52 protein-coding genes and 1 pseudogene (1 of these 53 running past the window's edge) are annotated in these 57,671 nt (G+C 70.8%); 36 read left to right on the top strand and 17 right to left on the bottom strand.

Annotated elements, in window-relative coordinates; all coding sequences use genetic code 11:
• The coding region (locus tag ABD332_RS40720; protein ID WP_344508958.1) for a hypothetical protein at positions 1–207 on the top strand (207 nt) is incomplete at its 5' end.
• Positions 208–932: 725 nt separating this feature from the next.
• Here ABD332_RS40720 and mqnP read toward each other — a convergent pair.
• Together mqnP and ABD332_RS40730 are read right to left on the bottom strand one after the other, a co-directional pair.
• Positions 933–1,835: a menaquinone biosynthesis prenyltransferase MqnP gene (gene mqnP, locus ABD332_RS40725; protein ID WP_344508960.1), complete on the bottom strand. Its 903-nt coding sequence runs from the start codon at positions 1,833–1,835 to the stop codon at positions 933–935.
• A complete protein-coding gene (locus ABD332_RS40730) occupies positions 1,832–3,292 on the bottom strand; it encodes a menaquinone biosynthesis decarboxylase (protein ID WP_344508962.1) in 1,461 nt (486 codons plus the stop codon). Before ABD332_RS40730 ends, mqnP begins: the two co-directional genes overlap by 4 nt.
• Positions 3,293–3,364: 72 nt before the next feature.
• Here ABD332_RS40730 and ABD332_RS40735 point away from each other — a divergent pair, with 72 nt between their 5' ends.
• On the top strand, positions 3,365–3,997 hold the full coding sequence (locus ABD332_RS40735; RefSeq protein WP_344509361.1) for a UbiX family flavin prenyltransferase: 633 nt from the start codon (positions 3,365–3,367) through the stop codon (positions 3,995–3,997).
• Here the strand turns inward: ABD332_RS40735 and ABD332_RS40740 are convergent.
• The gene (locus tag ABD332_RS40740) at positions 3,960–4,187 is read right to left on the bottom strand and encodes a BldC family transcriptional regulator (protein ID WP_344508964.1); all 228 of its coding nucleotides are present in this window, start codon (positions 4,185–4,187) and stop codon (positions 3,960–3,962) included. The two genes, ABD332_RS40735 and ABD332_RS40740, sit on opposite strands and share 38 nt — an antisense overlap.
• Positions 4,188–4,374: 187 nt before the next feature.
• On the opposite strand from ABD332_RS40740, the gene ABD332_RS40745 reads away from it, so the two are divergent.
• Positions 4,375–4,821 carry an Lrp/AsnC family transcriptional regulator gene (locus ABD332_RS40745; RefSeq protein ID WP_344508966.1) on the top strand — a complete coding sequence of 149 codons (447 nt, stop codon included), beginning with the start codon at positions 4,375–4,377 and terminating at the stop codon, positions 4,819–4,821.
• Here the strand turns inward: ABD332_RS40745 and ABD332_RS40750 are convergent.
• The 4 genes from ABD332_RS40750 to ABD332_RS40765 form a co-directional block, all read right to left on the bottom strand.
• Positions 4,818–5,423: a putative glycolipid-binding domain-containing protein gene (locus ABD332_RS40750; protein ID WP_344508968.1), complete on the bottom strand. Its 606-nt coding sequence runs from the start codon at positions 5,421–5,423 to the stop codon at positions 4,818–4,820. The genes ABD332_RS40745 and ABD332_RS40750 overlap by 4 nt on opposite strands.
• A gap of 73 nt (positions 5,424–5,496) precedes the next feature.
• Positions 5,497–6,801: a DEAD/DEAH box helicase gene (locus tag ABD332_RS40755; protein ID WP_344509363.1), complete on the bottom strand. Its 1,305-nt coding sequence runs from the start codon at positions 6,799–6,801 to the stop codon at positions 5,497–5,499.
• Positions 6,802–6,884: 83 nt separating this feature from the next.
• Positions 6,885–11,660 carry a hypothetical protein gene (locus ABD332_RS40760; RefSeq protein WP_344508970.1) on the bottom strand — a complete coding sequence of 1,592 codons (4,776 nt, stop codon included), beginning with the start codon at positions 11,658–11,660 and terminating at the stop codon, positions 6,885–6,887.
• Positions 11,661–11,879: 219 nt separating this feature from the next.
• Positions 11,880–13,412 carry a C40 family peptidase gene (locus tag ABD332_RS40765; protein ID WP_344508972.1) on the bottom strand — a complete coding sequence of 511 codons (1,533 nt, stop codon included), beginning with the start codon at positions 13,410–13,412 and terminating at the stop codon, positions 11,880–11,882.
• 316 nt (positions 13,413–13,728) lie between these two features.
• On the opposite strand from ABD332_RS40765, the gene mqnE reads away from it, so the two are divergent.
• Genes mqnE through ABD332_RS40780 form a run of 3 tightly spaced genes read left to right on the top strand, consistent with a single transcriptional unit; the run spans position 13,729 to position 17,021 of the window.
• Positions 13,729–14,898 (top strand): aminofutalosine synthase MqnE, encoded by a 1,170-nt coding sequence (gene mqnE / locus ABD332_RS40770; protein WP_344508974.1) that lies wholly within the window; start codon positions 13,729–13,731, stop codon positions 14,896–14,898.
• A gap of 9 nt (positions 14,899–14,907) precedes the next feature.
• Positions 14,908–15,189, top strand: a complete 282-nt coding sequence (locus ABD332_RS40775) for a DUF4229 domain-containing protein (RefSeq protein ID WP_344508976.1) — start codon at positions 14,908–14,910, stop codon at positions 15,187–15,189.
• Positions 15,190–15,233: 44 nt separating this feature from the next.
• Entirely contained in the window at positions 15,234–17,021 is a 1,788-nt protein-coding gene (locus ABD332_RS40780; protein WP_344508978.1) for a M14 family metallopeptidase, read from the top strand.
• A gap of 6 nt (positions 17,022–17,027) precedes the next feature.
• On the opposite strand, the gene ABD332_RS40785 is transcribed toward ABD332_RS40780, so the two are convergent.
• From ABD332_RS40785 to ABD332_RS40805, 5 genes are all read right to left on the bottom strand, one after another.
• Positions 17,028–17,780, bottom strand: a complete 753-nt coding sequence (locus ABD332_RS40785; RefSeq protein ID WP_344508980.1) for a VOC family protein — start codon at positions 17,778–17,780, stop codon at positions 17,028–17,030.
• A 54-nt stretch (positions 17,781–17,834) separates the two neighbouring features.
• A complete protein-coding gene (locus ABD332_RS40790) occupies positions 17,835–19,766 on the bottom strand; it encodes a HelD family protein (protein WP_344509365.1) in 1,932 nt (643 codons plus the stop codon).
• A 175-nt stretch (positions 19,767–19,941) separates the two neighbouring features.
• Entirely contained in the window at positions 19,942–20,877 is a 936-nt protein-coding gene (locus tag ABD332_RS40795; protein WP_344508982.1) for an endonuclease III domain-containing protein, read from the bottom strand.
• Positions 20,878–21,106: 229 nt separating this feature from the next.
• The gene (locus ABD332_RS40800; protein ID WP_344508984.1) at positions 21,107–22,057 is read right to left on the bottom strand and encodes a ricin-type beta-trefoil lectin domain protein; all 951 of its coding nucleotides are present in this window, start codon (positions 22,055–22,057) and stop codon (positions 21,107–21,109) included.
• Between the two features lie 299 nt (positions 22,058–22,356).
• Positions 22,357–23,127: a VOC family protein gene (locus tag ABD332_RS40805; protein ID WP_344508986.1), complete on the bottom strand. Its 771-nt coding sequence runs from the start codon at positions 23,125–23,127 to the stop codon at positions 22,357–22,359.
• A gap of 85 nt (positions 23,128–23,212) precedes the next feature.
• On the opposite strand from ABD332_RS40805, the gene ABD332_RS40810 reads away from it, so the two are divergent.
• Entirely contained in the window at positions 23,213–23,788 is a 576-nt protein-coding gene (locus tag ABD332_RS40810) for an ArsR/SmtB family transcription factor (protein WP_344508988.1), read from the top strand.
• Between the two features lie 46 nt (positions 23,789–23,834).
• Entirely contained in the window at positions 23,835–25,082 is a 1,248-nt protein-coding gene (locus tag ABD332_RS40815) for an MFS transporter (protein WP_344508990.1), read from the top strand.
• Here the strand turns inward: ABD332_RS40815 and ABD332_RS40820 are convergent.
• Positions 24,988–25,851, bottom strand: a complete 864-nt coding sequence (locus tag ABD332_RS40820) for a putative periplasmic lipoprotein (protein WP_344508991.1) — start codon at positions 25,849–25,851, stop codon at positions 24,988–24,990. The two genes, ABD332_RS40815 and ABD332_RS40820, sit on opposite strands and share 95 nt — an antisense overlap.
• A 111-nt stretch (positions 25,852–25,962) precedes the next feature.
• On the opposite strand from ABD332_RS40820, the gene ABD332_RS40825 reads away from it, so the two are divergent.
• Positions 25,963–26,820: a menaquinone biosynthetic enzyme MqnA/MqnD family protein gene (locus ABD332_RS40825; RefSeq protein ID WP_425552373.1), complete on the top strand. Its 858-nt coding sequence runs from the start codon at positions 25,963–25,965 to the stop codon at positions 26,818–26,820.
• A gap of 317 nt (positions 26,821–27,137) precedes the next feature.
• Here ABD332_RS40825 and ABD332_RS40830 read toward each other — a convergent pair whose 3' ends face one another.
• Positions 27,138–27,992 (bottom strand): serine hydrolase, encoded by an 855-nt coding sequence (locus tag ABD332_RS40830; protein ID WP_344508994.1) that lies wholly within the window; start codon positions 27,990–27,992, stop codon positions 27,138–27,140.
• Between the two features lie 261 nt (positions 27,993–28,253).
• On the opposite strand from ABD332_RS40830, the gene paaA reads away from it, so the two are divergent.
• The 7 genes from paaA to ABD332_RS40865 all read left to right on the top strand — a co-directional run bounded on the left by paaA (position 28,254) and on the right by ABD332_RS40865 (position 33,291).
• Entirely contained in the window at positions 28,254–29,273 is a 1,020-nt protein-coding gene (paaA, locus tag ABD332_RS40835; protein ID WP_344508996.1) for a 1,2-phenylacetyl-CoA epoxidase subunit PaaA, read from the top strand.
• On the top strand, positions 29,224–29,532 hold the full coding sequence (gene paaB / locus ABD332_RS40840; protein WP_425552374.1) for a 1,2-phenylacetyl-CoA epoxidase subunit PaaB: 309 nt from the start codon (positions 29,224–29,226) through the stop codon (positions 29,530–29,532). Before paaA ends, paaB begins: the two co-directional genes overlap by 50 nt.
• Positions 29,529–30,374 carry a 1,2-phenylacetyl-CoA epoxidase subunit PaaC gene (gene paaC / locus ABD332_RS40845; protein ID WP_344509000.1) on the top strand — a complete coding sequence of 282 codons (846 nt, stop codon included), beginning with the start codon at positions 29,529–29,531 and terminating at the stop codon, positions 30,372–30,374. Before paaB ends, paaC begins: the two co-directional genes overlap by 4 nt.
• Entirely contained in the window at positions 30,368–30,832 is a 465-nt protein-coding gene (gene paaD, locus ABD332_RS40850; protein ID WP_344509367.1) for a 1,2-phenylacetyl-CoA epoxidase subunit PaaD, read from the top strand. The genes paaC and paaD overlap by 7 nt, the downstream gene beginning before the upstream one ends.
• Entirely contained in the window at positions 30,829–31,923 is a 1,095-nt protein-coding gene (gene paaE / locus ABD332_RS40855) for a 1,2-phenylacetyl-CoA epoxidase subunit PaaE (protein ID WP_344509002.1), read from the top strand. Before paaD ends, paaE begins: the two co-directional genes overlap by 4 nt.
• A gap of 61 nt (positions 31,924–31,984) precedes the next feature.
• Positions 31,985–32,593, top strand: coding sequence for a sigma-70 family RNA polymerase sigma factor (locus tag ABD332_RS40860; protein ID WP_344509004.1), 609 nt, complete (start codon positions 31,985–31,987; stop codon positions 32,591–32,593).
• Positions 32,593–33,291: an anti-sigma factor gene (locus tag ABD332_RS40865; protein WP_344509006.1), complete on the top strand. Its 699-nt coding sequence runs from the start codon at positions 32,593–32,595 to the stop codon at positions 33,289–33,291. The genes ABD332_RS40860 and ABD332_RS40865 overlap by 1 nt, the downstream gene beginning before the upstream one ends.
• Here the strand turns inward: ABD332_RS40865 and ABD332_RS40870 are convergent.
• Entirely contained in the window at positions 33,281–34,228 is a 948-nt protein-coding gene (locus tag ABD332_RS40870; protein ID WP_344509369.1) for an aldo/keto reductase, read from the bottom strand. The genes ABD332_RS40865 and ABD332_RS40870 overlap by 11 nt on opposite strands.
• An 80-nt stretch (positions 34,229–34,308) precedes the next feature.
• On the opposite strand from ABD332_RS40870, the gene mqnC reads away from it, so the two are divergent.
• From mqnC to ABD332_RS40885, 3 genes are all read left to right on the top strand, one after another.
• The gene (mqnC, locus tag ABD332_RS40875) at positions 34,309–35,547 is read left to right on the top strand and encodes a cyclic dehypoxanthinyl futalosine synthase (RefSeq protein WP_344509007.1); all 1,239 of its coding nucleotides are present in this window, start codon (positions 34,309–34,311) and stop codon (positions 35,545–35,547) included.
• Entirely contained in the window at positions 35,544–36,236 is a 693-nt protein-coding gene (locus tag ABD332_RS40880; protein ID WP_344509009.1) for a demethylmenaquinone methyltransferase, read from the top strand. The genes mqnC and ABD332_RS40880 overlap by 4 nt, the downstream gene beginning before the upstream one ends.
• Before the next feature lie 240 nt (positions 36,237–36,476).
• Positions 36,477–36,803: a hypothetical protein gene (locus tag ABD332_RS40885; RefSeq protein WP_344509011.1), complete on the top strand. Its 327-nt coding sequence runs from the start codon at positions 36,477–36,479 to the stop codon at positions 36,801–36,803.
• A 144-nt stretch (positions 36,804–36,947) separates the two neighbouring features.
• Here ABD332_RS40885 and ABD332_RS40890 read toward each other — a convergent pair whose 3' ends face one another.
• A complete protein-coding gene (locus tag ABD332_RS40890; protein ID WP_344509012.1) occupies positions 36,948–37,847 on the bottom strand; it encodes a hypothetical protein in 900 nt (299 codons plus the stop codon).
• A 305-nt stretch (positions 37,848–38,152) separates the two neighbouring features.
• Between ABD332_RS40890 and ABD332_RS40895 the strand changes: the two genes are divergently transcribed.
• The 17 genes and pseudogenes from ABD332_RS40895 (at position 38,153) to ABD332_RS40975 (ending at position 57,388) form a co-directional block, all read left to right on the top strand.
• Positions 38,153–39,427, top strand: coding sequence for a geranylgeranyl reductase family protein (locus ABD332_RS40895; protein WP_344509013.1), 1,275 nt, complete (start codon positions 38,153–38,155; stop codon positions 39,425–39,427).
• A gap of 183 nt (positions 39,428–39,610) precedes the next feature.
• Entirely contained in the window at positions 39,611–39,976 is a 366-nt protein-coding gene (locus tag ABD332_RS40900; protein ID WP_344509015.1) for an NADH-quinone oxidoreductase subunit A, read from the top strand.
• 3 nt (positions 39,977–39,979) lie between these two features.
• Positions 39,980–40,651, top strand: a complete 672-nt coding sequence (locus tag ABD332_RS40905) for a NuoB/complex I 20 kDa subunit family protein (RefSeq protein ID WP_033363264.1) — start codon at positions 39,980–39,982, stop codon at positions 40,649–40,651.
• Positions 40,648–41,346: an NADH-quinone oxidoreductase subunit C gene (locus ABD332_RS40910; RefSeq protein WP_344509017.1), complete on the top strand. Its 699-nt coding sequence runs from the start codon at positions 40,648–40,650 to the stop codon at positions 41,344–41,346. Before ABD332_RS40905 ends, ABD332_RS40910 begins: the two co-directional genes overlap by 4 nt.
• On the top strand, positions 41,343–42,659 hold the full coding sequence (locus ABD332_RS40915; RefSeq protein ID WP_344509019.1) for an NADH-quinone oxidoreductase subunit D: 1,317 nt from the start codon (positions 41,343–41,345) through the stop codon (positions 42,657–42,659). Before ABD332_RS40910 ends, ABD332_RS40915 begins: the two co-directional genes overlap by 4 nt.
• Positions 42,659–43,348 (top strand): annotated as a pseudogene (nuoE, locus tag ABD332_RS40920) (NADH-quinone oxidoreductase subunit NuoE); the annotation flags it as partial. The gene ABD332_RS40915 and the pseudogene nuoE, both read left to right, overlap by 1 nt.
• A gap of 11 nt (positions 43,349–43,359) precedes the next feature.
• The gene (gene nuoF / locus ABD332_RS40925; protein ID WP_344509370.1) at positions 43,360–44,676 is read left to right on the top strand and encodes an NADH-quinone oxidoreductase subunit NuoF; all 1,317 of its coding nucleotides are present in this window, start codon (positions 43,360–43,362) and stop codon (positions 44,674–44,676) included.
• Positions 44,676–47,135, top strand: coding sequence for an NADH-quinone oxidoreductase subunit G (locus ABD332_RS40930; protein WP_344509021.1), 2,460 nt, complete (start codon positions 44,676–44,678; stop codon positions 47,133–47,135). Before nuoF ends, ABD332_RS40930 begins: the two co-directional genes overlap by 1 nt.
• Positions 47,132–48,481, top strand: coding sequence for an NADH-quinone oxidoreductase subunit NuoH (gene nuoH / locus ABD332_RS40935; RefSeq protein ID WP_344509023.1), 1,350 nt, complete (start codon positions 47,132–47,134; stop codon positions 48,479–48,481). Before ABD332_RS40930 ends, nuoH begins: the two co-directional genes overlap by 4 nt.
• Positions 48,478–49,026, top strand: coding sequence for an NADH-quinone oxidoreductase subunit NuoI (gene nuoI, locus ABD332_RS40940; protein ID WP_344509025.1), 549 nt, complete (start codon positions 48,478–48,480; stop codon positions 49,024–49,026). The genes nuoH and nuoI overlap by 4 nt, the downstream gene beginning before the upstream one ends.
• A gap of 8 nt (positions 49,027–49,034) precedes the next feature.
• Entirely contained in the window at positions 49,035–49,805 is a 771-nt protein-coding gene (locus tag ABD332_RS40945; RefSeq protein WP_344509372.1) for an NADH-quinone oxidoreductase subunit J, read from the top strand.
• On the top strand, positions 49,802–50,101 hold the full coding sequence (gene nuoK / locus ABD332_RS40950) for an NADH-quinone oxidoreductase subunit NuoK (protein ID WP_344509027.1): 300 nt from the start codon (positions 49,802–49,804) through the stop codon (positions 50,099–50,101). The genes ABD332_RS40945 and nuoK overlap by 4 nt, the downstream gene beginning before the upstream one ends.
• Before the next feature lie 10 nt (positions 50,102–50,111).
• On the top strand, positions 50,112–52,022 hold the full coding sequence (nuoL, locus tag ABD332_RS40955) for an NADH-quinone oxidoreductase subunit L (protein WP_344509029.1): 1,911 nt from the start codon (positions 50,112–50,114) through the stop codon (positions 52,020–52,022).
• Positions 52,019–53,548: an NADH-quinone oxidoreductase subunit M gene (locus ABD332_RS40960; RefSeq protein WP_344509031.1), complete on the top strand. Its 1,530-nt coding sequence runs from the start codon at positions 52,019–52,021 to the stop codon at positions 53,546–53,548. Before nuoL ends, ABD332_RS40960 begins: the two co-directional genes overlap by 4 nt.
• Positions 53,545–55,080: an NADH-quinone oxidoreductase subunit NuoN gene (gene nuoN / locus ABD332_RS40965; RefSeq protein WP_344509033.1), complete on the top strand. Its 1,536-nt coding sequence runs from the start codon at positions 53,545–53,547 to the stop codon at positions 55,078–55,080. Before ABD332_RS40960 ends, nuoN begins: the two co-directional genes overlap by 4 nt.
• An 88-nt stretch (positions 55,081–55,168) precedes the next feature.
• Complete coding sequence (locus ABD332_RS40970; protein WP_425552379.1) at positions 55,169–56,206, top strand: polyprenyl synthetase family protein; 1,038 nt, start codon at positions 55,169–55,171, stop codon at positions 56,204–56,206.
• 402 nt (positions 56,207–56,608) lie between these two features.
• Positions 56,609–57,388, top strand: a complete 780-nt coding sequence (locus ABD332_RS40975) for an IclR family transcriptional regulator (RefSeq protein ID WP_344509037.1) — start codon at positions 56,609–56,611, stop codon at positions 57,386–57,388.
• Positions 57,389–57,439: 51 nt separating this feature from the next.
• Here the strand turns inward: ABD332_RS40975 and ABD332_RS40980 are convergent, their stop codons facing one another.
• A protein-coding gene (locus ABD332_RS40980) for a PhoX family protein (protein ID WP_344509039.1) crosses the window boundary here: on the bottom strand, positions 57,440–57,671 show its end. Its footprint extends 1,895 nt past the window's final position; 232 of the gene's 2,127 nt are visible here — the last part of the coding sequence; its start codon lies beyond the right edge, outside the window — the gene reads right to left on this strand; it ends in the stop codon at positions 57,440–57,442.

The raw sequence follows: 57,671 nt of genomic DNA on the forward strand, positions 1-57,671 counted from the left end.
GTGCGGTCATCGCTTGATCTCTCCTTCGGTACTTTCGTCAGTTCGAAGGATCAAGCGGTGACCGTCTCCATCTCCTCAACCACCTCAAAGGTGGGCGATTCGTACACCACTCCCGTGGACATGACCCGGGTCGGCCGGCTCTGGGTTTCCGCTGCGGTGCCACCGGCCGATGTCTGGTCCTGTTCGGTCGGCGTCGCGCTGGCGTGATCCAAGGATGGTTCCGGCGGTCATGATGACCAGTTCGGTCCTTGGATCACCACGCTGCTGGACCCCGGGTCGGTGGATGCCGCAGCGGTGGACGCCGCGGCGGGCGGCAGCGGCGGCGGGTGGCAGCGGCGGCGGGTGGCAGCGGCGGCGGGCGGCAGCGGCGGCGTTGCCCGCCTCGACCGGATCGGCGGCGTTGCCCGCCTCAAACCGGATCGGCCGCGGTCGGCCGTCGGTGGAGTGGGGGTCAGCTGCTGGAGCTGACGATGCTCGGGTTGGCGGCGGCGTCAACGTGAGTGCCAACTGCCCACGGCTGCGCGAGGTCCCATACCTGATGCCCGCTTCCGACGTCTGCACGGAACGTCGACACCTGCATGCGACGCCGGCGTGGACGCTGACGTCCTTGCGAAGGCCTCGCGCCGGACGCCTGACGTCTGCGGGAACGTCAACGTCAAACGCGAAGGCCCGCGCAAACGCTCAACGACTGCGGAAACACCAACACGGATGCCTGACGCCCACGGCTGCGCGAGGGTCCCCGTGTCCGATGCCGGCGTGGAACGTCGACGCCTGCGGCCGATGCCGGCGTGGACGCTGACGTCCTTGCGGAGCCACGCGCCCGGCGCCAGTGACGTCCGTGGGAAGGCTTCCGTCCGACGGACGTCGGGACGTCAGTGTCCGACGTGGGTGCCAGGCGTCGACGTGGGCGGGGTCGAGGTTGGTGAGATGGGTCAGGGGCGGAGGCCGCCTAAGACGGTCAGGTCGAGGAGGGCGAACACGAAGAGGGCGATCCCCACGAAGCCGTTGGCGGTGAAGAAGGCTCGGTTGACGCGGGACAGGTCGTCGGGGCGGACGATGGCGTGCTCGTAGATGAAGGCGACGGCCGTGGCGGCCAGGCCGATCCACCACAGCCAGCCGAGGCCGACGAGCTGGCCGAACCACACGAACAGGCCGAACGTCACCACGTGGGCGGCGCTGGACAGGTGCAGGGCGAAGGGGACGCCGTAGCGGGAGGGGACGGAGTGGACGCCGATCTCGCGGTCGACGGTGGCGTCCTGGCAGGCGTAGATGAGGTCGAAGCCGCCGATCCACAGGCCGACCGCGGCGCCGAGCACCCAGGCGGGGCCCGAGCCGCGCAGGTCGCCCGTGACAGCGAGCCATGCGCCGACCGGGCCGACCATCTGCGCCAGGCCGAGCAGCGCGTGCGGCCAGTTGGTGAAGCGTTTGCCATACGGGTAGAGGACCAGCGGCACCACGGCGAGCGGGGCGAGGACCAGGCACAGCCAGTTGAGCAGAGCGGCGGCGCCGAGGAACACGACGAGGGCGACGGCGGCGCCGGTCCACGCGGTGCGGACGCTGACGGCGCCGGTGACGAGCTCGCGCTGGGCGGTGCGCGGGTTACGGGCGTCGATGTGGCGGTCGATGATCCGGTTGGCGGCCATGGCGAACGTGCGGGCGCCGACCATCGCGATCGTCACCAGGAGCAGATCGGCCCAGTTGACGTGGCCGCCGTGCACGGTCATCGCGGTCAGCGCCGACAGATAGGCGAACGGCAGCGCGAACACCGAGTGCTCGATCGCGACGAGCCGCAGGAAAGCCTTGACCCGGCTCGGGGGTGCCTCAGCGAGCGTCACTTGAACCCATACTCTCTCCAGCGCTTGTCGACCCGCGCCACGACCTCGGGGGACATGATCATCTCTTCCGGCCAGCCGCGATGGTAGCCCTCCGACGGGCCCTTGCGGGTCGCGTCGAGGCCGGCCTTGCCGCCCCAGAACTGCTGATAGGACGAGTGGTCGAGGTGGTCGACCGGCCCCTCGGTGATCAGCAGGTCGTGCTTGTAGTCGACGTTGCCGAAGGCGCGGAAGGCGACCTCGGCGTAGTCGTGCACGTCGCAGTCCTCGTCGACGACCACGATCAGCTTCGACAGTGACAGCAGGTGCGCGCCCCAGATGGCGCTCATCACCTTCTGCGCGTGCTTCGGATAGCGCTTGCGGATCGACACGATCACGCAGTTGTGGAACACGCCGGCCGCGGGCAGGTCGTAGTCGACGATGTCGGGGATCATGATCTTCAGCAGGGGCAGGAAGATCCGCTCGGTCGCCTTGCCGAGGCCCAGGTCCTCCTGCGGCGGCTTCGACGTGATGATCGAGTGGTAGATCGGCTGCTTGCGGGTCGTCATGCACTCGACGTGCAGCACCGGGAAGTCCTCGACCGGCGTGTAAAACCCGGTGTGGTCGCCGAACGGCCCCTCGGGCAGGCGCTCGCCGGGCTCCAGATAGCCCTCGAGCACGATCTGCGCATTGGCCGGCACCTGCAGCGGCACGGTCAGGCAGTCGACCATCTCGACCCGCTCGCCGCGCAGGAACCCGGCGAACAGGTATTCGTCGATGTCGGACGGCAGCGGGGCGCTCGCCGAATAGGAGACGACGGGGTCGGCGCCGATGGCGATCGCGACCGGCAGCCGCTGCCCGAGCCGCTCGGCCACCGCGTGGTGCGCGGTCGAGTCCTTGTGGATCTGCCAGTGCATGCCGAGCGTGTTGTGCGAGTGCTGCTGCAGCCGATAGAGCCCGAGATTGCGCTTGCCGGTCTCGGGGTGCTTCGTGTGGGTCAGCCCGAAGTTGTGGTAGATCCCGCCGTCGTCGGGCCAGATCTGCAGGCCGGGGAGCCGGTTGAGGTCCACCTGGTCGCCCTTGTAGACGACCTCCTGGCAGGGCGCGGTCTTCACGTGCTTCGGCGGCACGGCCTTGAGCTGCAGCAGCTTGCCGATGCCGTCGCGGATGCCCGCCCAGCCGACCGGCAGCTCCGGCTTGACCAGCGACCCGATGCGCTCGCCGACCTCGTCGAGATGGGAGACGCCGAGCGCCATCGCCATCCGCCGCTCGGTGCCGAACAGGTTGATCGCGACCGGCATGTCGCCACGTGTCGGCCGGTCGAACACGAGCGCCGGCCCGCCCGCCCGGACGGTCCGCGTGACGATTTCGCTGATCTCCAGGTGCGGGTCGACGGGTGCGGACACGCGATGCAGCTCACCTGCCCGCTGGAGGTCGGCGAGGAAGGCGTTGAGGTCTGCGTACGGAAAGCCGCGTGCCATGCCCACCATCCTGCCAACCCGGTATGACACTTTCCGAGCGGGCTGGTCAGTTGTGGCAGAGTTGACCGCGTGGTGGATCAGCGCAGGCCGTGGGTCGTCGGGGTGTCCGGGGCGTCCGGCACGCCATACGCGGCCGCGGTGATCCGGGCACTGTTCGACGCGGGCGAGGCCGTCGACCTCGTCGTGTCACGCGCCGCCCGGCTCACGATCCTCGACGAGACCGGTGCGCCCTTCCGTGACGCGCACTGGAAGGACGACCTGGCCACCTGGGTGGGGCAGGAAGCGACAGGAGCAGACGTCGCCTACTGGCCCGCCGGTGATCTCGCCGCCGGTCCCAGTAGTGGGTCGTACCAGGTCAAGGGCATGCTCGTCGTGCCGGCGAGCACCGCGGCGTGCGCCGGCATCGCGATCGGCCTCTCCAAGGACCTGCTGCAGCGGGCTGCCGAGGTCAACCTCAAGGAGCGCCGTCCGGTGGTTGTCGTCCCGAGGGAGACCCCGGTGACCCGCAGTCACCTGGAGCACCTCATCGCCCTGCATGACGCCGGCGCCGTGGTCCTCCCCGCCAGCCCCGGCTTCTACTCGGCCGGAGCGGCGGCCACGGCCGCCCAACTCGTTGACTTCATCGCCGGCAAGGTCCTCGACGCTGCCGGCGTCACTCATACCTTGTTCACTCGTTGGTCGGGTGAACTCGGCCATTCCCGTTAGAGGTGTCGTCGAGCGTCTCGTCTCCTTCGAGCAGTGCCCGCACCTCGGATTCCCGGAACCGCCGGTGTCCCCCCGGGGTTCGGATGCTGCTGATCCGGCCGGCCGCAGCCCAGCGTGTCACCGTTTTGGGGTCGACACGAAACAAGGCGGCGACTTCGCCGGGCGTCAGCAGACGATCTCCCGTCTCCACGGCCCCTCCTTAACCCATGGGTGGCTCGATCGGGCCCGCGCACCCCCATGCGGCAAGCTGAAAGCACGAGTCATCCTGGGATGTACGCCCATTACAGCACCGCTAGCGTGCCGTGTCCGGGAAACGAGGAAATCGCACGTGTTGGGTAATTAGCTGTGCTAAAACCCTGACCATTAGGCTGGACGCGATGGATGCGATCGATCGACAACTCATCGACCTGCTTCGAGACAACGCCCGGCTTCCATACGCGGAGCTGGCCCGGAAGGTGGGCCTGTCCGCGCCGGCCGTGCACGAACGCGTCGGCAAGCTCGAGTCGTCGGGGGTCATTCAGGGCTACCGCGCCGAGATCCACCCGGAGGCCATGGGGCTGCCGCTGACCGCCATCATCGGCATCGTGCACGACAGCAACGGCGACACCGACGACATCCTCGAGGCCCTCCGCGAGCACCAGGAGATCGAATCCTGCTACTTCATGGCGGGCGAGGAATCGTTTCTGTGCAAGGCGCGCGTGAAGACGATCGGCGACCTGGAACGGCTCATCATCGACCTCAACCGCGTCAAAGGCATCGCCCGCACGCGCACGGCGATCGCCCTCTCCACGAAGTGGGAAGGCCGCACCCAGCCCCCGGCCTAGGCCAGCGTCGCAAGCCCCGGATAGTCGACCACATAACCGTCCGTGTCCAGCTCCAGCTCGGCCGTGAAACCCTCCGAGGAATAGCGGACCCGTCGGCCGGGCAGCACCTCGTACACCTGCTGCAACGGCAACACAGCCAAGCTGGGCAGCAGGACCCACGCCGCCTCGATCGTCGCCACCGTGCCGGGCTCCGCGCGGTGCAGGCCCAGCCTGCGCACGGGTAACGTGTTGGTCAGCGGGGAGTTGTAGAGGTCGACGTCGAGCACCTGATGCAGCCGGTCGGGCTCCTCGATGCCCGCGAACGGCGCCGTCGGCAGCACCCGCTCCAGATCGCCCTGCTCGCCGGTGGTGACCCGCCACCGGCCCGCGGCCCGCTCCATGCGCAGCGTCCGTCGCCAGCCCGCACCCTCGGCCGTCACCTCCAGCCGCGTGCTCGCCCAGCCCTCGTCGGTGTGCAGGTCATATCGGCACGAATACAACGCGTTGTCGGCGGCGAACGCCGTGCCCTTGGCATAGAGCCCGCGGCGATCGTCGAGCGTGACGAACTCGCCGCCTGTCGTGTCGGTCCGCTGCCACGCGAACGCCCGAGGAAGCACCGTCATGCGTCGACGCTATCCGATGGGTACGACAAAAAGGCGGTCCGCACCATACGCGGACCGCCTTTGTCGTCAGCGACTAACGCCGTGGACGACGATCATGGTCGTGATTCGGCCGCCGGGCCGGACGACCACCGTGCGACGGGGCACTGCGCTGGATGCGCACCGGCACACCGCTCGGCTGCCGAGCGCCCGTGACCTCGGCCAACGCCGGGTCGCCGGCCCGCACCCGCAGCTCGGTCGGGGTGACCCCGGCCTTCGCGAGCAGCGCCGCCGCCCGCCGCCGCTGCCGTGGCAGCACCAGCGTCACGACCGTCCCCGCGGCCCCCGCCCGTGCGGTCCGCCCGGCACGGTGCAGATAGTCCTTCTGGTCACGTGGGAGGTCGACATGTACGACCAGCGACACGTCATCGATGTGGATGCCACGCGCCGCGACGTCGGTCGCCACCAGCACGTTGCACGTGCCCTCTTTGAACTCGGCGAGCGTGCGCGTGCGCACCCGCTGCGTCTTGCCGCCGTGCAGGGCACCGGCCCGCACGCCGACGGCCGCGAACTGCTCTACCAGCTCGTCGACGGCCATCTGCGTCTTCACGAAGAGGATCGTGCGGCCCTTGCGGGCGGCGATCGACGCGGCGATGGCGAACTTGTCATTCGGCGGGACCAGCAGCACGTGGTGGTCCATGGAGCCGACAGAAGCGGTCGGCGGCTCGATCGAGTGCGTGACCGGGTCGACCAGGAAGCGCTTGACCAGCGAGTCGACGTCTTTGTCGAGCGTCGCGGAGAAGAGCAGGCGCTGGCCGCCGGCCGGCGTCTGACCGAGGATCTCGGTGACCTCCGGCAGGAAGCCCATGTCGGCCATCTGGTCGGCCTCGTCGAGCACGGTGACCTCCACCGCGTCGAGCCGGCAGACCCCGCGCTTGATCAGGTCACCGAGGCGGCCGGGCGTCGCGACGAGCACGTCGACCCCCCGCTCGAGCGACCAGATCTGCCGGTCATACGGCACGCCGCCGACGGCGGTCTTGCAGAACAGGCCGAGCGTCTTCGCCAGTGGCGTCAGCGCATCGTTGACCTGCATCGCGAGCTCGCGCGTCGGCACGAGGATCAGCGCCTTCGGCGCATGCGGACGGGACCGCCCGCTCGCCGCCAGCCGGGCCAGCAGCGGCAGGCCGAACGCGAGCGTCTTGCCCGAGCCGGTGCGCCCCCTGCCCAGCACGTCACGGCCCGCGAGGACGTCGGGGATCGTCGCGGCCTGGATGGGGAACGGATCGGTGATGCCCTGGTCGGCGAGTGCGCGCACCAACCTGGCGGGCAGACCGAGGCCGGCGAAGCCCGGCTCATCGGTGGATTCGAAGATGGAGGGGAACGAACTGGGGTCAGCGAGCAGCAAGGAGCTGGGACCTTCCGATTGGAGACCCTTCAGCTTATCCGATCTCGCTCACCGACCCCGCGTCGAGGTGTCGTGCCTCACTATTTCTGCGGTACATCGCTGAACATGTCCTCCATGAATGACTTGGAGAACGTGACAGCGAGGTAACCCCCCACCACGAGCACCACCACGATGACCGCGATGATGACCATGACTTTCAGGTTGCTGGACCGGGCCGGCTCGTCGTCGTCCTCGTCCGCTTCCTGCGTGCCTTGACTCAAGATGTGCCCGGTCAGCGAGCCGGAGTTCTCCAAAGGACTGCTGCCGCCGTCGGCCGAGGCTGTTGTCACCGGGGTGACACCTTGCCCGCCATAGACTGTGCCCGCAGAGCCGCGATGGTTCCGAGCCCATTTTCCGTAGCTTTCCGCCGCGGGCGAAGGGCCCGCGTCGCTCACCACCTGGGTCTCGTCCGACGCAGGCGGGGGGATCGCGGGCGGCTGCTGATGCGGCGGAGGAGACGGGTTGGCGGGTGCGCCGCTCGACGGGTAGACGGCGCCGGGCGTCCTGTCGTTGGACGGCCGGTCGTCCCGCTCGGGACCCGCCGACGGCGGCTCGGACGGGGTCCAGGCGGGCGCGCCCCAGCCCGTCTGCTGCAGCGGGGGCAGCTCGGGCTGGGCGGTCGGCACCGAGTAGGCGGGCGGCCCGTCGGAGGAAGGCGGCGGCGCCCAGCCCTGCCCTGAGTCCGGCGATGACGGGGGCGGCGCCCAGGCAGAAGCCGCGGGCGCGGCAGGAGAGGAGGGAGCCGAGGGAGCGGGGGACGCAGACGGCGCGGGGGCCTCTGCGGACGGTGCGGCCCAGCTCGGCGCGAACGGCGCCGACACCGAGTCAGCGGCCGGCGGTGGTGGCGTCCAGCCTGACGCCTGCCCACCGGGAGCCCAGCTCGGCGGCGCCGACACCGGCGGCGTGGAGTCCGACGGGCTCGCCGAGGGGATGGAGAAGGCCGGCGGCGATGAGACCGGCGGCATGGAGTCTGACGGTGATGCTGATGGCATGGTGTACGACCCAGCCCCCGAACTAGGTGGCGCAGAACTCGGCGGCGTCGACTGTGACGGCGTCGCGGACGGCATGGTGAACGATCCGGACACAGCGCCCGGCAAGGAGACCGGCGGCATGGAGTCCGACGGTGATGCTGATGGCAATGTGTACGACCCTGCCCCGGAGCTTGGTGGCGCCGAAGCAGGCGGCTCCGACGCCGGAGCCCCGTAGGCGGGCGGCGCGAACGGCGGAGTGCCCGCACCCGGCCCACCCGCCGCCGGCGGCGGTGCGAACGCGGGCGGTGCGAACGGCGGGCTGCTGAACGCCGGTCCACCCGAGGTGGGTGGTGCGAACGCGGGCGGCGTCGAGTCCGAGGACGGCGGTGCGAACGCGGGCGGGGCCGAGGCCGGTCCACCTGAGGTCGGCGGTGCGAATGCGGGCGGGGCCGAGGCTGGTGCGCCGAACGCCGGTCCACCCGAGGTGGGCGGTGCGAACGCGGGTGGGGCCGAGGCCGGTCCACCTGAGGTCGGCGGTGCGAACGCGGGTGGGGCGAACGGCGGGGTGCTGGATGCCGGTCCGCCCGAGGTGGGTGGTGCGAACGCGGGCGGCGTCGAGTCCGACGACGGCGGCGCGAACGCCGGCGGTGCCGACGCTGGTGCGCCGAACGCGGGTGGGGCCGAGGCCGGTGCGCCGGAGGTGGGTGGTGCGAACGCGGGTGGTGCCGAGTCAGATGACGGCGGCGGGGCGAACGCGGGTGGGGCGAACGGCGGGGTGCTGGACGCTGGCCCGCCCGAGGTGGGTGGCGCGAATGCGGGCGGGGCCGAGGCTGGTGCGCCGAACGCGGGTGGGGCCGAGGCCGGTGCGCCCGAGGTCGGCGGTGCGAACGCGGGCGGTGCCGAGTCGGACGACGGCGGCGGGGCGAACGGCGGGGTGCTGGAGGCCGGTGCGCCCGAGGTGGGTGGGGCGAACGCCAGTGGGGCTGATGCCGGTTGAGCCGGGGGCGCCTGCCAGGAGGGTGCCGGGGGAGAGGAGACCTGCTCGCCCGTCTGGCCGGTGCCTGGCTGCCAGGCCTGAGCGGCCGGCGGCGGGGCCCAGCCCTGGCCGGGTGGGGTGGCCCAGCCCTGCTCGCCCGGTGCGGCGGCGGGCTGCTGGCCCTGCGGCTGCTGCCAGCTGGGCTGGGCGGGTGCCGGCGGCGCGGCCCAACCCTGCGCGGGCGGGGCTGACGCCGGCGGGGCGGACCATCCCTGCGCGGGTGGGGCCGGGGGCTGGCTTGGCGTTCCGTAGGTGTTGGGCTGGCCGGGCGTGCCGTACTGGGGGGGCTGGCCGGGAGCGCCGTATTGACCCGCGGGGCCGGACTGCCCGTGCTGAGGCGGCGTGCCGTACTGACCCGCGGCGCCCTGCTGGCCGGGCTGCGGGGCACCCCACTGACCAGGCTGGGCCGAGGCGCCGTGCTGTCCCGGAGCGCCGTGCTGACCAGGAGCACCCGGATGCCCCGGAGCGCCGTGCTGCCCAGGAACACCAGGCTGGGCCGGGGTGCCGTACTGCCCGGGCTGAGCGGGCGTGCCGTACTGACCCGGCGCACCGTGCTGGGCGGGCGTGCCGTACTGGCCCGGGACGCCGTACTGGCCTGGCTGGGCCGGGGCGCCGTGCTGACCAGGAACACCCTGCTGGCCGGGAGCGCCGTACTGGGCAGGGGTGCCGTACTGGCCGGGAACGCCGTATTGACCCGCCGGGCCGGGCTGCCCGGGCTGGCCGTGCTGCCCGGGGGTGCCGTACTGCGGCGGGGGCTGGTAGGCCGGGGGCTGCTGGGCAGGGGGGCCGTAGCCGCCGGGGGCGGGTTGGGCCGGGGGAGCCTGCCAGGGCTGCTGCGCCGGGGGCTGGGTCCAGCTCTGGCCGGGCGGGGTCGACACGGGCTGCTGGCCAGCCAGCCACGGCTGCGCAGGGGCCGGCGGCTGCTGCGGTCCGGCAGGCGGCTGCGGTACGCCGGCGGCCGGCTGGGCCCAAGCGGGCGCCCCGTCCTGTCCGGTGGCAGCGGCCGCGGGCTGGCCGGCGTCGGAGGTGCCCCACGGGTGCTGGGAGGACGGCGTCGTGTACGGCGTGGGCGCCTGGAACGGCGACGGCGGCTGCGGCCCTGGCCCGGGGAACGGCGGCGACGGCGCGGGTCCGGGGCCCGGGACCGGGGACGGCTCAGGCACGGGGAACGGCTGCGGCGTCGGCTCCGGTTCCGGCACGGGAGCGGGCTCGGGCGCAGGGGGAGTCGGCGGGTACGGCGTCGGGATCGGCTCGGGCTCCGGCGCCGGCGGGAACGGTGCCGGCTCCGGCGTGGGCACGGGCTCCGGGCTCGGGAACGGCGACGGCTCCGGGCCGGGGAGCGGCGACGGCTCCGGCCCCGGGATCGGGTCGACAGGCGCTGCGGCAGGCGAGGCGTCCTGACCAGCGGCGGCGAAGGCGCCGGAGGGAGAGGCGCCCGGACCGGCCATGGACTGGGGCAGGGCCATGGAGGTGCGGTACACGGTCGGGGTGGCGGCGGCGCGGGCGGCCTGCTCGGCCTCCTCGGCGGTCACCGAGTGGGCGCCGGGCACGGAGGCGCTGGCCCGGGCGGCGACCACGGCGGCGGCGAACGCCCCGGCGACCGGCAGCACCACCGGAGCGGAGGAGACCGGAGCGGACGAGCCGGGCGCCATCAGCGGCTCGGCGGGCACGTCGACGACGGGCCGGTCGATCGGCGCGAGCACAGGCTCGACGACGGGCTCGGCCGCGGCGGCCGGAGCAGGCTCGGCGGCGGGCGGGAACGGCAGGGACGGCCGCTGCACCGCGAACGGATGCACCACCTGCGGCTCCGACACCGGCGCTTCAGCAGCCGAACCAGCAGGTGAACCAGAAGGTGAATCGCCGGCAGCGGGTGAATCGGAGGACGAGGGCGCGCTCCACGGCAGCGCGAACGCGTCCCACGACGACTCCGGTAGCGGCCGCGGCGCCCGCGCCCGGCTCGGCAGCGGCGGCAACGATTCCTCAGACGAACCAGCGACCGGCGAACCGGCGGGCGAGTCGGCCGGCGAACCAGGGGCCGGCGACACCGGGTCCTCGATCGACGCGGCGGGAGCCCCGAAGCCAGAGACCGGAACCGGCGCGAACGGCGGCGCCGCCACGTCCGAGGACTCCGGCTCCGCGGGGTGGATTCCGGAGTACGGCGTGGACTCGCCGGGCGGGGGACCGTACGTCCCGGCGACGGAGTCGAAGCTCGGCAGCTGGAACGCCGGCGGCTCGGCGGAGAGCGCGGCGGCGATCACGTCCGCCTCGGGCTCGGCGCGGCGGCGCGGCCCGTCGGGACCGGCCGGCCGCTGGTCGGGCGCCTCGTTCAGCGAGCCGCTCGGCGCGGGGCTCAACCCGGCGTCCACACCGGTGCTGGCGGGGCCCAGGCCCGCGGGGCTCACGCCGGCGTCCAGGCCTTCGGGGGTGTCGGGCGCCTCGGACAGCCCGTCGGACGCGGGCACGGCGGTGTCGGTCGAGTGGAACGCCGCGACCATCGCCGCGACCTCCGGGTCGTCCTCGTCGTCGTCGGCGTCCGCGAACGGGTCGCCGCCGGGCCAGAGGGCGCCGTCGGTGGGGGTGGGCGGGAGCTCGTACGCCGCGTCGGGGACCACTTCCTCCGGCGTGTCCGGCGGCAGGTCGGCGCCGACCGGTGGTGGCGGCGGCAGCGGCGGCAGGTCGTCGAGTGCTTCCGCGTCGGTGCCGGCCGCCGGGTTCGTGGCCTGCGGCTGCGCGCCGGGCGGGAAGCCGAACGGGGAGCCGGCCCGCACCCCCTCGTCGCGTGCGCCGTCCCGTGTCTCCCGCTCGTCCATTGCTGCCCCTCCATGACCGTGCCCTGCCCGGGCGTCGTCGCGCTTCCGGCGTGCCCCCGCCGCCAGTCACGCGTCCACGGTGCCACATCGAGTCACGGAACGCTGGACCGGACCTCGGTCGGGTTTTAGATCATCCGCGGGTGCGGACGCCGGATTTGTTGGGAAACGAACGGACCGGCCACGGGAGACCCCGTGAGCCGGTCCGGTGGAACAGGTCGCTCAGTTTCCTGACGCGGACGCCGTGGTCTGCGCGGTCGTGCTTGCCCCGGCCGCGGACGGCTTGAGCGCCGACTTCGAAGGCGCCGCGGTGCTGCTGGCCGGGGTGCTCGGCGCCTTCGACGTCTCGTCGGCGGTGGGCTCCGGCGCGGGCGGCGGTGCGGTCGTCGTCGTGGGTGCCGCGGACGACGGCGGCGCCGACGACGGCGGTGCGGACGAGGGTGGCGTGGACGTCGGTGGCGTCGACGTCGGCGGCGTCGAGGACGGGGGCGTCGAGGACGGCGGGGTCGACGAGGGTGGCGTCGACGACGGCGGGGTCGAGGACGGCGCCGTCGTGGTCGGGGTCGCGTTCGGTGCCCGCACCGCGTCGAAGATCCGGGTGGCGCCGAAGAAGCGCGACCACTTGACCTGCCCGATCTTCACCTTGTCACCCGTGGTCGGCGCGTGCACCATCTTGCCGCCGCCGACGTAGATGCCCATGTGGTAGATCGAGCGCCAGTCGCTGGAGTCGCTGGCGAAGAACACCAGGTCGCCCGGGAGCAGCTGGTCGCCGAGGGTCCGCTTGGTCGCCTGGATCGCGTGGGTGCCGTGGTACATGTCGTTGGCGACCCGCGGCACGCGGACCCCGACCTGCCCGTAGGACCAGTAGGCCAGCCCCGAGCAGTCGAAGGTGCTGGGGCCTTCGTCGCCCCACACGTACCAGCTGCCGATCTTGCCAAGTGCGTAGTTCAGCGCCTGGATGGCCTTCGGGTTGGCGACCATGCCGTCGACCGGCACGTTGTCCACGGTGCCGAGGACCTGCTCGGCGGCCGCGTCCTCCGCGGCGATCCGCAGGACCGCCGCCTCGTTGTCGGCCTTGAGCTTCTGGAACTCGGCGTCCTTGATCCTGAAGTCGGAGTCCAGCGGCACGAACGTGCCCTGCGCGGCGAGGTAGGTCGACTGGGCCAGCTCGTACTGCAGCTTGGCGGCCGCCTCCTCCTGCTCGGCGCGCAGCAGGCCACGGGCGTCCTCCTGGCTGCCCGGCTGCTGACCGAGGCCCGGGGCGAGCAGGCCGAACTGGTGCAGGTTGTGGGCATAGCCGTCGAGCGGGCCGAGACCCGTCGCGCGCTTGTAGGCCTCCGCGGCGGCCGAGTCGGCCCGGCTGCGCAGCTCGGTGACCTGGTCGGTGGCCAGCCGCAGCTTGTCCTGGGCGTCGGCGGCCGCGGCCTGCGCGGTCTCCAGGTCGATCTGTGCCTGGAGCCGTTTCTGCCCGAGCGTGCTGACGGCGACCTCGAGCGTGGCGAGCTGGGTGGCGAGCGGGCCGCGCTGCGTCGTGGTGCTCCCACCGACGGGCACGGAGGTGCCGGTGCCCGTCTGCCCGGGCATGAGGAGCGTGCCGGCCGCGATCGGCCGCGAGCCCGTGTCGGGGATCGCGCCGCCCGGATCGGCGTACGCGGGCCGGGGGACCAGCGAGCACAGCAGCGTGCACACGATCGTGGCGACGAACATCCTGCCGCGCCGGCCGGTCGAGTGCTTCCCGCGCTGTCTGGGGATCATGGCCGCGACCTGCGCGGATTCCTCTGCTTGTGCAGGCGGGACCCACTCGTCGCCGGGATAGCTCGCCGCTCTCAGTACCAATCCGTCCATGCCACCGTCCCCAGTCGGTCTGCCCGCCATTGGTCGATCAGTATCGATCGATCAGTCGGTCTGCCGCCCGACCGTGTTTCTGCCCACTTTTGTTTACCTCACGGAAGCAATCAGCGTCGAGAGCTGATCAATGTCAGCTTGCTCGCGATGAGGTGAACAGAGAGATGAACACCGCACTGGCGCCCGGGCCTCTTCCCCGCCGGACGGGCCGACGTACGCTGGCCTCGTGGATGCAGGTGTGAAGCGTGAACTCGAGGCCAAGGTCGTCGCCGGCGAGCGGCTGAGCAGGGAAGACGGCATCGCTCTGTATGAGAGCGACGATCTTGTCTGGCTCGGGAAGCTGGCGCACCACAAGCGCACCGAGCTCAACGGCGACCGGGTGATGTTCAACGTCAACCGGCACCTCAACCTGACCAACGTCTGCTCCGCCAGCTGCGCATACTGCTCGTTCCAGCGCAAGCCGGGCGAGAAGGACGCCTACACGATGCGCATCCACGAGGCGGTCGCCAAGGCCAAGGAGATGGAGGACGAGCAGCTCACCGAGCTGCACATCGTCAACGGCCTGCACCCGACCCTGCCGTGGAAGTACTACCCGAAGGTGCTCCGCGAGCTGAAGGGCGCGCTGCCCGGCGTCAAGCTCAAGGCGTTCACCGCCACCGAGATCCAGTGGTTCGAGAAGATCAGCGGCCTGCCCGCCGACGAGATCTTCGACGAGCTGATGGACGCCGGCCTGGAGTCGCTGACCGGCGGCGGCGCGGAGATCTTCGACTGGGAGGTCCGCCAGCACATCGTCGACCACGCCTGCCACTGGGAGGACTGGTCCCGCATCCACCGCCTCGCCCACAGCAAAGGCCTGCGGACCCCGTCGACGATGCTCTACGGCCACATCGAGGAGCCCCGGCACCGGGTCGACCACGTCATGCGCCTGCGTGAGCTGCAGGACGAGACGGGCGGCTTCACCGTCTTCATCCCGCTGCGCTACCAGCACGACTTCGTCGACTCCGCCGACGGCAAGATCCGCAACAAGCTGCAGGCCCGCACGAAGATGGCCTCACCCGCGGAGTCGCTCAAGACCTTCGCCGTGTCGCGGCTGATGTTCGACAACGTGCCGCACGTCAAGTGCTTCTGGGTCATGCACGGCCTGTCCGTCGCCCAGCTCTCGCTCAACTTCGGCGTCGACGACCTCGACGGCTCGGTCGTCGAGTACAAGATCACCCACGACGCCGACAGCTACGGCACGCCCAACACGATGCACCGCGAGGACCTGCTCCACCTGATCTGGGACGCCGGCTTCCAGCCCGTCGAGCGCAACACGCGGTATGAGGTCGTCCGGGAGTACGAGAAGCCGACGCCCCTCGCCGCGCGCCGGGCGGAGCCGCAGCAGGTCTGGGCGTAGAACGACACCATGTCCGCTCTGCTGAAGTACTCCCTCGCCCGGCTCGGGCTCTTCGTCCTGGCCGCCGCGGTGATGTTCGCCGTCCCGCTCGACATCAGCGTGCTGCTGAAGCTGATGATCGCCGTGGTGGTCTCCGCCGCGCTCGCCTTCTTCCTGTTGAAGAGCCTCCGTGAGGAGGCCTCCGTGCAGGCGGTCGGCGCCGCCCAGCGCCGCACGGAAAAGCGCGATCGACTGCGCGCCGCGCTCAACGGGGATGATGATGGGGGTGAAAGCACCACCAAAGCGGGCTAATAGCGCTTAAACCTTGGATGGTGCAGTCCACCCAAGGAGTCACGATGGCCCGCAAGCTGTCCGTTTCGCTCTCGCTCGCCGGCGTCGGCCTGCTGCTGCTCGTCGGGGTCAACCCCGCCGGCGCCGCGCCCGCCGAGCGGTCCGGCAGCTACGTGGTGGAGGGCGTCCGTACCCTCGAGGACCGCAACCGGGTGGCGCGCAGCGGCGCCGCGATCGACGGGATCGACCACGGGCGGGCCGAGATCACCGCCCTGCCGTCCGAGGTGCGCAAGCTGCGCGACCAGGGCTACGCCGTCGCCGAGGTCCGCGCCGAGGACTTCCCCGTCGCCGACTCGGGATACCACAACTACGCCGAGATGGTCGCGGAGCTGGACAAGGCCGTCGCCGACCACCCGGCGATCGCCCGCAAGATGAGCATCGGCAAGTCGTTCCAGGGCCGCGACATGCCGCTGATCAAGATCTCCGACAACGTCGCGGTCGACGAGGACGAGCCGGAGGTCCTCTACGGCGCCCACCAGCACGCCCGCGAGCACCTGACCGTCGAGATGGCGCTGTACCTGGTGAAGCTGTACACCGACGGCTACGGCAAGGATCCCCGCATCACGAAGCTCGTCGACAGCCGCGAGCTGTGGATCGTGCCGGACCTCAACCCCGACGGCGGCGAATACGACATCGCCACGGGCGGCTACCGCAACTGGCGCAAGAACCGCCAGCCCAACGCCGGGTCCAGCAGCATCGGCACGGACCTCAACCGCAACTGGAGCTACAAGTTCGGGTGCTGCGGGGGATCGTCGGCGAACCCGTCGTCGGAGACCTACCACGGCGACGCGGCGTTCTCCGCGCCCGAGACCCAGCGACTGCGCGACTTCGTGCTCAGCCGGCGGGTCAACGGGGTCCAGCAGATCAAGGCGAGCATCGACTTCCACACGTTCTCGGAGCTGATCCTCTGGCCGTTCGGCTACACGGTCGCCGACACGGTGCCCGGGCTCAACGCCGACCAGCAGGCGGCGTTCGAGGCGCTCGGCGCCGGGATGGCGAAGTCCAACGGCTACACCGCCCAGCAGTCCAGCGACCTCTACATCACCGACGGCTCGGTCATCGACTGGCTGTGGGCGACGCAGGGCATCTTCGCCTACACGTTCGAGATGTACCCCGGGCCCGGCTCCGCCAGCGGCTTCTACCCGCCGGCGAGCGTGATCGCGGCGCAGACGGCCCGCAACAAGGAGGCGAGCCTGCAGCTCGCGGAGTACGCCGACTGCGTCTACCGGGTCATCGGCAAGCAGGCGCAGTACTGCGGCGGCGACACGGTCTGGTCGGACGACTTCGAGACCGCCAAGGGCTGGACCACCACCAGCGGCACCGCGACCGCCGGGCTGTGGGAGCGCGGCAACCCCGAGGCGACCACGCAGAACGGCCCGAAGCAGCTCGGCGACACCGTCAGCGGCGACAATGACCTGGTCACCGGCCGCAAGGCGGGCACCGCGGCCGGCAGCTACGACGTCGACGGCGGCACGACCGGCGTGCGGTCACCGTCGGTCGCGCTGCCCGCCGCCGGCCCGCTCACGCTGGGCTGGTCGTGGTACTTCGCGCACGCCGCGAACGCGTCGGCCGCCGACCAGTTCAAGGTCAGCGTGGTGCAGAACGGCTCGAAGACCGCGATCTTCACCCGGGCCGGCACGGCGTCCGACCGTGCCGCGGTGTGGGCCGCGGCCAGCGCCGACCTCACGCCCTACGCCGGCAAGACGATCCAGCTGCTGATCGAGGCCACCGACGCCGCCGGCGCCAGCCTCATCGAGGCCGCCGTCGACGACGTCAAGATCACCCGCGGCTAGCGTTCACTAGAGGCCGCCCGAAAAGCCGTACTCGTCGGAAATCTCGATCAGTGCGAAATGAGCACCGGCCGGGTCGGCGACGCGGGCGTACCAGCCGGCCGACGACACCATCGGCTTGCGGGCGACCGTGCCGCCCAGCTCGGCCACCCGCTCGCACGCCGTGACCGCGTCGTCGACCATGAAGCACACCGTCCAGTGCTCCGGCAGGCCCGTGGGGAACCGGCCGTCGATCGGCAGCAGCCCGCCGACGGCGTCGTTGTGGTGGTGCAGCTCGAAGTACGGCTCGGCGTTCTCCGTCTCCACCGCGTGCCACCCGAAGACCTCGCCGTAGAAGGCGCCCGTCCGGTCCAGGTCGTGGGCGGCCAGCTCGTACCAGCAGATCGCGCCCGGCTCGAACGACACCTGCGCCCCGCCGAACCTGCTGCGCTGCCACGTGCCGAAGACCGCGCCGCCGGCGTCGGCGAACAGGGCGGCCGTGCCCAGGTCCCGCACGCTCGCCGGCGGCACCTTCACGGACCCGCCGGCCCGCTGGACCGCCTCGGCGGTGCGGGCCGGGTCGTCCGTCGAGATCGAGATCAGCCACGCGGGCCGGCTGGCGGTGCGCAGGCCGGCCACGGCGCGGCCGTTGAGCGTGAAGTGCCCGTCGTCGTTGAACTGCCAGCCGAAGAGGCCGCCGTAGAACGCCCGCGCGGCGACCGGGTCGGGGCTGCCGACCTCGGCCCAGCACGGTGTACCCGGCGCGTAACCCCTTACTCGCATTCCGCGTCCTCCCGGTTGTCACACTGTTTCGAGATAGTGACATCCGGGACGTGATCACGACACCCTATCCAACGGTGCAGGAAGCGGACGTTCGTGGAGAACGTCCAGCCGCGACACCGCCCGCGTCAGGACCACGAAGAGCCGGTTCAGCCCGCGCGGCTCGGCCTCGACGATGTCGGCCGGCTCCACGACGATGACGTGGTCGTACTCGAGACCCTTCGCCAGGCTCGCCGGCAGCACCGTGACCCGCTCGTGGTGCACCACGGCGGCGATCGCCGGGACCGCCGCGTCCGCCGCGATCACCCCGATCGACCCCTCGAAGGTCAGCGCCAGCCGCACCGCGTCCTGCAACGGCGTCGCGCCGATCGTCAGCGCGCCGTCGGTCCGCAGCGACCGCGCCTCCGGCACGTCGACACCGAGCGCCGGCAGCAGCCGGTTGGCCAGGGCGACCACCGCGGCCGGCACCCGGAACCCCGTCGTCAGCGGCACCACCCGCGCGTCCGGCTTGCCCAGGTGCGCCAGCAGGGTCCGCCACTCCAGCGCCGCCCACGGCGCCGTGCCCTGCGCGAGGTCACCGAGCAGCGTGATCGACCCGTGCTCGGAGCGCCTGGCGATCACCCGCGCCTGCATCGGCGACAGGTCCTGCGCCTCGTCCACCACGACGTGGCCGAACGAGGGCACCCGGTCGATCAGTCCGGCGGCCTCGTCCACCAGTACCGCATCCGCCGCCGACCAACGGGCGGACCTCGCCGTCTTCGGCGGCTTGGCCCAGGCGATCGCCGCCTGCTCGTGCGGCTCGAGGAGCTCGTCGGCCGGGTCGCTGAGCACCTCGAACACGAGCTGCTCCGGCGTGACCGCCGGCCACGCGTGATCCAGCACCGCGACCACCGGCTGCGACTTCCCCATCCGCCGCTGCCAGCCCTCGCTCGGCGAGTCGCCGCGCCGCGCCTCCGACTGCCGCATCAGCAGCGACACGATCCTGGCCCGCACCCGCTCCCGGCCGATCCCGTACGGTGGCGCCTCCCGCCGCACGTCGTCGACCACCCGCCGCAACGCCTCCGCCGACACCCGCCACCGGTAGGACCCGTCGGACACCGTCAGCGGCTCCTCCGGCTTCCGGATCTTGCCTTCCAGGCGTCTGCGCAGCACGTCCGCCATCCGCGGGTCGTGCTTCACCCTCGCCGCGGCCTCGTCGTCGTCCGTTTTCGCCGGTGTACCGAGCAGCCCGTCGATCGTGGACTGCTGCACCTCGATCTCGCCGAGCGCCGGCAGCACGCTCGCGATGTAACCGAGGAACGCGCTGTTCGGCCCCACGATCAGCACCCCGGACCGCTTGAGCCGCTCCCGGTGCAGGTACAGCAGGTACGCCGCCCGGTGCAGCCCCACCGCCGTCTTCCCGGTCCCCGGCGCCCCCTGAACGCAGATCGACTCGTCCAGCTCCGCCCGCACCAGCTCGTCCTGCTCCGGCTGGATCGTCGCGACGATGTCCCGCATCGGCCCGACACGCGGCCGCTCGATCTCCTCCAGCAGGATCCTGCTGGTGCCGAGCTCCTCGCCGGCCTGCAGGTTCTCGTCCTCGAAGCTGGTCAGCTCACCCTTGACGAACCCGAACCGCCGCCTTCTGCTGACGTCCTGCGGGTCCTTGACGCTCGCCTGGTAGAACTTCCGGCTCATCGGTGCCCGCCAGTCCAGCACCATCGGCTCCCCGGCGACGTCGGTGACATGCCGCCGCCCGACGTGGAACTTGTCCTGCTCGATCTCCAGCTTCCCGAAGAACAACGGCGTGTCGGGACTGTCCGCCAGCTCGGCGATCCGCCGGGCCAGATGCCGCCCCAGCGTCTCCGCCGCGAACGGGTCCCCGGCCACCTGATCCCCGGTCGAGAACAGATCCTCGGCATGCTCCCGCATCCTGCGGAGCGCTTTGCGTGAGGCTTCCAGGTGCGCTCGCTCAGCGGCGAGCTCGTCTTCCAGTGCGGGCACGGTGATTTCCTTCAGGGGAATCTCAGCAGCTGCTCGCTCGCGTATCCGGACCGCATCGACCCGGCGCGTAGGGACGTCCGCTGCGGTGCCTACCTCACCGCGGCCGTCAAGCGGTCCACCACCTTACGCCCCACCCACCACCCCTTCCACCCATTTCCAATGTCGTGTCGGCTCCGCTGGTTCAGACGCGGGCGCCGGCGGTGCGGGCGGCGTGGCGGCAGGACTCGGCGAGGAAGCAGCGACGGCAGTCCGGGGTGGCTGCGGTGCACGTGTCGTAGGCGACCTGCTGAAGCAGGGGGTGGACGCGCGCCAGGTCCGGGCCGTAGGCGAGGAGGTCCGCGGCGACCCGGCGGCTGCCCGGTTTGGTGAGGCCGCCGTCGTGGTCGGTGAGGCCGAGACGGTACGCGACCCGCATCAGGTGCTGGTCGATCGGCACCATGTCGGGCATGTTGTTGATGATCGTCACCACGAGGGCGGCGGTGTGGGTACCGACGCCGGGCAGCGACAACAGGTAGTTCAGGGCGAGCGCGCCGGAGCCGGCGATCAGCCGGTCGAACGCCGTCGCGCCGCGCCTGGTGAGGATGGCCGCCGTGGCGTGCAGGCGGGAGGCCTTGACCTCGCCGAGCGGCCTGACCAGCTGGGCCAGCCTGGGCAGTGGCAGGGCGGACAGTCGTTGCGGGGTGAGGCCACCGCATGCGGCGGCGAGCCGGGGGAACACCTTCCGCACCGCCTCGGCGGGCCGGCCCTGGGCCAGGATGGCCAGGACGAGCGTCTCGAACGGCGAACCGTTCAGCAGGATCATGCCCTGGTGGTGCCGGCGCAGCGTTCTCAGCGCCGGGTGACCCGCGAGGGCCATGGCGCCGACCTGTTCGCCGTTGCGGAACGTGGAGATCAGCACGTCACGCAGCAGCGCCTCCTCCGCGCTGGTCCGGAAGGTGAACCGCAGCCCGCCGTGGTCGGCCTCGACCCGCACCGGGACGCCCCGCCCGTTCGGGTGGTAGGTGCGTTGCCACTCACCGACCCCGGTCCTGTACCAGGCCAGGGCAGGGATCTGCAGCTTCATGGTGGCCGCGAGATCAGGCGTGGTGTCGCATTCCAGGCGTAGTGCGGTAAGCATCCGTGCACCTCATCGGCAGGGGGCCAGGACGGCGAGGTACGACCGAGATGCCATCGCGTCCACCCAGCGGCGCTCAACGCGCCGGTGCCGATGCCACTTCGGAGTGCCCTCCCGAAGTAGCGCGCTACGTGCCCACCCCGTTACAGATAGGCAGATCGTGATCGTCGGTGGCTGGTCGAAACACCGACCGATCGGCGCAATTCCCCCGTGGGATGCGGCGGAAGCGCCGCTACGGCAGGGTCCATCGTTGCGCGTCGGACTGGTTGCAGGCCGACATCCGCTGCGGGGCCCTGCTGCTCACGTTGTCCGGGCTCCCGAGGCACAGCCCCGACGCCTGGTTGATCAGCGAGCCCGCGGGTCCGGACCGCCACCGCTGGGCCGGTCCGCCGTCGCAGCCGCGCAGGCGGAGCTGGTCGCCCGATGCCTGCAGGCACCGGCCGACGGCCCGGATGGTCCCGTCCCCCGCCACGGTCCATGCCTGGCCGGAGCTGCCGTTGCAGTCCGCCCGCCGGACCTTGTCGCCGCCGTCGTCCGGGTAGGCGCTGCCGTCGAGGCACAGCCCGGAGGCGCCGGTGATCCGGCCCGTGCGGGACTCGACGCCGGGCGGCGGCGACACGCCGGGCAGTTCGCTGGGCGCGGGGTCACCGCTCGGCGGGACGGCATCCGACGGGCTGGGTGACACCCCGGGCAGCGGCGGCTTCCCGGGGACTGACGACGCCCCGGCAGTCGCCGGCGCGTCCGTCGCCCCAGCCGTCGCCCCGGCCGACGCCGCCTCCGTGTCCGGCGCCGGCAGGCCCGGCGCGGCGGCCGTCTCGAAGAGGCCACCCCTCGGCGCCGCCGTCCAGGCCGGGCTCGCGGCGGGCGCCGCGGGCCGGTCGCCGAGGCCCAGCCCGAGCGCGGTGGCGCCCAGCGCGAGCACCAGCATGCCCGAGCCGACGGCAAGGCGGCGCCAGCGGACCCGCCTGCCCGGACGGGCGGCCTGGGTCGGGAGGACGTCGGTGGGCGTCCCCGCGTGCCGGCCGTCGTCCTCGGATCGGTCGTCGGGCGCCGGTACGTCGTCCAAGGGCTCGTCGGCCGCGAGCTGGTCCGCGAGCAGGCGGACGTACGGACGAACCAGCAGCGGCTCGTCGTCGAGTTCCGGCCCGGCCGTGCACGCGGCCGTCATGCTGGGATCGGTCATGCGCCGGCCGCTCCCTCCACCCAGGGCCGCCGGTTCAGCCGCGGCCGTCGCCGTCGCGGCCCTCGAACACCATCACGAACAGCGCCGGGGGTCGCATGACGCCGAACGTAGCGGCCATCGGTGCGTACTGATGAAATTGCGGAGGGTGATTTCGGAAATCACCCTCCGGATTCACCCGCCCCGGGTGGGTGGAACGTCTACCTCCGTCCGGCCAGGGCGCGCCGTGGCCCTGGCCGAACGGCCGACCGTCAGCCGGCGGCGATGTCCACGGGCAGCGGCTAGAAGTGCTCGCGCAGCGGCTAGAAGTGCTCGCGCAGCTCGGGGAGCAGCTCGAACGCGAGGAACGCGGCACCCGTCGGGTCCAGCAGGAACGCGCCCTGGCCGATGCCCGCGTCCACCGGGCCGGCCATCAGGCGCCCGCCCAGCGACTCGGCGCGCGAGGCGGTCGCGGCGCAGTCGTCGACGAGGATGATCGTGCGCCAGTGGGCGGGGGTTCCCGGCGGGTAGAGCGCGCCCATCGGGCTCATGCCGCCGACCACCCGGTTCGTCGCGACCCACTCGTGGTACTCCTGGTTGGCGCCCGCCGAGCCGGCGCGCTCGGTCCAGCCGAAGACATTCCCGTAGAAGGTCACCGCCGTGGGTACGTCGGGGGTGACGACCTCGCTCCAGCAGATCGCGTTCGACTCGTTGACGACCTGCGTGCCGGCGAACGTCCCGCGCTGCCACACGCCGAACACCGCGCCACTCGCGTCGGCGAAGAGGGCGCTGCGCCCACGCGTCCCGGCCTGCGCCGGTGGGGCGAGCATGCTGCCGCCCGCGTCGGTGACCAGGCCCGCGGTCGCCTCGACGTCCTCGGTCGACACGTAGGTCAGCCACGCCGACGGGCGGCCGGGCGCGGCGGCCAGACCGGCCACCGCCAGGTCGCGCAGCAGGAACGTGGTGGTCCCGTCGTCGGCGGGCGCCACCGCCCAGCCGAAGAGCCCGGTGTAGAAGTCGGCGGAGGCCGAAGCGTCGGGGCTGGTCAGCACGGTCCAGCACGGCGTAGCAGGGGCGTAACCACGTACTCGCACCAGTCCCCCTCAGTTGAAGATCCCCAACGATAAGAAAAAAGGTCTGACCTTAGATCATCCGAAGGGCCATGAATACCCTGGGTACGTGGCTGATGAGACCCCGGTGCGAGCGAACATCCGCGACGCCTCGACCATGCGCGCGCTCGCGCACCCGGCGAGGATCGCCATCCTCGACCGGCTCTTCGACGGCGGGGAGCCGGCGACCGCGACGGAGCTCGCCGAGGTCTGCGGCCTGTCACCCAGCGCGACCAGCTACCACCTGCGCGAGCTGGCGAAGGTCAACCTGATCGAGCAGGCGCCGAGCCGCGGCGACGGCCGGGAGCGGGTCTGGCGCAGCCAGCTGCGGGGGCTCAACATCGAGCCCGGCCCGGAGGGCGGCGCGGCGGAGCGGGCCGCGGACCGGGAGCTGTCGCTGATGTTCCTGGAGATCGAGGACGCTCGGGCGCGGGCGTGGCTGGCCCGCCGCGACGAGGAGCCCTACGCGTGGTACACGGCCGCGACCTCGGCCGACATGCAGATCCAGGTCACCGCGGACGAGCTCAAGGCGCTCAACGACGAGGTGTTCGCGCTGTTCGAGCGGTACGCGCGGTCCCGCCGCCCCGACCCGCCGGAGGGCGCCCGCCAGGTGAACGTGACGTACCGGACCTTTCCCCGCAGTTAGGGCAACCATCTGGTGATCACGAGATGTGAAGCATTAACTTCGAAGTATGTCCTTCACATCCGCTCGTGACGTGTACCTGCTCGCGGTCGCGCGAGGCGTCTCGTACCTCGGGGACTTCATGGCCGCCACCGCGATCCTGCTCGCGCTGCAGGACCGCGGCGCGGGCGGATCCGCCGTCGCAGCAGTCCTCATCGCATCGGTCCTGCCGGTCGTCGCGCTCGCCCCGCTCGTCGGCCGGCTCGTCGACCGGGTCGACAGCCGCGTCCTGCTCACCGCCGTCGGCCTCGGCCAGGCCGCCTGCTGCGCCGCGATGGCCCTCACCACCAACACCTGGCTGCTGATCACGCTGGTCGCGCTGCTGGCCGCCGGCGTCGCGGTGACCTCACCGACGTTCAACGCGCTGCTGCCCGACTGCGCCGGACCCGACGGCGTCGGCCGGGCGATGGCGATCGGGCAGACCGCCAACTCGATCGGCACGCTCGCCGGTCCCGCCCTCGCCGGAGTGCTCGTCGGCGCGTTCGGCCTGCGCGTCCCGCTGCTCATCGACGCCGTCACCTACCTGGCCGTCGTCGCCGCCGGGCTCCTGCTGCGCACCCGCCGCACGGCTCCCACAGAGGCGGCAGGCACTGGTCGTACACCGTGGAAAATCCGCGACGACAAATTCCTGCTCGCATTGACCTGCCTGGTCGGGGCCATCGTGCTCACGATCAACGTCGACATGGTCGTGGGCGTGTTCTTCATCCGCGAGACGCTCGGCGGCAGCCCCGCCGAGTTCGGGCTCGTCGAAGCGGCGTGGACGGCCGGCATGCTCGCCGGAGGATGGCTCGCCGCGTCCCGCGCCCGGGACGACGGCGCACTCGGCCGGGCCCTCGCGCTGATGCACCTGGCGACCGCGCTGGTCGTGCTGCTGTCAGGCTTCGTCACCGCGGTGTTGCTGGTGTACCCCCTGTGGCTGCTGGGCGGCGCCGTGAACGGAGCGGAGAACAACTTCCTCGGCGTCATCGCCGCCAGGCGCGTCCCCGCGGCCGTGCGAGGGGCGTTCTTCGCCCGGTTCGGCGCCGTGATCAACGCCGCCAACCTCATCGGCTACGCGGCCGGCGGCGTGCTCGTCGGCCGGTTCGAGCCACGGCAGATCGTCATCGGCTGCGGCGTCGCCGGCCTCATCGCCGCCGCGACCCTCGGCGGCTGGATGTGGCGGGTCAGCGCGGCGGCTGGGTCAGCAGCTGCTTCGTCACTTCCCGGCACGTCTTCGTCCCGTAGTCCTTCCCCAGCGTGCTCGGGTAGTGCGCCATGATCCCGATCGTCCACCCGTCGCCGACGGCCATGCACGCGATGTGCCACTGACCGTCGTCCCGGGCGAGCCAGCCGTTCTTGATCGCGGTCGCCTTCTGTACGTCCGCCGGCAGCACCTCGATCGGCCCGAACCGCCCCGGCCCGCGCACGTTGCGCATCTCGTTGAGCAGCCAGCCGGTCCACTTCGGCCCCGCCGCCCGCCCGTCGCCGATGCACTTCGCCAGCCGGGCCACGTCACGCGCCGACATCTGCGTCAGGCTCCACGAGTTCTGCGTGCCCTTGGTCTCCGTGAGCCCGCAGGTCGTGATCATGCGCTTGATCGAGGTCAGGTTGCCGTTCTGGACGTGGTACTTGAACGTGTTCTCCGTCTCGGAGTCGCGGATCATGCGCGTCAGCTCCTGCAGCGCGGCGGCCGCGGGCTGCTTGTTCTGCTCGGCCTGCCGGCGCAGCCAGTCCGCGGCGACCCAGGCCTTCGCCATGCTCGCGGTGTCGCTCGTCGTGTACGGGGTCGACCCGTACATCTTGTCTTCCTTCAGGTCGTAGAACGCCCACGACCAGAAGCCCTTGACGTTCATCGTCACCGGGTTGGTCGGCGAGAAGAGCGGACCGCTGGGGCTCGGACTCGCTGCCGGACCCGCCGCGGACTCACTCGCCGCGGCTTCCGAGGCCGCTGCGGCGGCCTGCTGGGTGTTTTGCGGCTTTTGCTCCGCGGGTGTGCTGCAGCCCGCCAGCATGATGGCGCAGGTCAGTACTGCGAGGGGGCGTCGCATCCCCCAGAGGGTACGCGCCGTGACAATGCCCCGCCCGCCTGCGTGTCCCGCCGGATCACGCGCTGTGACAATGACCGCCTCTCCTGCTTGAGCGGCGAATCCTGGGGCACCATGGGCGGTGTGCCTGCACTGCAGCGGCCCCGCGTCGGCCACATCCAGTTCCTGAACTGCCTGCCGCTCTACTGGGGGCTGATGCGCTCGGGCGCACTGATCGACGTCGACCTGCACAAGGATTCCCCCGAGCGGCTGAGCGCCGCCCTCGTCGCCGGCGACCTCGACGTCGGCCCGATCACCATGGTCGAGTACCTGCGCAACGCTTCCGACCTGCTGCTGCTACCCGACATCGCGGTCGGCAGCGACGGCCCGGTGCTGTCGGTCAACCTCGTGTCCACCGTGCCGCTCACCTCGCTGTCGGGCCGGCGCGTCGCGCTCGGCGCCACGTCCCGCACCGGCGTCATGCTCGCCCAGATGTACCTGGAGTCGAAGGTCGGCGTCACGCCCACGTACTTCCAGAGCCCGCCCGACCTTGCCCGCATGCTCGACGAGGCCGACGCCGCCGTCATCATCGGCGACGTGGCCCTGCGCGCGATGCACGACGCCCCGCAGCACGGCTGGACCGTCACCGACCTCGGCCAGGCCTGGCGCGACTGGACCGGCCTGCCGATGGTCTTCGCCGCCTGGGCCGTCCGGCGCTCCTTCGCCGAGGCCCACCCCGGCCTGGTCAAGGACGTCCACCAGGCGTTCCTGCGCTCCAAGGAGCTCTGCCTGACCGAGCTCGACGAGGTCGCCGAGGCCGCCGCCCGCTGGGAGACCCTGTCGGCGGCGACCCTCGCCCACTACTTCCGCGTGCTGGACTTCTCCCTCGGCGCCCGCCAGGTCGAGGGCATCCGCGAGTTCGCCCGCCGCACCGCCGCCCGCGGCGTCGTGCCCGCCCTCCCCCCGAACGGCCCGGAGTTCTTCATCGGCTAGAACTACATTCGGTGACTGTTGTGTATACGGTTTCAGTGATCAATTTGTATGCGTCAGGTACGGTGAAGAGAAAGCGGAGCGCCACCGTGACCGCCGCCCCGCCTCCCGGCCGACACGAGGCCTGAGCCCTGCCTGACGTCCCCGAGTCGAGTCGCCGCCCGTTCGCTGCCTGATCGCGCGCCCGACACAGGCGAGGGCTCGGGCCGCGGGAAGGGCCGGGGTACGGCGAGGCGCGAGCGGCCGTCGTGGCAGGACTGATCCGGCACGACCAGCGCGGCGGCGGGACCGATCCCGGCGCGACCGGTGCGGTGGGTTCGCTAGGCCTGGAGCTGGCGGGTGACGCTGGTGCAGATCTCGGCGCCGTAGCCCATGCCCTTCGAGGACGGGTAGACGGTCAGGACGCTGAGGACCCACTCGGTGCCGATGGCCAGGCAGTTGACGTGCCACTTGCCGTCGCTGCGGGCGATCCAGCCGTTCTTGACCGCCGTCGCCGCCTGCTCCGTGGCCGGCAGGGCGGGCACGATGCCGAACTCCTGGCTGCTGGCGACGTTGCGCATCTCGTTGAGGACCCAGTCGGTCCACTTCGGACCGGCCGCGCGGCCGTCGCCGATGCAGGCGCCCATCCGGGCGGCGTCGCGGGCCGAGAGCAGGGTGCTGGCCCAGTCGATGTAGGCCTTGCTGTCCGTCAGCCCGCACATCTGCACGAGCCGCGTGATGCTGGCCGAGCGGCCGTCGAGGGTCCAGAAGTACGAGGCGGCGGTGTTGTCGCTGTTGCGGATCATGGATGTGAGCTGGCGGAGGATCGAGGTGCTGGGGTTCGGGGTGCGGCGCAGGTAGTCGGCGGCCAGCCAGGCCTTGATCATCGACGCGGTGCGCTGGGTGGTGGCGGCGTTGGGGGAGCCGGCCATCTCGCCGGTGCGGCGGTCCAGGACCGTCCACGACCAGAAACCCGTGGCGTTGACCGTGACGGCGGCGGGGTGCAGCAGCGCCGGCGGGAGTGACGGGGCGGCCGGGGCCGCCGGGGCGGCCTTCCGGGTCGCCTCGACCTGTGGCGCCGTGGACTCGGTCACGGCCGCGGGCGCGGCGGCGCTGAAACTGTGGTCGTCCAGCAGGTCGCTGCCCCAGACGAACGGGACGCCGATCATCACTGCGACGGCCAACAGTACGAGCATGGTGAATCCGACGCGCTTGCGCATGGGTCGGTGGTCCTCCCTGGCGGTCGCACCCATTGCATCGACCGCTGGTCATGAGCAGATGTAGCCGGGGTAACCAGCACGTAAGCAATCAGGGGGTGACGCCACGTGATGATCCCGGACAGTCTCTCCTTCCAACGCATTCTTCGCAGCTCGGACGCGCTCAAAGGTCCCTGGTAGTTGCCTCGATGGCTGTGACACCTTCTTGCCGATCCGGTCGGTTGCTGTAACACTGAGGGGGTGTACGGCAACGACTTCGCCCCGCTCCTCGAGCAGGTGGACAGCGCCGAGCGGGACCTTCAAGACGCCGCCGGCCGGGACGTCGCGGCTGGTGAGGACCTCCAGGGCTACTTCGACGCGATCGTCGCGGCCGACCAGAAGGTCGAGCCACGCGACTGGATGCCCGAGGCCTACCGCAAGACGCTGATCCGGCAGATCGCCCAGCACGCGCACTCGGAGATCATCGGCATGCAGCCGGAGGGCAACTGGATCTCCCGCGCGCCGTCGCTGAAGCGCAAGGCAATCCTGCTGGCAAAGGTGCAGGACGAGGCCGGGCACGGCCTGTATCTCTACGCCGCCGCCGAGACGCTCGGCATCTCCCGCGACGAGCTGGTCGAGATGCTCATCGACGGCCGGCAGAAGTACAGCTCCATCTTCAACTACCCGACCCTGACCTGGGCCGACGTCGGCGCGATCGGCTGGCTCGTCGACGGGGCCGCGATCGTCAACCAGGTGCCGCTGTGCCGGTGCTCCTACGGGCCGTATGCGCGGGCGATGATCCGCGTCTGCAAGGAGGAGTCGTTCCACCAGCGGCAGGGGTTCGAGATCCTGCACACGCTGTCGCACGGCACCCCCGGGCAGAAGGCGATGGCGCAGGACGCCGTCGACCGGTGGTGGTATCCGTCGCTGGCGATGTTCGGCCCGCCCGACGGCGACTCGACCCACTCCGAGCGGTCGATGGCGTGGAAGATCAAGCGGTTCTCCAACGACGAGCTGCGGCAGCGGTTCGTCGACATGTGCGTCCAGCAGGCCGGCGTCCTCGACCTGCGGATCCCCGACCCCGACCTGCGGTGGGACGAGGAGCGTCAGCAGCACCACTACACCCAGCCCGACTACGACGAGCTGATGCGGGTGATCAAGGGCGACGGCCCCTGCAACCAGGAGCGCATGGAGCACCGCCGGCGGGCCCACGAGGAGGGCGCCTGGGTGCGTGAGGCCGCCATGGCGTACGCGGCGAAAAGAGAGAACAGTGCTGTTTGAAGTGTTCGTCCGGCCGAGGCGGGGGCTGTCCCACGCTCACGTCGGCAGCCTGCACGCGTCCGACGCCGAGATGGCGCTGCGCAACGCCCGCGACGTCTACACCCGCCGCCAGGAGGGCGTCTCGATCTGGGTCGTGCCGGCCGCGGAGATCACCGCGAGCAGCCCCGACGAGAAAGACGCCTTCTTCGCGCCCGCCGCCGACAAGGTGTACCGGCATCCCACGTTCTACGACGTGCCCGAAGGTGCGAGCCACATATGAGCCACTTCGGATACGTGCTGGGCCTCGCCGACGACGCGCTGATCGCCGCGCAGCGGCTGAGCGAGTGGTGCTCGCGGGCGCCGGAGATGGAAGAGGACATCGCCCTGGCCAACATCGCCCTCGACCAGCTCGGCGTCGCCAGGATGCTGCTGGGCTACGCCGGCGAGCTCGAAGGCCAGGGCCGCACCGAGGACGACCTGGCATACCTGCGCGAGGCGCACGAGTTCCGCAACGTCCGGCTGGTCGAGCTCGACAACGGTGACTTCGCGGTCACCATGGCCAAGCTACTGTTCCTGTCCGTGTACCAGCGGCTGCTCTACGACCGGTCGATCGGCGCCGGCGACGAGCGGATCGCCGCGGTCGCCGCCAAGGCCAGGAAGGAGTCGGCGTACCACGTCGATCACAGCTCCAGGTGGGTCGTGCGGCTCGGCGACGGCACCGATGAGTCGCACCGCCGCATGCAGGCCGCCGTCGATCAGATCTGGCCCTACACGCACCAGCTGTTCGAGGCCGACCCCGCCGTGCACGCCCTGGCCCTGACCGGCGTCGTGGTCGCCCCGTCGACGCTGCGCCCGGCCTGGCTCGACACGATCGACGCCGTCCTGACCGAGTCCCAGCTGAGCAGACCGACGACCGAAGCGACGTCTCACCTGAGCAGACCGACGGCTGAAGCGGCGTCCCAGCTGAGCGGCCCGACGACCGAAACGGCGTCCCAGCTGAGCAGACCGACCACCGAAACGGCGGTCATGAGCAGGACCAGGACCGAGCACACCGAGGCCCTGACCGAGCTGCTCGCCGACATGCAGGTGCTGCACCGCGCACACCCGGGAGCCCGCTGGTGACGCTGTTCGACGTGGTCGCCGCCGTCAAGGACCCCGAGCTGCGGGTCCTCAACGTCGCCGAGCTCGGCATCCTCCGCGACGTCGACGTCACCGAAGACGGCAGCGCCGTCACGGTGACGATCACCCCGACGTATTCGGGCTGCCCCGCCATGGACCTGATCCGCGCCGACATCGAGTCCGCCCTGCACGACGCGGGCGTCGAAGACGTCAAGGTGCGGACCGTGCTCGACCCGCCCTGGACCACCGACATGATCACCGAGGAGGGCCGGTCGAAGCTGGCCGCGGCCGGCATCGCGCCGCCGAGCTCCACCAAGGTGACCGTCCAGCTGTCGATCCGGTGTCCCAGGTGCGGGTCGCCGGCGACCGAGCAGCTGTCCCGGTTCGGCTCGACCGCGTGCAAGTCGCTGTGGCGCTGCACCGCCTGCCTCGAGCCCTTCGACGCGGTGAAGGCGCTATGACGGCCCCGCCCAAGCTGCGCCGCCCGACGTTCCACCGGCTGCCCGTCGTCGACGTCGAGCAGCTCACCGACGACTCGGTCGTGGTGACGTTCGACGTCCCGGTGCCGCAGCGCGCCGCGTTCGCGTTCCAGGCGGGGCAGCACCTCACCGTGCGCAGATGGCACGGCGACACCGAGGTCCGCCGCTCGTACTCCATCTGCTCGAGCCCATCGAAGCTCGCCGCCGAAGGGGTCCTGCGGGTCGGGATCAGGGCGGTGCCCGGCGGGGCGTTCTCGTCCTACGCGGTCGCTGACCTCTGCCCCGGCGACGAGATCGACGTGATGCCGCCGCTGGGCCACTTCACCACGGCGTTCGACCCCGCCCGCACCCGGCACTACGGTGCGCTGGTCGCCGGATCCGGCATCACGCCGGTCCTGTCGCTGGTCGCGACGGCCCTCGAGGTCGAGCCGGCCAGCCGGTTCACCGTCGTCTACGGCAACCGCGCCGCCGGCACCGTCATGTTCGCCGAGGAGCTCGCCGACCTCAAGGACCGCCATCGCGAGCGGCTGCACGTCGTACATGTGCTGTCGCGGGAGGCGCAGGAGTCGGCGCTGCTGTCGGGGCGCCTCGACGAGCAGCGCATCGGCGCCATCCTCGACACGCTTGTCCCGGCGGCCACCGTCGACGAGTGGTTCCTGTGCGGGCCGCACGGCATGGTCCTCGACGCCCGGGTCGCGCTGAGCCTCCGGGGCGTGTCCGACAACGCCGTGCACACGGAGTTGTTTCATGTCGCCGATGTACCGGCAGCGCCTGCCCGTGTCACCTCTGAAGCAGCGGGCGTGACGGTCGACATCGTGCTCGACGGCAGGACGTCGACCATAGCGATGGCTCCTGATGAGCGGATTCTCGACGCCGCGCTCAGACAGCGACCAGAGCTGCCGTACGCGTGCAAGGGCGGTGTCTGCTCCACCTGCCGTGCCAAGGTCGTGTCCGGTTCCGTGGAGATGGCCCGCAACTTCGCCCTGGAGCCCGACGAGGTCGCCGCCGGGTATGTCCTCACCTGTCAGGCCCTGCCGATCACCGACAAGGTCGTGGTGGACTACGACGCATGACGCTGTGCTTCGATCCGTGGATCGATCCCATCCGCGGCCGCGGCGGCTCCGAATGAACGACATGAGACCCGAACACGAGGAGCTGCCCACCCAGCGACTCGTCGCCGTGCCGGCCCCGCAGCGCCGCGTCGACGCCGACGAGCTGCTGGGCCGGGTCGCCCGGGGCGACGAGCGGGCGTTCGCCGAGCTGTACGACCTGCTGTCGCCGCGCGTGTACGGACTGATCCGCCGCGTGCTGCGGGACCCGGCCCAGTCGGAGGAGGTCGCGCAGGAGGTCATGGTCGAGGTGTGGCGCAACGCCGGCCGCTTCGACGGCACCCGCGGCTCGGCGACCGCGTGGGTCTTCACGATCGCGCACCGCAGGGCCGTCGACCGGGTCCGCGCCGAGCAGGCCAGCAGCGACCGGGCGCAGCGGGTGGCCGCCAGCAGCGTCGACACCCCGTACGACGACGTGGTCGAGACCGCGACGGCCCGCATCGAGCAGCAGCAGGTCCGCCGGTGCCTCGACGGCCTCACCGACCTGCAGCGCGAGGCGATCACGCTCGCGTACTACAACGGCAACAGCTACCGCGAGGTCGCCGACCTGCTCGGCGCCGCGCTGCCGACCATCAAGACACGCATGCGTGACGGGCTGATCCGGATGCGGGACTGCCTGGGGGTGGCGTTCTGATGGCCGAGACGGTGGACATCCACGCGCTGGCCGGCGCGTACGCGCTGGACGCGGTCGACGACCTGGAGCGCGCCGCCTTCGACCGGCACCTGCGGGAGTGCGGGACGTGCGCGGTCGAGGTCGCCGAGCTGCGGGAGACGGCCTCGTGGCTGACCCACGCGGTCGCCGAGGCGCCCCCGCCGCGGCTGCGGGAGTCGGTACTGGCCGAGATCGGCCGGACGGCGCAGGAACGTCCCCGGCGGGGTGCCTCCGGCGCGGGCCGGTCCCGGCGCGCCCGGGTGCTGCGCTGGGCCGCCGGCGCGGTGGCGGCCGCGGTGCTGGCCGCCGGCGTGGGGGTGGCGACGTGGACGGTCGCGCAGCAGGACGTGCGGCGGGAGAACGCCTGGGTCGACGCGGTCCTCGCCGCTCCGGACGCCCGCCTGGTCTCCTCCGAGATGGCGGGCGGCCGGGTGACGCTGATCGTCTCGCCGTCGCGGAACGCCGCGGTGGCGGTGCTGGACGGCCTCGACAACCCCGGCGCCGGCAAGGCTTACCAGCTGTGGATGGTCGACGACTCGGCGCACAATGCCGGCGTCCTCGCTGGTGGGACGGGCCGGCAGTACATCTCCGGCCTCGCGCCGACGTTCGCGGTCACCGTGGAGCCCGCGAGCGGCTCGTCGAGCCCCTCTGACACGAAGGTCGGGCAGATCACGCTGTGAGGGCGGCCTCGATCGCGGCCTGGTCCTCGGCGGTGGGGACCCAGGATCCGGCCGCGACGTTGGCCTCGACCTGCTCCGGGCTGGTGGCACCGGCGATCACGCTGGTCACTGCCGGGCGGGCGGCCAGGCCACCGATGGCGACCGCCAGCAGGTCGACGCCCCGCTCCCGGCCGACCGCTTCCAGACGCTCGATCGTGTCCCAGGGCGCGGCGGCGAGGACCTTGTCGAAGCCGTCCCGCGCCAGGCGGGTGCCCTCGGGGGCGACCTCGCCGCGCCGGTACTTGCCGGTCAGCAGCCCGTGCGCGAGCGGGAAGAACGGCAGCAGACCCACCCCGTAGTGCTCCAGCGCCGGCACCAGGTCCTTCTCGATGCCGCGCTCCAGCAGCGAGTAGTAGTTCTGCGCGCTGACGAACGGCGCCTTCCCGGTGGTCTTCGCGGTCCACGCCGCGTCGGCCGCCTGCCACCCGGAGAAGTTCGAGTGTCCGATGTACCGGACTTTGCCCGCTTTGATAAGCGCGTCGAGGGCGTCGAGGGTCTCCTCGATCGGCGTCTCCGGGTCCGGGGCGTGCAGCTGGTACAGGTCGATGTAGTCGGTCTTCAAGCGCCACAGCGACGCCTCGACGGCCTTCGCGATGTACCGCCTGCTGCCCCGCGCACCCCAGTCGGGCCCGTTCGAGCCGCGCGCGTCCATGCCGAACTTGGTCGCGACGATGACCTCGTCCCGGCGCTTCCCCAGCGCCCTGCCCAGCGCCTCCTCCGAGGCGCCCGGGGTCGCGCCGTACACGTCGGCGGTGTCGAACAGGGTCACCCCGAGATCGATCGCGGCGTGGACCACGCCCGCCGCGCGGTCCGCGTCGATGCGGCCGCCGAAGTTGTTGCATCCGATGCCGACGACGGAGACGGTCAGGCCCGAGGAGCCGAGGCGTCGATAGCGCATGTCAGTCACTTGGTGATCCTAGGCACGAGAGGTCGCGGGGCCCTGCCATACCCGTTTGCCGCCAACGTAGTCTCGGAGGTGTGACGGAGACTCCGGTGATCAGCGACATCCTGCAGCGTGCGGCCGACGGCGGGCGGATCAGCGCGGAGGAGGCGCTGCTGCTCTACACCGACGCCCCGTTCCACCCGCTCGGTGAGGCGGCCGACACGGTGCGCCGCCGCCGATACCCGGACAACATCGTCACGTACCTCATCGACCGCAACATCAACTACACCAACGTCTGTGTCACGGCCTGCAAGTTCTGCGCCTTCTACCGGGCGCCGAAGCACGCCGAGGGCTGGACGCACGGCACCGAGGAGATCCTGCACCGCTGCCAGGAGGCGGTCGACCTCGGCGCGACCCAGGTGATGCTGCAGGGTGGTCACCACCCGGAGTACGGCGTCGAGTACTACGAGGAGCTGTTCTCCTCCGTCAAGCAGGCGTTCCCGTCGCTGGTCATCCACTCGATCGGCCCGTCCGAGGTCCTGCACATGGCCAAGGTCTCCGGCGTCTCGATCGAGGAGGCGATCCTGCGGATCAAGGCCGCCGGCCTCGCCTCCATCGCCGGCGCCGGCGCCGAGATGCTCCCCGAGCGCCCGCGCAAGGCGATCGCCCCGCTCAAGGAGTCGGGCGAGCGCTGGCTGGAGGTCATGACCCAGGCCCACCGCCTCGGCGTCTCCTCCACCGCCACGATGATGATGGGCACCGGCGAGACCAACGCCGAGCGCATCGAGCACCTGCGCATGATCCGCGACGTGCAGGACAAGGCGGTCGCCAACGGCTACACGACCGAGGCGGACCTCGACGGCACCGTCGGCGGCTTCCGGTCGTTCATCCCGTGGACGTACCAGCCGGAGAACAACCACCTGAAGGGCCGCACCCAGGCGACCAGCCTCGAATACCTGCGGCTCGTCGCGGTCTCGCGACTGTTCTTCGACAACATCGCCCACCTCCAGTCCTCGTGGCTCACCACGGGCAAGGACGTCGGGCAGGTGTCGCTGCACCTCGGCGTCGACGACCTCGGCTCGATCATGCTGGAGGAGAACGTCATCTCCTCCGCCGGCGCCCGCCACCGCTCCCGCCTCACCGAGCTGGTCCAGATGATCCGCGACGCCGACCGGATCCCCGCGCAGCGCGACACCCAGTACCGCCATCTGCGCGTCCACCTGACCCCCGCCGACGACCCCACGGACGACCGCGTGCAATCACACTTCTCCTCGATCGCCATCCCCGGCGGCGGCACCGGCCGCTCCATCCCGCTGACGCCGGTGTCGTCATGAGCCGCGCCTCGCTGGACAAGCAGCCCCACGAGGTCGCCGCCATGTTCGACGGCGTGGCCAAGCGCTACGACCTCACCAACACCGTGATCTCCGGCGGTCAGGACCGCATCTGGCGCCGCGAGACCCGCCTCGCGCTCGGCCTCAAGCCCGGCGAACGCGTCCTCGACCTCGGCGCGGGCACCGGCGTCTCGACCGAGGAGCTGGCCAAGTCCGGCGCCTTCGCCGTCGGCGTCGACCTTTCCATCGGCATGCTCCAGGCCGGCCACGTCAAGCGCCCGGCGGTCCCGCTCCTCGCCGGCGACGCCCTGGCCCTGCCCTTCGCCGACGAGACCTTCGACGCCATCACCATCTCCTTCGCCCTGCGCAACATCGTCGACACCGATGCCGCGCTCCAGGAGATGGCCCGCGTCACCAAGCCCGGCGGCCGCCTGGTCATCTGCGAGTTCAGCCACCCCACCTGGCGCCCCTTCCGCGGCGCCTACCTCGGCTACCTGGTCAAGGCCATCCCCCAGGTCGCCAAGCGCGTCTCCAGCAACCCCGACGCCTACGTCTACCTCGCCGAGTCCATCCGTGCCTGGCCCGACCAGGAAGGCCTGGCCGCCCGCGTCGCCGCCAACGGCTGGCGCAAGGTCGCCTGGCGCAACCTCACCGGCGGCGTGGTGGCCCTCCACCGCGGCTTCCGCGTCTAGCCCTGACCGCCACCTCACCGCGGCCCGCCGCCGGGATGCTCACCCTGCACCCCGGCGGTTTCGCGTCGAGGGAGGGCTCACCTCGCACCGCGCGGCGGACCCGTTGCGAGACGCTCACTCCGCACCGCGCGACCGGCCGCCCACATTGCACGGCGGTCCGTCGCGAGAAGCTCCAGAAACTGGGCGGCAGGTCCGTCAGATCTGGTCCTCCTCGCCGGGCACGACGAGTCGCCCCAGCGCGTGGTCACGAAGGCTCACCTGCGTTCACCGGGGGAGACTCACCCCGGCACCCCGGCACCCCGGCACCCCGGCACCCCGCACGCCGGCATCCCGCACGCCGGCATCCCGCACGCCGGCATCCCGCACGCCGGCATCCCGCACGCCGGCATCCCGCACGCCGGCATCCCGCACGCCGGCATCCCGCACGCCGGCACCCCGCACGCCGGCACCCCGGCGGGGCGCGCCGCTGCGACCACACCAACAGGGGCGCGCCAGCGGGCGACGTCCGATGGCCGGATGCCGTTGAGTGTGGCTCCGGCTGAGGCTCCGCGACCGACCCGCCCGTGATCCCGTGCGGTTCCGGGGCCAGGGCTACCGGAACCGCACGGGATCACGAAGGACGGGGCGGAGGGCGGGGCGCCGGCCAGGCTTTCCAATGCAGCGGGCCGAGCGCCACTGTCACCACCGCACCGGGGTCGAGCGGCGGCACCGTCACCACCGCACCGGGGTCAGGCGGTCCAGGTGCTGGCGCAGCTCGGCCACCAGGTCGGACGGGCGGGTGGTCAGGTCGGTCCAGGAGTAGCTGACGACCGTCCAGCCGGCGGCGGCCAGCCGGGTGTGCCGCTCCCGCAGCGGCGCCGGCTCCAACTCGTCGATGCCCAGCTCGATGACCAGCTTCGCCTCGGGGAAGACCAGGTCGCCCAGGCCGATCAGGCCCCACCGGTCGCTGATCGGCTCGTGCGGCGACCAGCCCCAGATCCCGGCCCGCTGCAGCAGCTTCCCCGCCAGCTTCTGCGCGGCCGTGCGGTTGCCCAGGGCGACCATCCGCACCAGCCGGACCAGCCGCGGCGTCCCGTGCCGGCCGGTGGCGTCGCGGATGCGGGTCGCCAGGTCGGGCATCGTCGTCCAGCACTCCTGCAGGGCGGTCGCCAGCAGGGCCGAGGCGGCGCCGTCGGGCAGCAGGCGGGCGCAGTCGAAGACGGTGCGTGACGGCGTCGTGACCTGCTGCTGATCGACGGTGCAGATGTCCGTCGCGGGCAGGTCCACCGGCACGACGTGGACGTGCCTGAGCCGGGGGCGGCGGCCGGGAAATGCGACGAACGTCTCTGTGCTCGGCACCTCCCACCCATGCCAGCGGGCGGCGGAAGGGCCGGCGAGCACGGCGCCGGGAAGGGCGAGCTGCGCGGCGACGTCGCGCAGCCTGGGGGTGACCGGCAGGCCGCGGTCGGCGAAGACGTCCCGGACGACCGGGGACCAGTCGCCGGCCTGCACCTTGGTCCTGATCCGCAGCGTGCTGAAACCGCAGCTCAGAGCCTGTGCGCGAGTGAAGAGGCCGCGTTGGTCAGCGGCAAGTGCGTCGAGCCGGTCACGGTCCGGCTGCCCGGGGTTCATGATGACCGAGGATCGTCATGCGCCCACCCGAAGTCGACGCACAACAATTTTCTGTGGATAACCCAGCGCCATGATCACCGTCTCCGAGACGCTGGATCAGACCGACCGCTGCCTTGTCGTCCTATTTGCCGATCTAGGTGACCGCCGGGGTGAAAACTTAGGGTCGCCTAACCGACAGCGGACCTCGTCACGGTTCTAGACTCGCACCAGAGTGACTTTGTGAAGACTTTCACGAGCCGGAAACGACCGGGAGCGACCCCCGGGAGCTGCCGGTCAGCGAGACGAAGGGCAGGGAGGTGGCGGCTGTGACCGACACGCGGCAAGACGCAGATGTCATCGTCGTCGGCGCCGGGCCCGGCGGTTCGTCCGCCGCGTTCCACCTCGCCCGGCACGGGCTGCGGGTGCTGCTGCTGGAGAAGACCGAGTTCCCCCGGGAGAAGGTCTGCGGCGACGGCCTGACCCCGCGCGCGGTCAAGCAGCTCATCAAGATGGGCATCGACACCACCGAGGAGAAGGGCTGGCTGCACAACCGCGGCCTGCGCGTCATCGGTGGCGGCATCCGGCTCGAGCTCGACTGGCCCGACCTCGCGAGCTTCCCGGACTACGGGCTGACCCGCACCCGCATGGACTTCGACCAGATGCTGGCCACTGCCGCGACCGACGCCGGCGCGATCCTGCGCACCGGCACGCCGGTGACGGGGCCGATTCTCGACCGCACCGGCCGGGTGGTCGGCGTGACCGCGACCGGCCCCGGCAAGGAGCCGCTGGAGTTCCGGGCGCCGCTGGTCATCGCGGCCGACGGGGTCTCCGGCCGGTTCGCGCTCGCGCTCGGCATCGCCAAGCGGGAGGACCGGCCGATGGGTGTGGCCGTCCGGCAATACTTCCGCAGCGAGTTCCGGCACGACGACGACTACCTGGAGTCGTGGCTGGAGCTGCGTAGCCGCGAGTCCGGCGACAAGCTGCTGCCCGGCTATGGCTGGATCTTCGGCCTCGGCGACGGCCGGGTCAACGTCGGCCTGGGCGTGCTCAACAGCAGCGTGGCCTACGGCAAGACCAACTACAAGACGCTGCTCTCCGACTGGGTCGACAACACGCCGGCCGAGTGGGGCCTGTCCGACCCGGCCAACGCCGAGGGCAAGCCGCAGGGCGCCGCGCTGCCGATGGGCTTCAACCGGGTGCCGCACTACACCCGGGGCGTCCTGCTGGTGGGCGACACGGGCGGCATGGTCAACCCGTTCAACGGTGAGGGCATCGCATATGCGATGGAGTCGGGTGAGCTGGCGGCGGAGATCGCCATCCAGGCCCTGGCCCGCCCGCAGGGCACCGCGCGCGAGCGGGTGCTGGCCAACTACCCGACCGAGCTCAAGGCGCGGTATGGCGGCTATTACCGGCTCGGCAACATCTTCGTGAAGCTGATCGGCAATCCGCAGGTGATGCGGATGGCCACCAAGCACGGCATGCCTCACCCGATGCTCATGCGGTTCGTCCTGAAGCTCCTCGCCAACCTCACCGACCCGCGGGGTGGCGACGCAATGGACCGTGTGATCAACGCGATGACTCGGATCGCGCCGGCAGCTTAGCCAGCAGACAGACATACGACGGCACATCCCGAAAACCGCAACTGAACAGCCAAAGCACAGCTAAAAGCACAGCCCCGGACGGAGCGGTCCGGACCTCACCGAATAGTGTTAAACCGCATACAGCTTGAGTGGTCCCCAGGGGCGGCAGCCCCGCCGGGCTCGCCGAAAGGACGGAGCAGCACAGTGTCGCTCGCGCCGTACGTACCTATCCTCGGACTCTTCGCCCTTGCCGCAGCCTTCGCGCTGTTCTCGGTGGCGGCGGCCCCGTTCGTCGGGCCGCGCCGCTTCAACAAGGCGAAGCTCGACGCCTACGAGTGCGGCATCGAGCCCACTCCGCAGCCCGTCGGCGGTGGCCGCTTCCCGGTCAAGTTCTACCTGACCGCGATGCTCTTCATCGTCTTCGACATCGAGATCATCTTCCTGTACCCGTGGGCCATGAACTTCGGCATGCTCGGGGTGTTCGGGTTCGTGGAGATGGTCCTGTTCATCGTCACGGTGTTCGTCGCGTTCGCCTACGTGTGGCGGCGCGGCGGGCTGGATTGGGACTGAGCCATGGGCATCGAGGAAAAGGTACCGACCGGCGTTCTGCTGACGACCGTCGAGAAGCTGGTCAACTGGTCGCGCAAGGCCAGCTTCTGGCCCGCCACGTTCGGCTTGGCCTGCTGCGCCATCGAGATGATGGCGACCGGCGCGGCCCGCTACGACCTGGCGCGCTTCGGCATGGAGGTCTTCCGGGCCAGCCCCCGCCAGGCCGACCTGATGATCGTGGCCGGCCGGGTGAGCCAGAAGATGGCCCCGGTCCTGCGCCAGATCTACGACCAGATGCCGGAGCCCCGCTGGGTGCTCTCGATGGGCGTCTGCGCGTCCAGCGGCGGCATGTTCAACAACTACGCGATCGTGCAGGGCGTCGATCACATCGTGCCCGTCGACATGTACCTGCCGGGCTGCCCGCCGCGGCCCGAGATGCTGATCGACGCGATCCTGCGGCTGCACGACAAGGTGATGGCCGAGCCGCTCGGTGACCGTCGCCGCCGCATGATCGAGGCGCGGGTCGAGCGCGACGGCGCGCCGATCGTGGCGCCGGGCGCGATGCCGTCGAGCTACCGGTTCGACAAGGCCAAGCGCGCCGAGTGGACCAAGGCCGTCGCTCAGGGCCGCGAGGAGCAGCTGCGCATCCAGAAGTGGATGGAAGAGCGGGCGAACCTGTCCGGAGGAGCGAAGTGACTGAGGTAGAACCGGTCGGCGCCGAGCTCGGCGCCCCGGCGCAGTTCCCCCCGTCCAGCACCGCCGGCCGCGGCATGTTCGGCGTGCACGGCACGGGCGACACCTCCGGCTTCGGCGGTCTGCGCCGGCGCCGCGAGGTCGAGCTGGACTCGCCGCGGCCGTTCGGCGGGGACTTCGACGAGGTCGTCGACGCGCTCGAGGAGGCCTACCCGGGCTTCAACGACGCGATCGAGCGGATCGTCGTCGACCGCGGCGAGCTGACGCTGCACATCGTGCCCGATCGCATCGCCGAGGTCGCCCAGATCATGCGCGACGACCCGGCCCTGCGCTTCGAGCTGCTGTCATCGGTGTCAGGCGTCGACTACCTGGGCACCGACGGCCGGCGGCTGCACGCCGTCTACCACCTGACCTCGATGACGTTCCGCCGCCGGGTCCGGCTGGAGGCCGCGGTCACGACCGAGGACCCCCACCTGCCGAGCGTCACCCAGGTGTACCCGACCGCCGACTGGCAGGAGCGGGAGACCTACGACATGTTCGGCATCGTCTTCGACGGCCACCCCAACCTGACCCGCATCCTCATGCCCGACGACTGGGAGGGCTTCCCGCAGCGGAAGGACTACCCGCTCGGCGGCGTGCCGGTCGAGTACAAGGGCGCCGAGATCCCACCGCCGGACCAGCGGAGGAGTTACCAGTGACCACCGATTACGCAAGCGCCCGGGAGACCACGGAAGGCCGGGTCTTCACCGTCACCGGCGGCGACTGGGACTCGGTCGTCAACGAGGCGGGCGCCGAGGAGCGCATCGTCGTCAACATGGGCCCGCAGCACCCGTCGACCCACGGCGTGCTCCGGCTGGTCCTGGAGCTGGAGGGCGAGACGGTCACGGAGGCCCGGACCGTCATCGGCTACCTGCACACCGGCATCGAGAAGAACCTCGAGTTCCGCAACTGGACGCAGGGCACCACGTTCGTCACCCGCATGGACTACCTGGCGCCGATCTTCAACGAGACCGGCTACTGCATGGCGGTCGAGAAGCTCCTCGGTATCGAGGACCAGATCACGCCCCGCGCCAAGACCATCCGCGTGCTGATGATGGAGCTCAACCGGGTCGCCTCCCACCTCGTGTGGCTGGCGACGACCGGCATGGAGCTCGGCGCGCTGTCGATGATGATCTACGGGTTCCGCGAGCGGGAGTACATCCTCGACATCTTCGAGATGATCTCCGGCCTGCGGATGAACATGGCCTACGTGCGGCCCGGCGGCGTCGCGCAGGACGTCCCCGAGGAGGCCCTCGCCAAGATCCGCGAGTTCCTCGGCTGGATGCCCGAGCGCATCGACATGTACGAGGACCTGCTGTCGGGCAACACGATCTGGAAAGAGCGCACGCAGGGCGTCGCCGTGCTGGACGCGACCGGCTGCCTGGCGCTGGGCATCACCGGCCCGGTGCTGCGCTCCGCGGGCCTCGGCTGGGACATCCGCAAGCAGCAGCCCTACGCGGGCTACGAGACCTACGACTTCGAGGTCCCGACCGAGTCGACCGGCGACGCGTGGGGCCGTTACAAGGTCCGGCTCAACGAGATGCGCCAGTCGGTGCGGATCGTCCAGCAGGCCATGGACCGGCTCGAGCCCGGCCCGATCATGATCGGCGACAAGAAGATCGCGTGGCCGGCGCAGCTGGCGATCGGCGGCGACGGTCTCGGCAACTCCCTCGACCACGTCGCGAAGATCATGGGCCAGTCGATGGAGGCCCTGATCCACCACTTCAAGCTGGTCACCGAGGGCTTCCGGGTGCCGGCCGGCCAGGTGTACGTGCCGATCGAGGCGCCCCGCGGCGAGCTCGGCGTGCACGCGGTCTCCGACGGCGGCACCCGCCCTTACCGGGTGCACTACCGGGAGCCCAGCTTCGTCAACCTGCAGGCGATTCCGGCGATGGCCGAGGGCGGGCTGCTCGCCGACGTCATCGTGGGCGGCGCCTCGCTCGACCCCGTCATGGGTGGGTGTGATCGTTAATGGCGTTCAGTGAGGTCACGCGCGAGCGTGCACGGCAGATCATCGCGCGGTACCCCGAGGGCCGGTCGCGCTCGGCGCTGCTGCCGCTGCTGCACCTGGTGCAGTCGGAGCAGGGATACGTCTCGCCGGAGGGCATCGCCTTCTGCGCCGAGATCCTGGGCATCACCAAGGCACAGGTCGGCGCGGTCGCGACGTTCTACACCATGTACAAGCGCAAGCCGACCGGCGACTACCTGGTCAGCGTCTGCACCAACACCATGTGCGGCGTCCTCGGCGGCGACAAGGCGTACGAGGCGCTGCGCGACCACCTGGGCGTCGACCACGACGAGACGACCGCCGACGGCAAGATCACGCTCGAGCACGCCGAGTGCCTGGCCGCCTGCGACTACGCGCCGGTGATGACGGTCAACTACGAGTTCTTCGACCAGATCACCGAGGACAGCGCGCTCACCCTGGTCAAGCAGCTGCAGAACGGCGAGCGCCCGCAGCCGACCCGCGGCACGCGCCTGTGCACGCTCAAGGAGATGGCGGTCCAGCTGGCCGGCTTCGCCGACGACCGGGGCGACGACGTCATCGCCGACGGCCCCGCGGGCGAGCCGACCCTCGCCGGCAACCGGCTCGCGGAGCGCTTCGGCATCGCGGTCCCCGGCTTCGACCCCGAAACGCCGATCTCCAAGAAAGAGGAGGCGAAGCCGTGACGCTGGACTACCAGCCCTCCCAGGAGTCGCTGTCGAAGCTGACGCCGGTGCTGACCAAGCGCTGGCTCTCGCCCGACGCGTGGAAGATCGACGTGTACGAGCGGCTCGACGGCTACACCGCGCTGCGCAAGGCGTTCAAGGCCCACCCTGACGAGCTGATCCAGCTGGTCAAGGACTCGGGCCTGCGCGGCCGCGGCGGCGCCGGCTTCCCCACCGGCATGAAGTGGGGCTTCATCCCGCAGAACGACGGCAAGCCGCACTACCTCGTGGTCAACGCCGACGAGGGCGAGCCGGGCACCTGCAAGGACCTGCCGCTGATGATGGCCGACCCGCACGCGCTGGTCGAGGGCGTCATCATCGCCTCCTACGCCATCCGGGCCAACTTCGCCGCGATCTACATCCGCGGCGAGGCCGTCCACTCCGCCCGCCGCCTGCGTGCCGCGGTCGAGCAGGCGTACGCCAAGGGGTACCTCGGCAAGAACATCCTCGGCAGCGGCTTCGACCTCGACCTGGTCGTCCACAGCGGCGCCGGCGCGTACATCTGCGGCGAGGAGACGGCGCTGCTGGACTCGCTGGAGGGGTACCGCGGCCAGCCCCGGCTGCGGCCGCCGTTCCCCGCGACGCACGGGCTCTACGCGTCGCCGACGGTCGTCAACAACGTCGAGACGATCGCCAGCGTCCCGTACATCGTCCTCGGCGGCTCGGCCTGGTTCCGCAGCATGGGCACCGAGAAGTCGCCCGGCCCGAAGATCTACTCGATCTCGGGACGGGTCAACAACCCCGGCCAGTTCGAGTGCGGTCTCGGCGTCACGCTGCGGCAGCTCATCGACCTGGCCGGCGGCATGCAGGCCGGCCACGAGCTGAAGTTCTGGACGCCGGGCGGCTCTTCGACGCCGATGCTCACCGACGAGCACCTCGACGTGCCGATGGACTTCGAAGGCATGGCGGGCGTCGGCACGATGCTCGGCACCACCGCCGTCCAGGTGTTCTCCGACCAGGACGACATCGTCTACGCGACGTACCGGTGGATCGCCTTCTACCACCACGAGTCCTGCGGCAAGTGCACGCCGTGCCGCGAGGGCAACTACTGGATGGTGCGGATCCTGCACCGCATCCTCGCCGGCCAGGGCACCCACCAGGACCTCGACACCCTGCTGGACGCCTGCGACAACCTCCTCGGGCGCTCCTTCTGCGCGCTCGGTGACGGTGCCACCAGCCCGGTGACGTCCTCGATCAAGTACTTCAAGCAGGACTACCTGGACTACATCGAAGGCCGCAAGGCCCCGATGTTCAAGGGCGAACTGGTAGGAGCCCACTGATGACGGACGTCGTTCCGAAGGTCGAGACGGTCAAGCTGACCATCGACGGCATCGAGGTCGAGGCACCCAAGGGCGCCCTCGTCATCCGGGCCGCCGAGCAGATCGGCATCTCCATCCCCCGCTTCTGCGACCACCCGCTGCTGGCCCCCGCCGGCGCGTGCCGCCAGTGCCTGGTTGACGTGGAGGGCCAGCGCAAGCCGGTGGCCTCGTGCACGCAGCCGGTCGCCGAGGGCATGGTGGTCCGCACCCAGATGACCTCCGACGTGGCCAAGAAGGCCCAAGAGGGCATCATGGAGTTCCTCCTGATCAACCACCCGCTGGACTGCCCGGTCTGCGACAAGGGCGGCGAGTGCCCCCTGCAGAACCAGGCGATGAGCAACGGCCAGGCCGAGAGCCGGTTCGTCGAGCACAAGCGGGAGTACCCGAAGCCGCTGCCGATCAGCACCCAGGTGCTGCTCGACCGCGAGCGGTGCGTGCTGTGCCAGCGCTGCACCCGGTTCTCCGACGAGATCGCCGGCGACAAGTTCATCGACCTCATGGAGCGCTCGTCCAACGAGCAGATCGGCGTCTTCCGGGGCAACCCCGAGTCGCCCGAGGATGACGCGCCGTTCAACTCGTACTTCTCCGGCAACACGATCCAGATCTGCCCCGTCGGCGCGCTCACCAGCGCGCAGTACCGCTTCCGGGCCCGGCCGTTCGACCTGGTCTCCACGCCGAACGCGTGCGAGCACTGCGCGGCCGGCTGCGACCAGCGGGCCGACCACCGCCGCGGCAAGGTCATGCGCCGCCTGGCGGGCGACGACCCGGCGGTCAACGAGGAGTGGAACTGCGACAAGGGCCGCTTCGCGTTCCAGTACACCAACGCCACCGACCGGCTGACCAAGCCGCTGGTGCGCGACGCGAAGACCGGTGAGCTGCGCGAGGCGAGCTGGCCCGAGGCCCTCACGGTCGCGGCCGCCGGGCTCGCCGCGGCGAAGGACAACGGCGGCGTCGGCGTCCTGACCGGCGGCCGGCTGACGGTCGAGGACGCGTTCGCGTACTCGAAGTTTGCCCGGGTCGCCCTTGGCACCAACGACATCGACTTCCGGGCCCGCCCACTGTCCACGGAGGAGACCGAGTTCCTCGGCTCGTCGGTGGCCGGCCAGGTCGAGGTCACGTACGCCGACATCGAGCGCGCCGGCGCGGTCGTCTTCGTCGGGCTGGAGCCCGAGGAAGAGTGCCCGATCATCTACCTGCGGGCCCGCAAGACCTACCTGAAGCGGGGGCTGGCCAGCTACGCGGTCGCCCCGTTCGTCAGCCGCGGGTTCGAGAAGCTCGGCGCGACCGTCCTGCTCACCGCGCCGGGCGCCGAGGCGGAGGTGCTCGGCGGGTCCGAGCAGCTGCGCGAGGCGCTGTCGGCCGAGGGCGCGATCCTGTTCGTCGGCGAGCGGCTGGCGAGCATCGAGGGCGGCCTGTCCGCCGCGGCGCGGATCGCCACGGAGACCGGCGCCAAGCTCGCCTGGGTGCCACGGCGCGCGGGTGACCGCGGCGCGGTCGAGGCCGGCGCGCTGCCGACCCTCCTGCCGGGTGGCCGTCCGGTGTACGACCCGGCCGCGCGCAGCGAGGTCGCCGTCGCGTGGCAGCTCGACGCGGGCGTCCTGCCCAGCGCGTCGGGACGGGACACCGACGCGATCATCGCCGCCGCGAAGGCCGGCCAGCTCGGCGGGCTGCTCGTCGGCGGCGTCGACACGGGCGACCTGGCCGACCCGCGGGCGGCCGAGGAGGCGCTCGACGCGGTCGGGTTCGTGGTCAGCCTGGAGCTGCGGCTCAGCGCCGTCGCCAAGCGCGCCGACGTGGTCCTGCCGATCGCCCCGGCGGTCGAGAAGAGCGGCTCCTACGTCAACTGGGAAGGCCGGGTCCGGCCGTTCATCACGGTGCTGAAGACCGCCGCGATGAGCGACGCCCGCGTGCTGGACGCGCTCGGCCGTGAGCTGGGCATCGAGCTGGGTGTCGGCGACGTCGACGCGGCGCGGGCGCAGCTCGCCACGCTCGCGGAGCTGCCGCTGCCGGGCACCGCCACGGCCGGTGCCGCGCTGCGCGCCAGCGTCCGGGCCGAGGTGCCGACGGTGGCCGCGGGTGTGGCCGCCACGCCGGCCGGCGGCCAGGCGATCCTGGCGTCCTGGCACCACCTGATCGACAGCGGCTCGCTGCAGGACGGCGACGGCCACCTGGCCGGCACCGCCCGCACGCCGGTCGCGCGGATCTCCAAGAGCACCGCCGCCGACCTCGGGGTCGCCGACGGTGACCCGGTGACGGTCGGCACGGCACGGGGCGCGATCACCCTGCCGGCGCTGGTCACCGACATGGCCGATCGCGTCGTCTGGGTCCCGACGAACTCGCCCGGCTCGACCCTGCGGCGCACGCTCGGCGTGGCCGAAGGCGCGCTGGTCGAGATCAGCACTGGGGGTACCAACTCATGATCCTCGCCGCGAACCTCGACCAGTTCGGCAAAGACCCCTGGTGGCTGGTGCTCGCCAAGGTCGTCGTGATCTTCGCGTTCCTGGTCGTCATGACGCTCTTCGCCATCTGGTACGAGCGCAAGGTCGTCGCCCGGATGCAGGTCCGCCCGGGGCCGAACCGCAACGGCCCGTTCGGCCTCCTGCAGTCGCTCGCCGACGGCCTGAAGCTGGCGTTCAAGGAAGACATCATGCCGCGGCTCGCGGACAAGGTGGTCTTCTTCTTCGCGCCGGTGATCTCCACGATCTGCGCGTTCACCGCGTTCTCGGTGATCCCGTTCGGCCCGACGGTGTCGATCTTCGGCCACCACAGCCCGCTGCAGCTCACCGACATCCCGGTGGCCGTCCTGCTGGTGCTGGCGTGCTCGTCGATGGGCATCTACGGCGTCGTGCTCGGCGGCTGGGCCTCCGGCTCGACCTACCCGCTGCTCGGCGGCCTGCGCTCCAGCGCCCAGATGATCTCGTACGAGGTCGCGATGGGCCTGTCGATCGTCTCGGTCTTCCTGGTCTCCGGCACGATGTCGACCTCGCAGATCGTGGAGAGGCAGGCCGGCAACGGCACCGTCGACATCGGCGGCTGGAGCGCTGACCTGCCCGCCTGGTACGGCATCCTGCTGCTGCCCAGCTTCCTCATCTACTTCACCTCCGCGGTCGGTGAGACGAACCGGGCGCCGTTCGACCTCCCCGAGGCCGAGTCGGAGCTCGTCGGCGGCTTCCACACCGAGTACTCGTCGCTGAAGTTCGCGCTGTTCTTCCTCGCCGAGTACGTCAACATGGTCACCGTCTCCGGCCTGTGCACGACGCTGTTCCTCGGCGGCTGGCGGGCACCGTGGCCGATCTCGCTGTGGGACGGCGCCAACCAGGGCTGGTGGCCGGTCCTCTGGTTCACCATCAAGGTCCTGCTGCTGCTGTTCGTGTTCGTCTGGCTGCGCGGCACGCTGCCCCGCCTGCGGTACGACCAGTTCATGCGGTTCGGCTGGAAGGTCCTCATCCCGGCCAACCTGATCTGGATCCTGACCCTCGCCGGCATCCTGCTGACGATCAACACCGACAGCCTCAGCTCGATGAGCAAGTTCGGCGTCTCCGTCGCGATCATCGTCGCGGCCCTGGCGCTCGGCCTGGTGGCGATCGTCCTGTCGCGGCGCGGCGCCACGGTCGTCGAGATCCCGGAGGCACACCCCGGCGGCCGGGTCGGTGGCAGCAAGGGCTTCCCCTTGCCGCCGCTCAACCTTGAGGTCCCGCCCAGCCCGCGGGCCAAGCGCGTGATCGTCGAGCGGGAGCCCGTCTCGACCGGCAAGGAGTCAGCATGAGCATCGGTGGAACCCTCAAGGGGTTCGGGGTCACCTTCTCGCACATGTTCAAGAAGGTGGTGACCGAGGAGTACCCGGAGCAGCGCAAGCCTCCGGCCCCGCGGTACCACGGCCGGCACATCCTCAACCGGTGGCCGGACGGCCTGGAGAAGTGCATCGGCTGTGAGCTGTGCGCGTGGGCGTGCCCCGCGGACGCGATCTTCGTCGAGGGCGCCGACAACACCGAGGACGAGCGCTTCTCGCCCGGTGAGCGGTACGCCCAGACGTACCAGATCAACTACGCCCGCTGCATCTTCTGCGGACTGTGCATCGAGGCCTGCCCGACCCGTTCGCTGACCATGAGCAACGAGTACGAGCTGGCCCGCGACAACCGGCGCGACCTCATCTTCACCAAGGAGATGCTGCTCGCGCCGCTGCTGCCGGGCATGGAGCGCCCGCCGCACGACATGCGTCTCGGCGACACCGAGAAGGACTACTACGTCGGCGCGCTCGAGAACCCCGGCACGTCCGCGGGTGCCGAGCACTACAAGGGGGGCCAGGCGTGAACCACTCCCTGGAAGCCCTGAACCTGCTGGCCGCCGCGGGTGACGTGAAGGGCGGCGAGGCCGCCACCTTCTGGATCCTCGCCCCGATCGCGGTCCTCGGCGCCATCGGCATGGTCTGGGCGCGCAACGCGGTGCACTCCGCGCTGTTCCTGGTGATCACGATGCTGTGCCTGGGCGTGTTCTACGTCCTGCAGGCCGGCCCGTTCATCGGCATGGTGCAGATCATCGTCTACACCGGCGCCATCATGATGCTGTTCCTGTTCGTGCTGATGCTCGTCGGCCGCGACTCCTCGGACTCGCTGATCGAGACGTTGCGCGGCCAGCGGATGGTGGCGATCCTGCTCGGCGTCGGGCTGGCCCTGCTGATGGGCATGGGGCTGTACCGCGCGCTCGGCGGGAGCGCCCCGAAGGGGCTGGCCGAGGCGAACGCGGCCGGCAACGTGACCGGCCTGGCCAGCCTCATCTTCACCAAGTACGTGTTCGTCTTCGAGGTGACCTCGGCGCTGCTGATCACGGCGGCGGTGGGCGCGATGATCCTGGCGCACATCGAGAAGCGCAAGGAAGACAAGGTCAGCCAGCCGGAGCGGATGCTCGCCCGGTTCCGGCCGGGCAACTACCCCGCGCCGAAGCCCGGCCCGGGCGTGTTCGCCACCTCCGACTCGGTGGCGACGCCCGCGCGGCTGCCCGACGGCACCCCGTCGGACCGCAGCATCTCCAAGATCCTCCCGACCCGGGAGTTGACGTCGGCAGACGTCGCACCGAAGGGGACCGAGAAGTGACACCGACGTACTACATCGTCCTGGCGTCGATCCTGTTCACGATCGGCGCGGTGGGTGTGCTCATCCGGCGCAACGCCATCGTGCTGTTCATGTGCATCGAGCTCATGCTCAACGCGGCCAACCTCGCGCTGGTCACGTTCAGCCGGATCAACGGCTCGCTCGACGGCCAGATCATGGCGTTCTTCGTCATGGTCGTCGCGGCAGCCGAGGTCGTCGTCGGCCTGGCGATCATCATGTCGATCTTCCGGACTCGACGCTCCGCAAGCGTCGACGACGCGAACCTGCTGAAGTACTAGGGAGCGGGTTGTGGAACAAATCGCCTACACGGCGGCGTCCGGGTGGCTGGGCTCGTTCTGGCTGCTCGTCGCGATCCCGCTGGCGAGCGCGGCGGTGCTGCTGCTGCTCGGCAAGCGCGCCGACCGTTGGGGACACTGGCTCGGCGTGCTCAGCGTCGCCACGTCCTTCGTGCTGGGACTGACCTACTTCTTCACGCTCCGCGGGCTGGAGAACCGCAGCGGCGTCGAGCTGAAGCTGTGGGACTACATCGGCGTCGGGGACTTCAAGGTCGAGCTGGGTCTGCTGTTCGACCCGCTGTCGGCGATGTTCGTCCTGCTGATCACGGGTGTCGGTTCACTGATCCACCTGTACGCGGTGGGCTACATGGACCACGACCCGGGTCGCCGGAAGTTCTTCGGCTACTTCAACCTGTTCGTCGCGGCGATGCTGCTGCTGGTCCTCGGCAACAACTACGTGATGCTCTACTTCGGCTGGGAGGGCGTCGGTCTCGCGTCCTACCTGCTGATCTCGTTCTGGTACCTGCGCCCGAGCGCGGCGACCGCCGGTAAGAAGGCGTTCCTGATGAACCGCGTCGGTGACGCCGGTTTCGCGATCGCCATCTTCATGATGTTCGCCTACCTCGGCACGGTCGACTACGCCGAGGTCTTCAACAACGTCGACAAGCTCAGCGGCGGCGTGATCCTGACGATGGCGCTCCTGCTGCTGCTCGGCGCGGCCGGCAAGTCCGGCCAGTTCCCGTTGCAGGCCTGGCTCCCGGACGCCATGGAGGGCCCGACCCCGGTGTCGGCGCTCATCCACGCCGCCACGATGGTCACCGCCGGCGTCTACCTGGTCGCCCGGTCGCACGCGATCTTCGACGCCAACTCCACGGCGCAGACGGTCGTGGTCGCGGTCGGCGCGCTGACGCTGCTGATGGGCTGCATCATCGGCACCGCCAAGGACGACATCAAGCGGGTCCTGGCCTGGTCGACGGTCAGCCAGATCGGCTACATGTTCCTGGGTGTCGGGCTCGGCGGTGCCGCCTACGCACTCGCCCTGATCCACCTGCTCGCGCACGGCTTCTTCAAGGCCGGCATGTTCCTCGGCGCCGGTTCGGTCATGCACGGGATGCACGACCAGACCGACATCCGCCGCTTCGGCGGGCTGTGGAAGTACATGAAGATCACCTGGATCACGTTCGGCCTCGGCTGGCTCGCGATCATCGGCATTCCGCCGCTGTCGGGCTTCTTCTCCAAGGAGCCGATCATCGTCGCGGCGTTCGAGCGCGAGGGCTGGACCGCGTGGCTGTTCGGCGGCGCGGCCCTGCTGGGCGCCGGGCTGACCGCGTTCTACATGACCAGGCTCTTCTGGCTGACGTTCCACGGCCCTGAGCGGTGGACCGACGACATCCGGCACCCGCACGAGTCGCCGAAGATCATGACGATCCCGCTGATCCTGCTGGCGGTCGGCTCGGTCGGCGCCGGCTATCTGCTGTCGACGTCGGTGCCCGAGTGGCTGACCCCGGTCTACGGCAGCGAGCACGTCGAGCACGAGCCGGTCATGGGCCACACGCTGATCACGATCCTTTCGATCGTGGTGACGCTCGCCGGTGCCGGCCTGGCCATCGCGCTGTTCAACAAGGGCACCGCCCTGCAGGAGCAGCCGGCCGGCGTGCTGGTCACCGCGGCCCGCAAGAACCTCTACACCGACTCGTTCAACGAGGCGGTCTTCGAGGCGCCCGGCCGCTACCTGACCCGCGCGCTGGTCTACCTCGACAACCGCGGCATCGACGGGCTGGTCAACGGCCTCGCCGCGGGTGTGGGCGGCGGCTCCGGCCGGCTCCGCCGGGCGCAGACCGGTTTCGTGCGCTCCTATGCCCTGTCCATCCTTGGAGGCGCGGTGCTCGTGGTGGCCGCCATGCTGGCGGTGACGTTCGGATGAGCTCCTTTCCGTACCTGACCGTGCTCACGGTCGCGCCGCTCGTCGGCGCCGCCGGGATCGCGTTCCTGCCGAAGGACAAGCCGGAGCTGGCCAAACGCGCCGCGTTCGGCTGGTCGCTGCTGATCCTGGCGCTGACCGTCGGGCTGTGGCTGCAGTTCAAGCCCGACGGCGCCCGGTTCCAGTTCCGCGAGTCGTACACCTGGATCCCGCAGTGGGGCGCCAAGTTCACGTTCGCGGTCGACGGCATCGCCCTGGTGATGGTCGCGCTGATCGCGCTGCTGGTGCCGCTGGTCGTGCTCGCCTCGTGGCACGACGCCGACAAGAGCAAGCGGTCGGTGCCGGCGTACTTCGCGCTGCTGCTGGCCCTCGAATCCACGATGATCGGCGTCTTCGCCGCGCAGGACGTGTTCCTGTTCTACGTGTTCTTCGAGGTCATGCTCGTGCCGATGTACTTCCTCATCGGCTCCTACGGCGGTCACCAGAAGCAGTACGCGGCCGTCAAGTTCTTCCTGTACTCCCTCGTCGGCGGCCTGTTCATGCTCGCCGCCGTGGTCGGGCTGTGGGTGCTGGGCGGGCACACCTTCGACTGGCAGACGCTGGTGTCCGCGGACTTCAGCGTCACCGCCGAGCGGTGGCTGTTCCTCGGCTTCTTCCTCGCGTTCGCGATCAAGGCGCCGTTCTTCCCGTTCCACACCTGGCTGCCCGACGCCGGTGGCGCCGCGCAGGCCGGCTCGGCGGCGCTGCTCGTCGGCGTCATGGACAAGGTCGGCACGTTCGGCATCCTGCGCTACTGCCTGCCGCTGTTCCCCAACGCCTCGAAGTACTTCGCCTGGCTGGGGCTGACGCTCGCGCTGGTCGGCATCGTGTACGGCGCGCTGGTGGCGATCGGTCAGCAGGACCTGAAGCGGCTGGTCTCCTACACGTCGATCGCCCACTTCGGCTTCATCGGCATCGGCATCTTCGCCTTCACCACCCAGGCGGGCACCGGCGCCGTGCTGTACATGGTCAACCACGGCCTCGCGACCGGCCTGCTCTTCCTGGTCGTCGGCATGCTGGTCAGCCGGCGCGGCAGTGCCCTGGTGAGCGACTTCGGCGGCGCCGGCAAGCTCGTGCCGGTCCTCGCCGGCGTCTTCTTCATCGCCGGTCTCGCCTCGCTCGCACTGCCCGGCACCTCGCCGTTCGTCTCCGAGTTCCTGGTGCTGATCGGCACGTTCACGGTGAACAAGACGGTGGCCGTCATCGCCACCGCCGGCATCATCCTGGCCGCCGGCTACGTGCTCTGGATGATCCAGCGCACCACGCAGGGCACCACGAACCCGAAGCTGCTCGAGATCAAGGCGATGACCCGCGACCTGTCGCTGCGTGAGGCCGTCGTCGTCACGCCGCTGATCGTGCTGATCCTGGTGCTCGGCTTCTACCCGAAGCCGGTCATCGACGTGATCAACCCGGCGATCAAGGCGACGATGACGGACATGCACGTCACCGACCCGAAAGCCACCGCAGGCACCGTGGAGGCCGGCAAGTGAACGACAAACTCCAACTGCCGCACCTGGATTACGCGGCGCTGTCGCCGATGCTGATCCTCTTCGGCGTCGCGTGCGTCGGCGTGCTCGTCGAGGGCTTCGTACCCCGGCGGATCAGGCACACCGTGCAGCTGTCGCTGTCGCTGCTCGGCATGGTCGCCGCGCTCGTCATGGTGATCAACCAGGGCAGCAAGGAGGTGCTCACGGCGCACACCGCGGTCGCCATCGACAAGCCGGGCCTGTTCCTGTCGGCGTCGGTGATCGTCCTCGGCATCGTGTCGCTGCTGCTGATCGGGGAGCGGACGCTGGAGACCGGCGGCGCGTTCGTCGCGCAGGCCGCGGTCACCGCCAACACGGACGCCGACCGCGACCAGGCCACCCGCACCGCCGGCGCCACCGAGGTCTTCCCGCTGGCGATGTTCGCGTTCGGCGGCATGCTGCTCTTCTGCACCGCCAACGACCTGCTGGTCATGTTCGTGGCGCTCGAGGTCTTCTCGCTGCCGCTGTACCTGCTGTGCGCCCTCGCCCGCCGCCGGCGGCTGCTCTCGCAGGAGGCCGCGCTCAAGTACTTCCTGCTCGGCTCGTTCGCCTCGGCGTTCTTCCTCTTCGGCATCGCGCTGATCTACGGGTACGCCGGCCAGGTCGACTTCAAGGCGATCGACACCGCGATCCAGAGCTCCGCCAACGACGACATCCTGCTCTACGTCGGCCTGGCGATGCTGTCGATCGGCCTGCTCTTCAAGGCCGCCGCGGTCCCGTTCCACGTGTGGACCCCGGACGTCTACCAGGGCGCGCCGACCCCGGTCACCGCGCTCATGGCGGCCTGCACCAAGGTGGCCGCGTTCGGCGGTCTGCTGCGGCTGGTCAACGTCGGCTTCTCCCGCACCGAGTGGGCGCTGCAGGACGTGCTCGGCACCGTGGCGGTCATCACGATGCTCGTCGGCGCGATCCTGGCCGTCACGCAGACCGACATCAAGCGCCTGCTCGCCTACTCGTCGATCGCCAACGCCGGCTACCTGCTCGTCGGTGTCCTCGCGTTCAGCAAGGGCGTCTCCAGCTCGATGTTCTACCTGGTCGCCTACGGCTTCACGGTGCTCGCCGCGTTCGCCGTGGTGACCCTGGTCCGCGACGCCGACGGCGAGGCGACCCACCTGTCCCGCTGGGCCGGGCTCGGGAAGCGTTCGCCGCTGTATGCGACGCTCTTCACGTTCATCCTGTTGGCCTTCGCCGGACTGCCGCTGACCAGCGGTTTCACCGCGAAGTTCGGCGTCTTCGCCTCCGCCATCGACGCCGGCCAGACATGGCTGGTGATCGCCGGCGTGGTGAGCAGCGCCATTCTGGCCTTCCCCTATCTGCGGGTGGTCGTCATGATGTGGCTGTCGGAGCCGGGCGAGACCACCCCTGCGGTGTCGATCCCGGGCGCGATGACGGCAGCGGCGCTGGTCATCGGGACCGTCGCGACCTTGGTGCTTGGTGTCGCCCCGAGCGTGCTGCTCGATGCGACCGAGCACGCCGGGGCATTCTTCGGAAAATAGCCCCGCACACCGTGACGTCCCCCGTGGCCAACCACGTGGGGACGTCGCTGTATGAAGGGCGCCGCAAGCTGATCGGACAGGCTATGGCATCGTTGGAGCTGTGGTGAGTACGGGAACCGTGCAATCGGGTGCGTCTGTCGGCCTGACATTCGCCGATTCGGCGCTGGAAAGCAGCGTCATGGCGATCCTCAAGGACGTCGAGACAGTGCTGATCGACTCCGTCGACAGCGCCAACCCGCTGGTGACCGAGGCGGCCCGCCACCTGGTCAACGCGGGCGGCAAGCGCTTCCGGCCGCTGCTCGTGGCACTCGCCGCGCACTTCGGCGACCCGAGCTCGCGCGACGTCGTGATGGCCGGCGCGGTGGTCGAGCTGACCCACCTCGCCACGCTCTACCACGACGATGTCATGGACGAGGCGGACGTGCGCCGCGGCGCGCCCAGCGCGAACTCGCGCTGGGGCAACTCCCTGGCGATCCTGATCGGCGACTACCTCTTCGCCCGTGCCGCCGCGTGCGCCACCGAGCTCGGCCTCGAGGCGGTCAAGATTCAGTCGAGCACGTTCTCCCGCCTCGTGCACGGCCAGGTCGCCGAGACCGCCGGCCCGATGCACGGCGAGGACGCGATCTCGCACTACCTGCGGGTCATCTCGCAGAAGACCGGCTCGCTGATCTCGACCAGCGCCCGCTTCGGCGGCATGTTCGGCGGCTGCAGCGAGGAGGAGATCGAGGCGCTCGCGACCTTCGCGGAGACCTTCGGCATCGCCTTCCAGCTGTCCGACGACCTGATCGACATCGCCAGCGAGAGCACCCAGTCGGGCAAGACGCCCGGCACCGACCTCCGCGAGGGCGTGCCGACCCTGCCGGTGCTCTACGCGCTGGCCTCCGGTGACGGCGACGCCGCGTCGATCCGCCTCCGCGAGATCCTGTCCGCGGGGCCGGTCACCGACGACGCGCTGCACGCGGAGGCGCTGGGGCTGCTCCGGGAGTCCGCGGCGCTGAAGCAGGCCCGCGAGACCGTCCGTGGCTATGCCGACCGCGCACGGGCGTCCCTGGCCCCGCTGCCGCACGTGCCGGCGCGCGCGGCCCTCGAGTCGCTCTGCGACTTCATCGCCGACCGCACCAACTGATCCTTTCCGAAGCCCCGGGGCGGTCACGACGACCGCACCGGGGCTTCGGCATGTCCAGCCATATTGCTCATAGCAACCTGGCGCCGGTACCTGCCCCCGCAACAACTCGCAACGGCGTGATGACAGCCAGGAGCGGCTTGGCAGAACTCGCGCGACGGTTACTCAAGCGGACACCCATTACTTCCACAGATGCCACGGTCGCGGCCTGAGCATTACTCACGCTACACGGCGTGTCGACAACGTGACTGCACATGACCCATGTCCAGAATGGGCTATTCATCGCTATGTGTAGAGCCGTCGGATTCCCTGACCTGGCTCCAGAAATGATCAAAGTGTTCCCTGGACCCGCTCCAGTTTCATATGGTGTGAATCCAGTTACTGCTGCGGCTGGGGAGGGCGGCGGTGCGGGATCCACAGGCCGAACCCTCGGACCTCATCCGGAGCGTTTCGAGGGCACTACGAGTCTTGGAGGCCGTGGGTCAGTCACCACGCGGCCTCACCGTGAAGCAGATCGCCAGGCGATGTGACTTCACGGTCGCTACTACCTATCACCTGGTGCGCACCCTCGCGTACGAGGGCTACGTCATCCGCCGCGAGAACGGCACCTACGTGGTCGGCCTGGAGATCGCCGACCGCTACCGGGAGCTGGTGCTCGCGTTCCGGGGGCCCAGCGCCGTCACGGACCGGCTGCGCCGCGCCGCCGCCGAGACGGGGTACAGCCACTACCTGGGGCGCTTCATCGGCGGCAGGATCGCCGTGACGGCCGCTGCCGAGGGCCCGCGGACGCCGCCGCTCGACGACCTGGTGCCCGGCTACGACGAGGCCGCGCACGCGACCGCGCTGGGCAAGGCGCTGCTCGCGACGATGAGCGCCGACCAGCGGTGGCGGTTCCTGAAGGAGTACGGGATGCGCGCCTACACCTCGGCGACGCTGACCTCGCCCGAGGCGCTCGACTCCGACCTCGCCGCCGGCGACCGCCGCGGCATGCAGATCGAGATCGGCCAGTTCCGCCAGGGCCTCGCCTGCGCGGCCGTCATGGTCGTCAACGACCGCGACCCCGACCGCCGGGTCGTGCTGGCGTGCGCGCTGCCGCCCGCCGAGCTGATGTCATCGGCGAAGGTCGTGCGGACCCGCCTGCTGGCCACCGCGCACCACCTGGCGACGGTCCTGGCCGAACAGTGAAGCGGGTGCCTCCCCCTCGTACAGGGGAGACACCCGCCACAGAGATACGGCTCAGACGCCGATGTTGCGGCCGTCCACCCGCCACGCCACCGCGACGCCCGGCTTGGCGAAGTCGCCGTCGGGCCAGTTCGACGCCGGCTTCTCGATCGAGGCGCCGGTGATCTCACCCGGGTGCTGCACCGCGACGAACGCGCTCTTGTTGTCGCCGTGGATCCACGGGCCGCAGGTCTCGGCGCCGTAGGGCACCGTCAGGAACTGCTTCAGGTGGCCCTTCTCCGGACCC

The sequence above is a fragment of the Dactylosporangium maewongense genome (genome assembly GCF_039531485.1).
Taxonomy (GTDB): domain Bacteria; phylum Actinomycetota; class Actinomycetes; order Mycobacteriales; family Micromonosporaceae; genus Dactylosporangium; species Dactylosporangium maewongense.

What these genes read in the sequence shown, in the direction of transcription:
- ABD332_RS40730 (WP_344508962.1), bottom strand. Translation starts at nt 3,292, where the DNA reads ATGGCACGCGGCTTTCCGTACGCAGACCTCAACGCCTTCCTCGCCGAC.
- ABD332_RS40745 (WP_344508966.1), top strand. Translation starts at nt 4,375, where the DNA reads ATGGATGCGATCGATCGACAACTCATCGACCTGCTTCGAGACAACGCC.
- ABD332_RS40750 (WP_344508968.1), bottom strand. Translation starts at nt 5,423, where the DNA reads ATGACGGTGCTTCCTCGGGCGTTCGCGTGGCAGCGGACCGACACGACA.
- ABD332_RS40760 (WP_344508970.1), bottom strand. Translation starts at nt 11,660, where the DNA reads ATGGACGAGCGGGAGACACGGGACGGCGCACGCGACGAGGGGGTGCGG.
- ABD332_RS40765 (WP_344508972.1), bottom strand. Translation starts at nt 13,412, where the DNA reads ATGATCCCCAGACAGCGCGGGAAGCACTCGACCGGCCGGCGCGGCAGG.
- ABD332_RS40775 (WP_344508976.1), top strand. Translation starts at nt 14,908, where the DNA reads ATGTCCGCTCTGCTGAAGTACTCCCTCGCCCGGCTCGGGCTCTTCGTC.
- ABD332_RS40780 (WP_344508978.1), top strand. Translation starts at nt 15,234, where the DNA reads ATGGCCCGCAAGCTGTCCGTTTCGCTCTCGCTCGCCGGCGTCGGCCTG.
- ABD332_RS40785 (WP_344508980.1), bottom strand. Translation starts at nt 17,780, where the DNA reads ATGCGAGTAAGGGGTTACGCGCCGGGTACACCGTGCTGGGCCGAGGTC.
- ABD332_RS40795 (WP_344508982.1), bottom strand. Translation starts at nt 20,877, where the DNA reads ATGCTTACCGCACTACGCCTGGAATGCGACACCACGCCTGATCTCGCG.
- ABD332_RS40800 (WP_344508984.1), bottom strand. Translation starts at nt 22,057, where the DNA reads ATGACCGATCCCAGCATGACGGCCGCGTGCACGGCCGGGCCGGAACTC.
- ABD332_RS40815 (WP_344508990.1), top strand. Translation starts at nt 23,835, where the DNA reads ATGTCCTTCACATCCGCTCGTGACGTGTACCTGCTCGCGGTCGCGCGA.
- ABD332_RS40820 (WP_344508991.1), bottom strand. Translation starts at nt 25,851, where the DNA reads ATGCGACGCCCCCTCGCAGTACTGACCTGCGCCATCATGCTGGCGGGC.
- ABD332_RS40825 (WP_425552373.1), top strand. Translation starts at nt 25,963, where the DNA reads ATGGGCGGTGTGCCTGCACTGCAGCGGCCCCGCGTCGGCCACATCCAG.
- ABD332_RS40830 (WP_344508994.1), bottom strand. Translation starts at nt 27,992, where the DNA reads ATGCTCGTACTGTTGGCCGTCGCAGTGATGATCGGCGTCCCGTTCGTC.
- paaC (WP_344509000.1), top strand. Translation starts at nt 29,529, where the DNA reads ATGAGCCACTTCGGATACGTGCTGGGCCTCGCCGACGACGCGCTGATC.
- paaE (WP_344509002.1), top strand. Translation starts at nt 30,829, where the DNA reads ATGACGGCCCCGCCCAAGCTGCGCCGCCCGACGTTCCACCGGCTGCCC.
- ABD332_RS40860 (WP_344509004.1), top strand. Translation starts at nt 31,985, where the DNA reads ATGAGACCCGAACACGAGGAGCTGCCCACCCAGCGACTCGTCGCCGTG.
- ABD332_RS40865 (WP_344509006.1), top strand. Translation starts at nt 32,593, where the DNA reads ATGGCCGAGACGGTGGACATCCACGCGCTGGCCGGCGCGTACGCGCTG.
- ABD332_RS40870 (WP_344509369.1), bottom strand. Translation starts at nt 34,228, where the DNA reads ATGCGCTATCGACGCCTCGGCTCCTCGGGCCTGACCGTCTCCGTCGTC.
- ABD332_RS40880 (WP_344509009.1), top strand. Translation starts at nt 35,544, where the DNA reads ATGAGCCGCGCCTCGCTGGACAAGCAGCCCCACGAGGTCGCCGCCATG.
- ABD332_RS40890 (WP_344509012.1), bottom strand. Translation starts at nt 37,847, where the DNA reads ATGAACCCCGGGCAGCCGGACCGTGACCGGCTCGACGCACTTGCCGCT.
- ABD332_RS40905 (WP_033363264.1), top strand. Translation starts at nt 39,980, where the DNA reads ATGGGCATCGAGGAAAAGGTACCGACCGGCGTTCTGCTGACGACCGTC.
- ABD332_RS40930 (WP_344509021.1), top strand. Translation starts at nt 44,676, where the DNA reads ATGACGGACGTCGTTCCGAAGGTCGAGACGGTCAAGCTGACCATCGAC.
- nuoH (WP_344509023.1), top strand. Translation starts at nt 47,132, where the DNA reads ATGATCCTCGCCGCGAACCTCGACCAGTTCGGCAAAGACCCCTGGTGG.
- nuoI (WP_344509025.1), top strand. Translation starts at nt 48,478, where the DNA reads ATGAGCATCGGTGGAACCCTCAAGGGGTTCGGGGTCACCTTCTCGCAC.
- ABD332_RS40960 (WP_344509031.1), top strand. Translation starts at nt 52,019, where the DNA reads ATGAGCTCCTTTCCGTACCTGACCGTGCTCACGGTCGCGCCGCTCGTC.